Below are 57,671 nucleotides of genomic sequence, written 5' to 3'. Positions count from 1 at the left end.
AGTGATTGGAATGGTTTCCGCCTTGGTGATTCATTTACTTTAACAAATAAAAGTAATGAAACAAAAGTTAGAGTATATAGCACTGAGTATGATATATCTGACGAAAGATCACCTCATACTTATTTAGTAATAATTGATGATGGGAAACCTATTCCGGCTAAAATTTAATAGGACAAAATATTGTCAGTCAGTCTCTTTTTTTTTGAGGCTGATTTTTCTTATTGCAGCATAAATAATTGCCAAAATTAAAAACCTCTCATTAATTTGGTGAGGTTTAATACAAAGAAAAAGACCCGCCCAAATTAATGAGTGAGTCCTAATAATATTATTCCTTTGTAGCAGACACCTGTACGACCGTCTCCAAATCACTATGGATAGACAAGTAAATATTATTTAGGTCCGTAGAGAATGGTGGAATAATCCCCTTTGAATAGTCATCTAAATATCTTTGAGACTCAAAAATAATTTGTTTCTTATTCTTGCTGATAATTTCCTTGATAGTTATGTAATATTCATCATCTTCATAATGAAATTTTTCCAGAAATATTTTCTTTATGGGAAACATCTTAATATAATGTAGTCCATGAACATAGTTACTTTTGGTTGTCTTTCTTGGAGGTAGGGAATAGTAAAGGTTCTTTGGAACATATTTAGGAATATTAGACCTGAAAGGAATAGCGAAATCCTGCTTATGTCCATTGTACTTTAATCGCAATATTATCAAATAAGGTCTTCTGTTATCCTTTTGAAGTATCTCTTTATCAAAGGAACACATACTAAAAAAACTTTTAGATACAGAGCTAAATTTCAAAAAAACTCCCCCAAATAGAAAATTCCCTCTTATTCAGAGGGAATCCCATCATACTAGTGAGTAATATTCTCTGATTTACTTTTCCGTTACTCGCGGGAAAGATCCATACTGGTGAATGATATTATAATTTTAAATCCCGTCATTCTCGGAGATTTGCCATACTTTTAGGTAATATTCTAGCCGTTACCTTCGGAAAGACGGTATTAACCGCAAATGTTTGCGGTTAATACTTCCTTAAGTTCATTATAATTACCAATTTTAATAATGTCAATAAAATAACACTTTATTGACATTATTAATTATCTTCAAGTGACTAGCCGAATTAGTCAGCTAAATTATAAAGAAAGGGTTGCAGTAAATCTAACAACCCTTGGTTATGTATTAACTATTATATCCTAAAGCATCTTCAACAAAATCTACACCATATAACGTCAGCGTCACATATCCCTTTCTATTGTCCTTGTTCTCAAGCTCAATCAAACCACTGGCTTCCAAGTATTGAAGATTAAATAAATCCAAGGCATAGTCTTCATTCTCTAACAACAATGGCTCATACATATTGTTATAATCAATTGCCTCATCATATACTCGCTTTAAAAGTTCAAATCTAGTCTGTTCCATTATGTATCTCCCCTTATTTCTTGATTTCGTATGTAATCTTATGTATATCCAGTGGCAATAATCTTGCCGATATGTAATATCGTTCAGGTCGTCGGTTTAACCTACTACTTATAAATTATGTATTAGTCCACATTCTTCAATAAGAAATAAATTTTACCCTCAGAATAATCACTTACATGCTTATTCGTCTTATTGATAATCTCCACTTCATTAATTACGTTGTCATTTTGTCCATAGTATTTGAAAATAATATCAATGGCTGATTTATGGTAATTCTGCACATCTGCATTCGCTTTATGATCATAAGCTAGGTACAACTTTACTGGTTTAGTGAAGTCAATATTCAACTCTTCCTCGCTTGGCATCAAGAAATATGGAAAATGATCACACCAGTATTTAAATGCTTTCGTCTTTACCCATTTAGTCTTTGTAATAGGCTCATACATGCTATTCTCACTGAATGGATGATATGGAAGGACATGATACTCATCAATACTAGGTGGTCTTAAAACGGTAATCTCATCAAGCAGAGCCTTATGCTCCTTACTCACTCTACGCTTATAAGCTCCATTCTCCCAATTCCTAACTTTATCAATATCCTTAGCAACTTGAACCTTTAACTCTTCAACCTTATGTATAAATGCAACGTCCTTGCCGTATGTATCTTTCTTATCTTCAAGTACACGTTCAATATGTTTAAATGCTTTGATTTTATCTTCAGCAGTATGATTCTTTATGTAATCTTTAATATCACCGTATATATTGAAGATACTGTTCTTACCGTCAATGGTTGCTTCCATTAATTGATTACGTCTTTTTTGTGGGGTTGCAAAACGAACAGCATTGTCAATCTCCTGATCAGTAGCATTTGGATCAATATACACCTTGTTTTTTCTTATTGCAGGCAGCACATCGAATGCTAACCACTTCTGAAAATTAACTGCTATTTCATTGCTCGCTTTCATTCCTAACAAATACACATATTGTTCAGGTATGAAATCATTTTTCCCAACTTCTTGAGAATAACCAAATGACTTTAGATATTCGTTTACTCTTTTCCATCTAATTGTGTCATTGCCACTTTTGGCAACGGTAGTAAAACCTAAATTTCTAGCAATATTCCCAACACTAAACTCAATACCACTAGTGTTCTCTCTGACACTCAAATCAAACAAACCATTACTAAATAACTGTACATTACTCATACTCTTCAATCTCCTTCTATATTATTTGTGGGGAGCTAATCTCACTCACTCCCCTTTATTCATCTCTGTAGAAGGTAATCCGATTGAATCGTAGCTTGCATCATCACAAGCATATATTCAGTTGTACTAGGCTTTACTGTTAGCCTTTAAGCCGATCCACTTAATGTAGAAAGGGTATGATATTAAGTTGTATGAGGATATGTGATTGCTAAGTGTTTTCCATGTAGGAACGACTCAAAATTAATCCTCCAACAACCACAAGAAAGAGAAGAAGGGAGATGAACTCCTCAATCATGTAGCTGTTGCAAAATTAATTTTAGATTGTTGTTGACTTATGCCTATAGTGGGTATAGAATATAATTAGGAATTATAATTTGGAAATTCTTATACGCAAATTTAATAATAAAAAAAGAGAAGACAAGTATTGCACTTGACGATCCATTAACATGTCTATGTCTTCTCCTTTAGTGTGCATTAACTCATATTTTAATAGACTCCAAAAACCCAATAGTATCAAGGGGTTGGGAGTCTATTGTCTTTTCCACTAAAAACTCATGACACCTTTTTACTTTGTCTCTTCTTTCGTGACCTCTCACGCTTAAGAAACTTGTTTCTTTCCTCCTGACAACCCATACACCTCACCTGTCTTTGCCTAGTTTTTTCGATTACGCACTGACAGTCTAGACATTCCACTACTCCTTTAGTATTTCTCTTTAGATTCCAGACGATGACTTTACCGAACATATCCCACAAACTATCCTTATTAGCCTTTTCATTTGAGTATAAGTACTCGACCAATACATCCGTGATAAAGATATCATCATTAATAACCCCCCTGAGTTTCTCTCTAATTTTATTATAAACGTTATATTCAACTTTCCTCATTGTCTTCCCTTGCAATCTTGACTGTTGTTTCATTTCAACAAATTTGCTCTTATTTAACTTTTCGTACATTTCGATGATTTCTTGAGCAATATCGGTAGTGATGTTAACACTTGCATTATTGAGAAGCTTTTTGTGATCATACTGCTCGACTACTTCATCAAAATGAACCCTTCTATTAGGAATGATTTCACCTAATCGATCCACAACCGAGTTACTTACCTCCTCAACTTTAGCTTTGTCCCTATCATCGGCATACCTGAAAAAATGTGGCACTTTTTTATCGGTGTACTTCTTCATTTTCTCATTCACATGGCTAGGACGGTCAGGAAACCAGAGCGATTTAGCAAAATCTATACATGCATTCGACTCATAACAAAGCCATTTTGTGACATTAATAGCTTCTTCATCAATATTGTTACTATTCCAGACTTTTGTGATCAAATTTGCATACTCACCTATATTTTTTTCGTAAGCTTTGATTAGGTTTTCATAAATATTCGGATTTGTAATTTTACCGGGCACAGTCGATGCTAACTCATAATCTAATACTCTGATACCAACCATTGCTTCCTCTGAAACCCTTACGATGGTGGGATCATTACAGATGGTCATTTCATCTCCGTCCACATCAAACATCAATAATTTACTAATTAGCGATTTTGTTGAGGTATGGATACAATTTGTAATAAACCAATCTTTGGTTTCATCATTACATTTATTACTAGCGATAGCGTGCTCCCTGTACAAATGCGGTGACCTTGTTAGATGAAGCTTCTCCTCTCCGTATAAAGCACAGGACACTTCATTTTCAGCTAATAAACCTTGAGGGTCTTCCTTACCGGCAAACAGCCATTCCATAAAAGCGTAGACGTCAGGAGCAATAAATGATCTTCTAGTTCCTGGAATTAAGATTTTTCCACCCTTAGCCCTCTTTACCATTTGTTTCTTTGTCTCCTTTATAACTTGTCGAGAGTGATGATCATTAAGCAAGTTAGGGTAAATTTCCAAGGCTTGCTGAAAGTAATTCTTATGCTGATTTGATTCAGTTACCCCCAGAACCTCAAATATCACGTCTTTATCAGTACCGAGTTTCAAGATGTCATTTTTAGTCTTGCTTGCAAGTGTCTCCAAGTCTTCTTGACTGATATTCGTCAATGTCTGAATCACCTGATATGAAAGGGTCTTATCAGTAAACTCTTCTTCATCAGGCTCATACGCAGCAATGGCCGCCTCACATTTATGTTCATTGAATGCACGTTTATAATCCAACCAGCTATCCTTTTCATTCTCTTCATTCTTGAAGTATGAATGAGCCTTGAACATTGACTTAGTGAAAATAATCTGAATGTCATCCTTTATTACATCCCACTTTTGTCCATATATATCTTTTACAATAGGACTGGCACCATCATACTCTTCAATAAACTTCGTAAACAGAGTAGGAATGAGGAGTCCTTTAAAAAATGGAAGTCGAATCTGCAGAGCTTTATTGCTTACAGTAGGTAACATGATTCCTGCTCCATCTGTATGAGGAATACCTACCCCCTTCCATACATTTGGATTGATGTCATAGTTTTTAGTTATCTCATCAACATACCCCCAAACTTTTGTCTCGAAGTCATCGACAACAATACATTTATCCAAATCAAGATCCCAAGGTATCGAACTACTCATTGTTAGAGCTGTATATGCATTGTACTTATTTGGATTCATACCACCCTTATCATTAATCTTCTTAGGGGTTAATCCAGCGTATAGAGTTGATTCAATATTCTCGTAAACATCCTTTTTGATGAAAACACTTTTCTTGTTTCGAATTCCACCAGCAGATGATGTTAGATATTGATACTCCACTCCGTCTTGATTAACAAATCCATTCTTGACTAAGCTTTCGAAGATATTGTATCTAAAGGCACGAATCATAATGATGTCAGTTGTAGTTTCATTCGGTTCGACTCCAAGTGTACGTGTGAGTGTGGATTTGAATTGAGCAACCTTATTCGAATCTTTAAGATCATCCTGCCTCAATATACGCTTACCTTTATGTTCCGCAGCTAATTTGTCCAGTTCATCCTTTATCTCACTGACTCGTTTATTGACCTTTTGAAACAGACGACTCTTTAGTTTATTGATTTCTTTCTTATTCTCAGGTGAATCCTTCAACATTATAATAAGTTCATCAGATACGTTCTGATCAAATTGTGTTTCCATGAGGAATTTAAGTGGCTTATTAATCTTCAACTTATCCATATCGACAAATGTTATAGAAGCATAATACTTATCAATGTCCTCATCTGATACTTCTTTACTGTCTTCTAGCTTTTTGATTAGTTTTTTATAAGCACTCTTTCCAATTTCCAACTGTTGTTTCTCAGAATATAATTTATGTTCGTCCTCATTAAGAAAACTCTCTGTACTCAGACTATAAATAAAAATTTGTTCACTCATTGTATTTTCGTTCATTCAACAACATCTCCCTATAAATTAAATTTGAACTAACATTATCTAAAAATCGAATCTGATTATGTGATATGTGATTAAAATTTGATGCTGATTATGTATGAAATTTAAAAACTATAGGAATCTGGGGTACATTTAATACAGAGTGCAACAATTGTATGATTAAATGTGAATTTGATTATTATTAATTCCTATATATTAAATTTCTAATATTAATAATTAACTATTTTTCATTAATCCAATCTCTATTATGTATACCCCTAATTCCTATACTTTTTGATTTTAGATAATCAGTAGGGTAATTCTTCAAGTGGAATATCAACATTTGACTCACTTCTTCCCCATACAATTCTTCGCTCATCCTCCTTTTCTTTAAGCTGTTTGAGATACTCATCTTTTGTGATTACCTTTATTTTCTCGTACGGTACAGGCTTATTACTAAATGAGAAATAGTCTCTAGTTTCGTATGTATTTGCTTTTCTATCTTCTTCCTTATATGCCACAGAGAACGCTTCCTGATTATGATAAAAGTTGATCATCTTATAACTCTTCAATAATCCTATGTACTTATTAAGGGTGCTGTCAGGCATTCCTGTTTCAATTGATAAGTTAATGATGGAAACATCGTAACCATTTTCAAATATCTGATTCTGCATCTTCAAGTAGCTCCACAGATAAAATCCTGTACACCCGATCTTCTCATTCCTCATACAGTACAGAAATACTTCAAATGGGATTAGGTGGGTGTTATCAACTTCATAGAACGTCCCTAACATTTCAATATTCCCATCTTCATCAACATTCCTGTCAAATGCTTTAACAGGATACTTCACTTTGTAATTCCTTCCCCTATTCAAAATGTTGTATGTAACGGGATCTTTAAGGTAACCATGCTCATCTTTCTCCTTGAATTCAGAGAAAGTCGTAAAGGATATTTCACCTGGCTCTAAGTCATTGATATACATTTCATAGGTATATCCATTAGAGTAATGATAATCAATGGGGTAATCTCCGGTGGTCTCTAAATATCCAATTTTCTCAAGGACACCATTTTTCTTAATTAGATAGTCCACTTCTTGAGTCTTGGCACCATAACCAAGGATCATTTTCAGATGCTCCTTCTTGATTGTTGTGCTCCCTTTCCCATATTTAGCGTACCTATAAAGCCATGTCACAAGATAAATATAGGTGTAGGCGAATGTAATGTGATTGATACTGACACCGTTACTTTTACCCCTCTTCTTTCTAAGTTGCCCTTTTACATTTATGTATTCAACTTCTTTATTATCGTTTGAGCTTGATCTAGACTCGTTAAGACCTTTGTTTAAGTCCTGAAATATCTCATTAGGCATGAATAAGGTGCTTTCATGTCTTTTCTTATCCTCATCATTAAATTGCAGTAACTCACGTAATTCCTCGTAGTCCACTATGTATAACCTCCGAATATTTTGATTGATTATGTAGTATTCCTATCCATTAATCTTGCTTGTATTTATCCAGTGCTGCTTGTAGATGTCTGTCTATAAAATAAAGCGAATACAGTCGTTTACTCTTTGGTTCCTGAGCAATATGGATAAACTGCACACCCTGAGTTCTTAAAAAATCTGATACTCGCTGACTATAACAATAAAAGAAATTGCTTCTGTCCATTCCTCTACCCTCCTTTCGATTTTCAATTAAAACCTTCGTTTTATCTGAAATGATTATGTGGTGACTCCCTAAAGAGTCACCTGATATGTATTTTATGTATCCACTACTGAGCCATCTCTTCTTTCTCTTTCATTAAACGCTCTATGATATAAACTTGACCCTTAGGTAATACTTTAGTTGTTCGAGTAATTATTTCTTTGTATGCTGTATTAACAACCCTCTGTTCCACTTCAAATAAGTTTCTGTTCATTCCGTATTGAGTTGGCTCTGTTCCGCCTTTTATAATCAGACCCCAATCCCTCAACTTCTTATATAGTTTCTTCTCGCCAATTTTAAAGCCTTCATCGTATGCGACTTTAGCTAATTGTCGAACAAGTATGCTTTGATTAGTTGCCATGCACTTCTCAGCAAATGTAACCATTGGTTTAGTTTCTTCTATGTATTTATTTCGTTCGTTAAGCTGCTTCTGCTGTTCTTCAATATTTGAGAATAAACCTTTTATCATCATCTGGTGATCTTGAGAAAGAGAACCAAAATATGTATTAACCATCATATCTGAGTTGCTAATATATCCACCTGTCTTTCTCAGCGTTTTTATAACTTGCTTGACTTCTTTTTTGAATTTTTTGGCTATTGGTTTACGACTAACCATTAATACCTCATACAATCCATCTTCAGTTAAAAACCACATTTCACGTTGTTGACCTTCTCGGAAGATTGTTCCGATTAACTTTTCATCATTTTCAACATTATTAATCATCTTATTAACAGAGGACATATCATAATCAATCCAAGAAGCCACATCCTTTGCTAAGAAAAGTGGATTTTCAAAATCACCGTAGATATTAAACTCCTTGCCCAAAACTTCCCTACTCTCAACAATTTGCAATTCTTTCATTCATTTTCCTCCCTGATTTGTTTATTAGTTTACTAATTCTTTCAATCTCTTCATCTTGCTTTGACTAAGCTGATATCTACCATTTATGTAGTTGGATATGGTTTGCTTCGAGCAATTTAATCGCTGTGCCAGCCATACTTGCTTAATCCCGTTTTGCTCGATATAGTTTTTTAACTGAATTGGTGACATATAACCACCCCCTTTCGAAAGATTTTCTTGCATTTTTAATAAACCTGTACTAAAATGTAATTAACTTAGAATAATTGTTAGTACATTCTTATACAGAAGTATTAATGAAGTTTAAAAAAATGGCTATAAATAGCCCTATTTCTGTTTGTATAACTATACATATTAGATTATATCAGGCTCACAATTTAGCGTTTGTGTTAATTGGAATTGGGTTCATTTTCCAACTATGCTATATTGTAGCGTTTTATTTGATTTTCGCAAATTAATTTTCAGTTTTTCTTAAATTAATTTATTATATAATCCCTGATCGGTACACAAATGCTTGGCGGCAGTACCCATCAGGGATTATTTTTATTTAGACTAACCCTAAAGCACTAAGTTGCTTTTGTGTTGGATTCCCTTCGATTACTTCTTCTCCATCTGAGTCAGTAGCAACCCACCCATCAGCTTCCAAACCAGCAACTTTGTAAACTGTTACACTACCATCTAAATGGCGAACCACCAATTCAGCTCCAGCGATATCATTTAGATCATTTTCAACGCTAAATTTGATATTAGTCTCATCTGACTGAGCCTCAAGTAATATCTCTGTATTATTATAAAAGTTCTTATTCATTTGACTCTCTCCCTTTTATGTAAGCACGTCCTCTGTGCTTCTTTAATTTACAAGCAATTACAATGGAATACAATGGATAAAACAAAAGTATCTAGTGTAATATTACTCATTCATTACTGGTTAATGTAACTTCGACAAATACCGACTTTTCAAACGTTCCAATTATTTTATTTTGAAAAATTGGATTGCTTTTTTATTCTTATAGGAATATTTTCAAGTTTCACTTAACTTTTATTAAATTTGATTTTTGGTTACTTACTCCCATTAAGCCATCCTAAGAATGAATTTGTTGGGATTTTAATTCTTCTCCCGATTCGGACAACATGAAACTCTCCAGAGTTAGCTAAGTTAAACGCCTGACCTCTTCCAATCCCCAAATATTCTTGGATATCCTTAACATCTAGAATTGGCTTTTCTAGTACTCCCTCGTCACTCATCATATTTTCAACCCCCTTTCTGTAACTTGTTATCCTGATTGTAGCATGTAAATTGTAGTGTGTAAATAGATATTTCGTAAAATTTATAAATTAATTTACACTTTCTATGTAAATTGTGATGTGTTAATATTATCGTATACTACATTATAGGAATTATGGAGGATATTATGAGCGAGAGTAATATAGGAAGAGACGTAAAAGAATTGAGAACTAAAAAAGGGATTGGCTCTAGAGAGTTGTCCAGGTTAATAGGTAAGGCAGAGACGTATATATCACAGCTTGAAAGAGGTCTAATCAAAACTCCTGATTATAATACTGCCTTTGAAATATTTAAGCACTTGGGGCATAGAGAAGATCAAATTGAGGATGTCTTGCTTAATTTCTATTACATCAAATCTCCTTTAAGAGTTGAAGCTGAAGAAGCATGGGAACAACAAGAAATTGAAAATGCACAAGATCCTGTATACCAAAATGCTAAATTGGATAGAGAAATTGAAGCACATGAGCAGCGATTACAACTTGGAGAATATTCAGAGGAAGAAGCTAACCGTTCAATCGATTGGCTACTTGATACAGAGACAGACTTAAATAACAAAGTAAGAGATATTGGTAATGAATTGAATTTCTTTATTGATAAGAAAATGGATGTGTTCGAGGATGTTATCAATAATTTACACACTATCGTCATGTCGATGAGTAAAAATAAAGAGGATTACGAGTTTTTCACTAAATTATTCAAACGTGATCTCTCAAAGTTCACCAACGACAGTAAGAATCAAATTGTTGAAACAATTAAAGAAGAATATAAGAAGTCATTTGAGGCTAATGGTGGATGGGGAAAACCACCTACATTCTAAGGAGGAAGGGAAATGGCAGGGTCAATTCATAAGTATCAAACTGGTAAAGGCGAAACACGCTACATGGTCATGTTGGAAGTGGGTGAAAGTGGCAAAAGAAAACAAAAGAAAAAAATGGGTTTCAAGACTAAAAAGGAAGCAAATGCATTCTTAGTTGAGTCCCAAAGTGCTATTATCAAGGGATCATTCATCGAACCTTCAAAATCATCATATAAAGAGTTCATTGTAGATTGGTTTGAAAATATAAAGAAGAAAAGCATTCCAAGAACTGCTGACACTCATCAAATACTCATTAATAAGTACATTTTAGTACATCTTGAAGACGTAACCCTTTCTAAGCTAAATAGTATGCATATAGAAACCTTCATCAATCGAATGCATGACAAAGGATATTCGCCTGCAACGATTAGGAAAGCATTCAATATAGTTAATAACTCATTGGATTACGCTGTTGATAAAGGGTTGGTTTTGAAGAATGTTGCTAAAAAAGCTACACTCCCAAAAGATGAGAAAAAAGAAATGCACATTTGGAATGAAGACCAGGTACGCACATTCCTAAAGACAATTAAGAATGAAAATTATTTTATGTTATTTTACATGGCTTTGCAGACTGGGATGAGACAAGGAGAATTGCTTGGTTTAAGATGGAAAGATGTGGACTTGGAGAATCATACTCTCTCTGTTAAGCAAGTCTTATCTCACGATGCTAAGAAGTTCTACAATGGTGCAAAAACCAACGCAGGGAATAGAACAATACAATTATCAGAAACAATTGTATCCGAACTAAAAAAGCATAGAGCGAAGACCCTTCAAGAGAAAATGTTATTGGGTAATGATTATGTTGATTATGATTTAGTAATTTGTACTCCATTAGGTACTCAACTAAACCCTCCAAACATCCGTAGGTTGTTCAATAGATTAATTAAAGAAGCAGAAGTACCTAAGATTAGATTCCACGACCTTCGTCATACACACGCCACCCTGCTTCTTTCTAAGGGGGTTAACATCAAAGTAATCTCTGAGCGTCTAGGACATGCTAATATTAAGATTACTTTAGACACTTATTCTCATGTACTACCCACAATGCAGAAAGAAGCAGTAAAAAAATTAGATGAAGTGTTTGGATTATAACTGTTACCTTGTGTAGCAGTTTTTTTTGTTACTTATCGTTACTTTTTTCGAATGTTACCTTTCCGTTACCTTTTTAAGAAAATGAAAAATCATCATAAATGAAACTATAACAAAAAAGTAGGTCAAACCCTTTAATACCAAGGCTTGACCTACTTTCTTTATGTATGACCTGTGAGGGATTCGAACCCACGACCCCTTCCCTGTCAAGGAAGTGCTCTCCCACTGAGCTAACAAGTCGAAATGAAAAGTATATATTAAATTATAGTCATGATGAGAAAAATGTCAATCATTTTTTTGTTCTATACATTTATCTTCTGGGAATTCATGTATAAAAGAACGTTCGTTCGCATATACTGTGAGTACCATTCCAGGAGAGGAGCACACAAATGAATACGGTATTACAGCGATCATTCATGGACCAACGTCCCATTGAAATCATATATATGACTCCTGAGTCCATTTGTACGAAAAGAAAAATCATCGTAAAAAAAGTCGATGGGGATATTATCCTGGCCTATTGCTTATTACGACAAGAGTTCCGCAGATTCAGACTACAAGATATTTTGGCCGCTTATCCCCTTCTCCCTTATAAGAAACGTACCATATCCTAGTTGGAAACTAAAATACGTGAGGCTGACCTAATAATGGGTCAGCCTCACGTATTTGTTTATGCTGTTGCTTTTTTTGGTGTTTTGTCTTCTCTTTTAATGAAGAATTGTAACGAGAGCATGACAGCAAATAATACTAAACCAATAATGTCAGTGCTTCCCTCTGGATAGATCAGCATTAAACCGGCTGCTACACAAAGGAAACGTTCAATCACATACACTCTTCTGTACCAATACCCGATCATCCCTGCCCCTATGGCCATCATTCCTGTGATCGCCGTAAAGACAACCCATAATAATCTCGGGATCGTTGTATCAATCATCAGCAACTCAGGTGACAAGACGAACATATACGGAATAATAAAGGCGGCAATCGCTAATTTAGCAGAATTGACCCCGGTCCGTATCGGCTCTCCTCCTGACACCCCGGCGGCGGCAAATGCTGCAAGAGCCACTGGTGGCGTGATATCTGCAATGATACCAAAGTAAAAGACAAATAAGTGAGCCGCTAACTCAGGTGCACCTAACAGGATGATCGCAGGTGCCGCGATTGTGGACGTGATTACGTAGTTGGCCGTTGTCGGTGATCCCATACCTAATACAATCGATGCAATCATCGTAAATACCAGGGTCAGGATTAATTTACCTTCTGATGAATTTGTTAGATCAGCAGCAAGATCAACTAAACCATTCGCAAGTGTCAGCCCTAATCCCGTTTTCGTCACTACGCCGACAATCATCCCTGCAGCCGCAGTTGCAACAGCTACGGAAAGCGCAGTACGTGCACCGTCTACGAGTGCGTCGACTGCATCTTTAAAGCCAATCCTTGTCTCTTTTCGAATCGCGCTAATGACGATCGTAGCAACAATTGACCAAAGTGCTGCACGCATAACACTCATACCGCTGACTAATAAAATAATGACCGTAAGAATCGGCATTAATAAGTAAATTTTCTTTAAAACTTCTTTACGATTAGGCATTTCTTCGTCTGAAAGACCACGAAGACCGATTCGCTTCGCTTCAAAATGAGTCATAATCCAAATCCCTGTAAAATACAAAAGCGCAGGGATTGTGGCAGCCTTTGCGATATCCCAGTATGAAATTCCACCGATGAATTCAACCATTAAAAATGCTGCAGCTCCCATGATTGGCGGCATTAACTGACCACCCGTTGAAGCTGCTGCCTCTACTCCACCTGCAAACTCTTTACGATAGCCTAGCTTTTTCATCATTGGAATCGTAAAGGAACCAGATGTTACAACGTTCGCAACGGAACTCCCACTGATCGTTCCTTGCAGGGCACTCGAGAAGATTGCAACCTTAGCAGGACCACCAGTGCGTTTACCGGCAATGGCCACAGCTAAATCATTGAAATATTGCCCTACGCCTGTTTTAACGAGGAAGGCCCCGAATAATAAGAATAGGAAGATGAAGGTTGCTGAAACATATAATGGCGTACCAAGAATCCCTTCACTTGTAAAGAACATCGTCTTAACGATATCGTCCCAATCATATCCCCTATGCGCAAGGAATCCAGGCATCAACCTTCCATAATACATATAGAGAATGAAAGTAGAGGCGATAATCGTGATGGGTAAACCGACTGCACGACGGGTTGCCTCCAATACTAAGATCATCGCAGCAAAACCGACATAAAAATCAAGTGATGTCATTATGCCTACTCTGCTGACAATATCATCTTGCATAATCGGCCAGTATGCACCAATTCCTACAGATATGACAGAGAGAACGACGTCATACCACGCCACTTTATCTTTTCGCAGGTTCTTTTTCCTGGCAGGAAAAAGAAGAAAGACAAGTGACAAAGCAAACCCTAAATGAATGGATAATAATAATTGTCTTGGGATAAATTGAAAGATCGATGCGACTAATTGAAATAATGAGAATGCTAAAAGACCATAGAAAATCACCCATTTAAACAGTCCATGGTGCAGCTTTCTCGTTGATGATTCAGGATCATATTTTTCTAATAATTCTTGTTGTTGTTCGGATGTTAATGATTCGAATTCTTTATCTTTTTCCAACAACGGTCACTCCTTTCCACTGATCATATAGTGTTTGTTTCTTCAATTGCATTCTGACGACAGACCCTTTATCGAAATAGTCCGCCAAAGGATAGACTTTCCCATCCAATACTAGGCGATGATTGGCTGCGACTTGTCCAATACGAATATCAATGTACGGAAACACTTTATTCATATTTGAAATTAAGTATTTGCCTTCTTCTGTCCTCTCGAAGGTTTCATTTCCTTCTGCGTTCGCAGGCATACCAATTGCAGTATCCTCATAAAGCAGCTTTGTCTGTTGAATGTGGTTAGTAGATTGGCGATAAAACTCTTCTACTTCTGAGAGATGAATAGAATGAGTGTAACGAACCGAAAATGTATGATCATCAGGAAGTCTGAAAAGGACAGGATCACCTTCAGTACTCCTCGATTCGATTACCAGGTATGTTTGAAAAGGAATAAAGATGATGAATAAAAGAACAAGAATAATGAGAATTGTTCCTATGAATGAAATTTTCTTCATAACAAAGTCCCCACCATTCCATTTATTACTGCTGTACTTAACATTTTTTAGCCTATACCAAAACAAAAGAATAGACCGTTTTACGCGGCCTATCCCTTCGTCCCTCTGCTGGTGTGGATCTATTCCATTGAAACGCCTTTTTCATCAAAGTATTTCTTCGCACCAGGATGTAATTCAATCCCCATACCCTTTAGTCCATCTTCAGCCTTGATTAACTCACCTTTGGCATGAGTGATTGCATCTGTATTTTCAAAAATGGCTTTTGTCACATCATAGATTACATCTTCGGAAATATCAGCATTTGTTACTAACATTGCACGAACCGCAACGGTTGTAACTGCCTCATCGACTTTACTGTACGTCCCTGAAGGAATTTCATCCTCAGAGTAGTATGGATATTTCTCGATCAACTCACTGATTTTACCGGATTCAACCGGTACGATTGTGATATCTTCCGTTGCGGCCAAACCTTCAACCGCTCCTGTTGGAGTACCTGAAGTAATGAACGCCGCATCGATTGTACCATCCTGGATACCAGTAGTTGAATCATCAAATGATAGATTGCGAGCTTCTAAATCTTCTAACGCAATTCCGTGAACCTCAAGGATTTGTTTCGCGTTCAGTAATGTTCCAGAGCCGGCTTCACCGACAGAAACAACTTTACCTTTCAGATCTTCAACGGACTTGATACCTGAATCCTTTGTAGTAACGATTTGAATCGTTTCAGGATATAGAGTGGCAATTCCTCTTGCATTTTCTACTTTATTATCGCTGAACATTTCAGTTCCTTCCGATGCATAAGATGCGATATCGGTTTGTGTAAAAGCGATTTCAGTTTTACTGTCTTTAATGGCAGCCATATTTTCAGCCGATGCCCCTGAAGTAGATGCCGAGGATTTGATTCCTGTTTCATCTTCAATGATCTTAGCGAATGTTCCGCCTAACGGGTAATATGTACCCCCGGTTCCACCTGTAGCAATCCCAATGAAGTCAACCTCTTTGTTATCTTCACCCTCAGATGATCCTCCGCCTGATCCTCCGCCACATGCAGCAAGAATGACAGATAGAACTAGAAGTAGTGCAGTGCTTAGATAAAAACTGCGTTTTTTCATATTCTAATTCCCCCCCTATTAAATTTCTACTTTACCGAAATAATTGTAACACAGCCTGTAACAATCTTGTCAAATCAAATACATAAAATTTTAACAATTTTTATAAAAAACCTATTTTAAATCCATTTCACTCTGACTGAAATCTGTTGTACGGCTTGTTCTTGTAAGGCCAATTATTTTACAAATGTATACATAATGTATAAAGCGGTTACAATTCTCCGGTCAATTTTTTCTCCCCTACGCATGTTTGTCCACAGTAAAAAGACTGAAGAGGAACTATTCCTCTTCAGTCCATCTGTTATATATCAGGCAATGGATCTATCCTATCAATTCCTCATCCTCAAATTTCATCTTATCTTCTTCTGAAATATTTTCTTCACGGTCCCGTAGGCTATGTGCAATTCTCGAAGAAGCATTTGCCGCAATACTTGCCACGATATCATCTAAAAAGGTATGGACACCCTTCCCGTTCTTCGTATCGAGGTCACGGATGATACCAATTTTATTTTTGTCAAGATGGCCAAAAGTGGTAACAGCGATGCTTCCATATCCTAATGCTGCACCTAAAGCAATGGTCTCATCTACTCCAAACAACCCTTCATCTGATTCAACAATTGATTGAAGTGGTTCGGAAAGCATCTTCTCTTCAGCAAGTTGATCCAGTTCTACCCCTACAAGAATCGCATGCTGAATCTCTCTTTTTAACAACACTTTCTTCACACTCTCGATACAATCCTCCATATTTAACACATGATTATATGGATACTGCATTTCATAGACGATTTCAGCGATATCTTCTATTGATACGCCTCTCTCTTTCAGCCTCTGTAATGCAGCTTTCGTTACATCCCTTGAATGTACAGGTTTATTCATTGAGATACCCCTTTCTGGACAGTTCCTAAACTTACATGAATTATACCATTCTTTTGAATTTTCGTATTGCAATCCGCTTTAGGGAATTATCGAGGAGAATATGATACAATCTTTCTGTAAACGTTAACACTGATTATAGGAGGCTATCGTCATGACAACCGCAAGAGGAACTGTAACCGAATTAAACCTCTTTAGTAAAGAACTGAATGAAGAGATTAAGATGCTCGTATACCTGCCAGCTACTTTTTCTCCCCTCTATAAATATTCTCTACTGATCACCCAGGATGGTAAGGACTATTTCCAGCTGGGAAGAATACCACGCCTGGCTGATGAACTTCTCGAAAATAGGGAAATAGAAAACATGATTATCGTGGGAGTCCCATATAAAGATGTTGAGGACCGGAGAAAAAAATACCATCCACATGGTGAAGAAAATGATGCTTACATTCGCTTTTTAGCACATGAATTGGTCCCGTATCTGGACGAGCATTACCCAACTTATCATATGGGAATGGGACGTGCCCTGATTGGTGATTCATTAGGAGCGACAGTCTCATTGATGACTGCATTAAAATACCCAAATACATTTGGCAAAGTTCTCCTGCAGTCACCTTTCGTTAACGAGAAAGTGTTGGAAGCCGCAGAAAACTTCTCACAACCTCCATTGTTAAGCATTTACCATATCATTGGGAAACTGGAAACAGAGGTGAAAACGACGGACGGCAAAGTAAAAGACTTCTTAAAGCCAAACCGTAAGCTTCACGAGACATTCGATCAAAAAGGATTCTCTTCCTTTTACGATGAGTTCGACGGAGATCATACGTGGAAGCATTGGCAACCGGATTTGAGACGTGCTTTGAAGATGATGTTTAACTAAACCCACAACAGGCAAGGGACCACCCTTGCCTCTCATTAAATGAATGCAGGGAGTGGCTGGCATCACTTTGATAAAAGAAGATCCTATCCGTTCGCCCTATATTAAATTTTTGAAAAATTTGCTATACTATACATAATACAAAGATAGTTAAATAGAGGAGGATTGAAGAAAATGAATTATGGTATAGTCATTTTCCCATCGAAAAAACTGCAAGATATCGCAAACTCTTATAGGAAACGTTATGATCCTCATTATGCGTTGGTTCCACCACATTTGACATTAAAGAATGTCTTTAGTGCAGATGATGATCAAATCAAAGATATAGCTAATAAATTAAATGTTATTTCAAAGAAATACGATCCCTTCAATTTAAAAGTGTACAAAGTAAGTTCTTTTCAGCCTGTGAACAATGTAATCTATTTCAAGGTGAACTCCACTCCTGAACTGCAAGGGTTACACGATGACATGCATAGTCAAAACTTCATGGGAGACGAGCCGGAATTCGCTTTCGTTCCTCACATCACTGTCGCCCAAAAGCTTTCGAATGATGAACACTCGGATATTTTCGGATCACTGCGTATGCTTGGAATCAATCATGAAGAAACCATTGACCGATTCCACTTGTTGTATCAATTAGAAAACGGCTCTTGGACAGTTTATGAAACCTTCCGTTTAGGAAAGGAAGAGTAAGAGTTGAAGGTCGAAGTTGCAAAAACAGAAAATCAGATCCAAGAGGTATTCAAAATTAGAAAGACAGTGTTTGTGGAAGAGCAAAAGGTGCCACTTGAAGAAGAGATTGATGAGTTCGAAAACGAGGCCACTCATTTTGTCCTTTATGACCAAACAGTCGCTGTAGGTGCAGGCCGTTTCCGTATTCTTGATGGAATTGGCAAAGTTGAAAGAATATGTGTTTTAGAATCCGTCAGGGGTAAAGGAGCCGGTCGTGAAATCATGCTTGCGATTGAAGAGCATGCGAAGCAACAGCCCTTATCTCAATTAAAATTAAATGCACAGACATATGCAATCCCTTTTTATGAAGGCTTAGGATACAAAGTTACATCTGATGAATTTCTGGACGCAGGAATCCCTCATAAAACAATGAAAAAGGATATTTAAAAGGAACAAGTAATTAAGCAGAACCGCTTAGTTACTTGTTCCTTTTTTTGCTTCAGGCAATTCATATTAAGAAGTATATTACAATATCAACTCGTCGATAATGGGAATGTGTATGGGAAGGGGGATCCTTATGGGAATCACATCGATTGCCATCGAATTAATCGTAGGATATTTTGCCTTATTGATTCTTACGAAAATACTTGGTAAAACTCAAATCACTCAAATATCTGCCTTTGATTTCATTTCAGCGTTAATTCTTGGTGAACTTGTAGGGAACTCCCTGTATGATGATAAGATCACTGTGATCCCGATCCTTGCTGCCATTTTTATCTGGGGGAGTTTGATCTTTTTTACAGAGTATTTCACCCAGAAATCCCGTCGGTTTCGTCATATATTGGAAGGTACACCTGCCTTAATCATTAATAAAGGGAAGATCAACTTCGATGAGCTGAAGAAAAATCACTTAGATCTGAATCAACTGCAGCATCTACTTCGAGCAAAAGATATTTTCTCAGTAAGGGAATGTGAATATGCCCTTTTAGAGTCTGACGGTACGCTGAGTGTGATTAGAAAACCGCTTTATGAAATCGTACAGCGTCAAGACCTTAATATACCGGCAAAAAATGCTTCCCTCCCACTTTCTTTAATTGTGGATGGAGAAATCGTATACGATAATTTAAAGCTGGCCGAACAAAGGGAGGATTGGCTTTTAAGTGAAATAAAAAAACAAGGCTTCCTCTCCTCCAAGGACGTTATGTATGCTGAATGGGAAGAAGGAGAAAGCCTTTTAGTACAAGGTTATTAATGAGGCTTAATGATGAGTTCATTATTTCTAATGGTGAACGATAGGAGTTTCTTTCGTTCTAGACTGGTAAGATAAGCTGTTACCGATGTTCTGAACAAAAGCCATTGCCCCACAGTTGATACAACTATTTTATGTAGATCCAAATACTCTTTCATGAGCTCTTCAAATGAAAAGCCACTTGCTTTTTCATTAACTAGTGTCAGGAGAGCTTTCATTCGTTCCATATGAAGATCAATATTTTCCTGAACTGTTTTAACAAAGTTTTCTTCATAGTGCCCGTGGCCTGGAATCGCTCCTTTGCATGGTATGTGAAGAAGTTTTTCCAATGAATCCAGCGTTTGGTCCGCATCAATAATAAACGGAATTACATGTTTTTCCAATGCATCCCCGCCAAAATAACTGTCCGCTGCATATAAAACATCATCAACAAGCATGCCTACCTGACCATAAGAATGACCCGGTAAGTCAATTACTTCAAATGTAAATGGTCCAATGCTATTTTCACCAATTTTCAACTCATCATCAATGACCACTGATTGTCCTTCAAGAAACTTATTTCTCAAGTCATTTATTGGATTAGCTCCATTGAATAGATAAATCGGTTCAAGGATCGAATTCTCCATAATCGCTTTTTCAAGTTTTGGAGCATACAATGGAGTCCCTTGTCTTTTCTTCAAGTAGTGAGCTCCTCCAAAATGATCGGCGTGGGCATGGGTGATGACACAATAATGTAACGGCAGCCCTTCATTGGATAAGATTTTCATCACTTTCTTCATGGAAGAATCATCCAAACCGCTGTCAATAAGAAGTCCCTTTCCTTCTTTAATGCAGTAGCCGACGGTAACGCTACCTGTAAAAGCATAACAATGCTCGGCAATGTTTTGTAGTTTCAAGTTATTACCTCCAAATATATCCCGGGCCAGATATCATCACTTAATTAAAAAATCCCAAAAGGTTCGCTCCTTTTGGGATTTTTCAAAGTGCCTAAAAAAGTCCCTCAAACTTCTTTATACATATTCGTTAAAGTGCTTTCCTTTTCCTGTTAACTTGGCTAATAAAGTTGTTGGAATGGATGGTTTAGTGAGTGCCTGGTATGAAGTCTTTCGTTGATTTGATTGAAGAACATGATAAGATGATTCTGTTTCTTCATTATGTGCTTGAGTTTTATTTTTCATGGGCTTTACAGGTTGGACGGGGAGAAAGGTAAACGGATGTTTTCCGACTTTTAATTCTCGTTCCTGATACTGTTTATACTGATGGTGAGGAATTGGAGCAATGTATCCCATTTTCATTACCTCCTTGGTATTAGCTACCCATATAGGGTTGAACATTAAACTTTATCTAGGATTTATCGAATACATGGTCTATGCTGAAATATGTATCATGCCGGATGAATTATCTTACTACTCTTACACCCTATTCAAAAAATAAATGGAGAATTAACATAAAATACGTGTTGGCACGCACCTTTATGTCCATTCTCCTTCATTTATTTATAACTTTTATTTCTTCCCCTTGTTTAACATGTTGGAGATGGTTCCAAAGTCTAATTGCTTTCCATCATTTACAATCGACTGTACAATCTTATTTTCCATTTCCTTGTTTACGGGCTTATTGGCAATTTTAGATACGCGTTTAATGACACTTCTAACGGTTGCTTCATCTTTGAAGTTTGCATTTTGTAATGAGTTCGCAAGCTCTAACACTTCGTTCATGTTTACGCCTGTCTTCTTCTCTAAATTCTTAAAAAAGTTATTATTCATTTCCTTCACGCCTCCTTTTAACTATAAGCATCATATGTAAAAAAACCAGGAGCGTGATTATGAATTTCCCAAATAAAACAAAAAGACAAAATCTCTCAAATGAGGATTCTGCCTTTTGTACCCCTTTCTAACAGAAGCTTGCTCCAACGATAATCAAGAGAATGAAAAGCACAACGATCAATACAAATGTTGAGCCATAACCGCCGCCGCCATATCCACAGCCACCGTATCCATATCCATACATATAATTTCACCTCTCTTTTACCTTTAGTCTCTTATAACATATGTATAGAGAGAACAATACGTATGGGCTTTTGGAGAATTTATTGTGTGTTTGTCCAATTGTACAGGTCGAAGGTCAGGTTTCCTTCAGTGTCCAGTTGGGCAAGGAAAATTGATTCAACCTGCAATTGCCTTTTGGCTAGCTCTTTTTGTAACCAGGGCAGGGGAAAACCTACTTCTCGCAGAGCCTCTTCATCTATTTCCCCATCTGAAATGACTGCTTGTGGAGGAGTAGACTTTTGTGAGATATTAAATACATCTTCTCGAACAAGCGGCCTTTTTTCTCTTTTGAGCAAAACACTTAGATCTCCGTTGGTATCCAATGACGCAAACTCCACATCTGCAGCTCTGAAAACGTCTTTCTTTCTCAATTGTTCCAGCAGTTCATCAACGGAATACTGTTCTTTCTTTAAAGCCTTCTCATCAATATTTCCATCCTTTATGAAAACAGCCGGCTTTCCCTCAGCAAATCGTCTAAATCGAACGCTCTTAAGAGAAAGAAATGAGAAAATGAGTGGAAAGGAAAACCATAAAAAGATGCTCATCAGCCCTTCACTTAAAGGAAGGCCAAGATCCATGGAAAGTGTGCCTGCAATGCTCCCAACCGTGATTCCTGTAATGTACTCAAAAAATGACAATTTAGATAACTGTTTCTTCCCAAGTAACTTGGTTATTGCAAATAAGGAAAGTAAGATAAATATACTGCGTAACGCCACCTCTAAGTATTCAGGCATCGTTTTTCACCTCTATCATCCTTTTGGTTTGAAAAGGAGTGCCCCAATGACACCGAATATAATTGCTGACGAAATCCCTGAACTTGTCACTTCAAACATCCCCGTAAGGACTCCCACTATCCCATGCTCCTGTGATTCCTGCATGGCACCATTGACAAGGGCGTTACCAAAACTTGTTATAGGAATGGTCGCTCCTGCACCGGCAAAATCAATGAGCGGCTCGTACAATCCAAATCCTGAAAAAACTGCCCCCGCCACAACCAGTAAACTTAGTGTATGAGCCGGGGTTAATTTAGCAACATCAAACATTAATTGACCAATCACACAAATGATCCCGCCTATGGTAAAAGCCCAAAAAAACATTGCTAACACTTCGTTTCCTCCTTTCTATTACATATATTCGATTGAAACCGCATGTGCAATACAGGGGATCGTTTCCCCTTGTTGAAATGTAAGGGGAGATAACAGCGCACCCGTCGCCACGACTAAGATTCGTTTATATGTTCCTTTTTTCATTTCATTTAGAAGGTGACCGTACAGTACTGTAGCTGAACAACCTGGACCGCTTGCTCCTGATTGAACAGGCTGATTTTCTCCATAAATCAGCAATCCACAATCTTTGAACTGATGATCCGAGAAGTTGCACCCCTTTTCTTTCAGCATTTCAATAGCTGTCTGCCTGCCGATCTTAGCCAGATCACCTGTTATGATCAAATCGTAGTATGAAGGATCTCTCCCCAGATCTTGAAAATGACCTGCAATCGTATCAGCTGCAGCTGGTGCCATGGCTCCTCCCATGTTAAAAGGATCTTTCAATCCCATATCCATCACCTTGCCGATGGTTGCAGAGGTAACTCTCGGTGTAGGGGTTGTAACAGACTTTCCCTCTCCAATTACTGCATAACCTGCACCTGTTACAGTCCACTGAGCTGTTGGAGGCTTTTGACCACCATATTCAGTCGGGTACCGGAATTGTCTCTCAGTTGCGGCATTATGGCTGGATGCCCCTGTCACCACATGTTGAGCTCCATGATAATTGACCAGGAATGCAGATAACGCCAAACCCTCCATCGATGTTGAGCATGCTCCGAATAATCCGAAGTATGGGATTCCATTGGTCCTGGCAGCAAAGCTTGAAGGGGTAATTTGATTAATTAGATCACCCGTTAAGAAAAACTGTACATCGCTTTTTTGAAGAGACTGTTTTTCCAACGCAATCTGAACCGCATCTTCTATGAGAGTCCGATTGGCTTTTTCATATGTGTCCTGTCCCAGCCACAGGTCATCGTAAAACTGATCAAAGTCGGAAGCTAAGTTCCCTTTTTTTTCAAACGGACCGCCAACGACACCGGTAGACAGGATGGCTGGATAAGTAGGAAATACCCATGACCTTGAACCCTTAAGCATTAAATCACCCCCAATTGAATTAAGATTGTCTTGATTAATGCAACGATAAATGCTGAAAACACTCCGAATACAATTACAGAACCTGCCAGCTTGAATATATTACCGCCAACTCCCAAAACATACCCTTCCGTTTTATGCTCAATGGCTGCCGCAATGACGGAGTTACCAAATCCTGTTACTGGGACTGCACTACCTGCTCCTGCAAACTGACCGATATGATCATACACGCCAAACCCCGTCAGAAGCATTGATATAAATACCATAGTGGCAACAGTTGGATTTCCTGCAGTTTGCTCAGTGAAATTAAAGAAATAAATAAATATATACGTAATGCCCTGACCGACTAAGCAGAAGAATCCTCCCACAAAGAAAGCCTTTAGTACATTTTTAAGTAGTGGCCTCTTTGTTTCATATTGTTTCTCCAACTGTTCGTATTTTTTCTGTTCGGGCGTTTTTGGTGATTTCCCCACAAAACATTCCTCCTACGTCTTTTCCTTTTGAAGCTTCACAATATCCTGGAACTTCTTTTCCGCATCTTTTTTTGAAATCGAACCCCTCTTAAGCTTTTCCTTTAAACGGATGGTTTCAAGAAATATCTTGTAATCACTGGACAATATAAAGTCTTCATCCGGATATTTCTCTTCTAAATAATCATCCATCTTTTTTTCGATCTTTTTCATATGGAATCTTTGCAGGTGCTTCACTTTATATACCACGAGCGTTTCTTCTTTTCCTTGAATGACCGCTACGTCATAAAGCTCTTTCATTTTCGATATTTCCCTCTTAATGGCATGTCCATAGCTGTCTGTTTCAGGATTGTCCACTAACTCAATAGGGGGCGGATCCGTTTTCTTCATAAGCGCAATCTTGCTGTCGTTTCCATCTTCCTTATTGGCGCAACCTATTAAGACAAGTAGCGTAAGTGGAACAATGATTCGTTTTTTGTTCATGACATATCCCTCTTTTATTTGTACTCATGTTTTATTTTTTTCTTAAAGTGAGATTTTATGAAAAAAAAAAACTGCCCATTTTTGAGCAGCCTATCTTTTCTTCACTTTTGATCCACAACCGCAGCCTTTTTTCTTAATGGGAGAATTTGTTGGTTTCTTGGTATTTGCAGTAGTAATCTTCATAATGATCGCCCTCCTTTTACCATTGCCCTACGACCATTATATGTGCGATAGTGCAAGCTTGTTTCCACTAATTACCTAATGAGCTACTCTCTTATCCAACTTTGGACAGCTGCCTCTAATATGGAAGCGACTCCAGCAACTGCCAATACTGTAATAATCGGGATGAAAAATTGTGGAAAAAAAATATTTCCTGCATATAGGAATACAGTAACCCAGATACCTGTACACCAATAACATGATAATAACTCCCCTATAAACCCTTTTATTCCACCTTTTTTGGGTAAAAGGAAGATTTCTTCCACCCCATCTTCTGACATTTCAGATACTTCATCAAAATAAGGAGTCCTTAAGAATTCCGTTATTTTATCAAATACGATGAGGTGAGTCAGTCTAAACACAGCAATACCCAATATAATAATGTCAAGTAACTCCATATTCCCACTCCTTATATAAACTATATCCCGCCCAATTTAGTCAAAAGGGGCATTTGTCCGTTACCCAATTTCCTCTTCTACAATATGTTATTAGTGTAGTGAAAATTATTTAAGGAGGAAAATTCTTATGGGTTGCGGTAATTACAGAAAAGATGACATTGCAGGTGCAAGAGACCGCGGTTGTGTATGCCTTGCTGTTCGCGCTATTAAAGATGTTCAAGATGCAGCAGATCAAGACTGTTTTGATTGTAAAAATGATTGTTTTCTTGAACCATTAGGATCTTTGGTAAGTCCAGTTGGAAATGCACCAAATACTCGTGTTTTCAAACTTTATAATAAAAAAGGAGACCTATTCAAGGTTCACCCTAAACATTATTGCTGGAAAACACCTTACTTCCGTGTTAAGAATGTATTTGACGACTGCTGTGCCACACTTCAAGTTTTAAAGAAAGTTCATGTTACAGGTGAAGACGTAGAATCAGAAGACGAATTAATGGGGTTAAATAATAACTTCATTTACGAATTGACTGGAGATTGTATCACAGTTGATCTGGATTGCTTCTGCGCTATCCAATGTATCGATGACGTAAGAGTAGAAGGAGTTTGTGACTAATCAGCACGGGAATAAAAAGCCAGTCGGAAATTCCGGCTGGCTTCTTTTATTTCAATCCAATGATTTTGATCGCCTTTATAGAATTTCTATTTAAAGTAATTTCTTCACCTTGAAACGTTTTTATATCAATGGATGCGCCATCTGCACTGATTAATACACCACGATACACCCCTTCTTCTGTTTGAAACGCACATGGAAATGGGGCTCTCCCCATTATACTTTGCTGCATATATTCAATTTTCCCATTCAGATCCAGGTCTTTAAAAGGAGTAAGTGGTTTAAAGTAACCGTCATGTGAGTGTTCCATGCCTAATTCACCTTGAGTTGGTTCTTCATTATTAGAAGCCTCTTTTATAATGGGCCGAACCTCTTGAGTTTCCCTTTTTACAATCGTATGATACTCAGGCTGCTTTAACCTCCCTAATGGAGCAGCTTCAAACAACTCAGTGCTTTTCCTTTTCATTTCGATTGGCTGGGTGTTTCTTTCTTCTTTTTTTGATTGGACGATGCTTGACGACCCTCTAAAGACTTCCTGCATGCTGCTTTTCACATCATTCAATCTGGGTTGATGTATATATAATAGTGGCTTTTTCTGTCTATTCAATCGTATCCCTCCTTACATTCTACATTTATATGTATGCAGGAACCGCCTATGAGTTTCTTGTTAGCTATGGATAAATGCTATCTCTACATAACAAAAGAACCCCGGCTACAGTAAAATTTCTGCAACCAGGGTTCCGTATGTCTATATTTTAACCTAATACATGATAACCGGAGTCTACATGCAGGTTCTCACCTGTAATCCCTCGTGAATAATCACTAAAAAGGAATACTGCCGTATCACCGACTTCTTCTTGTGTTGTATTGCGGCGGAGCGGAGCACGCTCTTCGATTTCCTTCAGTATGCTGTTGAAGTCACCTACACCTTTAGCAGACAAGGTGCGGATCGGTCCTGCAGAGATCGCGTTCACACGAATGCCGTGCTTTCCAAGATCGCTGGCAAGATATTTCACACTCGCTTCAAGAGATGCTTTTGCTACACCCATTACATTGTAGTTTTGCATCACTCTCTCACCACCAAGGTATGTCATGGAAACGATACTTCCACCTTCAGTCATAAGATCCTTCGCTACTTTAGCAACAGCTGTCAAGGAGTATGAGCTGATATTGTGAGCCAGAAGGAACCCGTCTCTTGTGGTGTTCATGTAATCACCAGCAAGCTCTTCTTTATTGGCAAAAGCGATACAGTGGGCAAGTCCGTGAATCACTCCGACTTCTTCCTTAATCGTTGCAAAGCATTTTTCGATGTCTTCATCACTTGTTACATCACAAGGCAGCACTAATGAATCTTCTCCACCTTCCAAAGTCCCGGCAAGATCTCTAACCCCTTTTTCAAAACGCTCGCCTGCATATGTAAAGATTAAACGTGCACCTGATTGATGTAAGGAACGGGCAATTCCCCACGCTATACTGCGTTTATTCGCAACTCCCATAACGACATATGTTTTACCTTTTAATGAAAGAGTCATTGTAATCCTCCTATTTTATACATGTTATTAGTACCTGATACTAATTCTACAGTAATACACCAGAAAAGAAAAGAAGAATTCCTACAGGATTCGCCTTTTAACTTCTTCGACTTGAACTAAATGCCTTTGTTCATGTTTACCTAGAAGCTCTAACACCTGCCATATGGGCATATCTCCAAATCGATGATGGTTCATGGATCGACTTTTCAAACTTTCTTGCGTGTATAATTCCAGGAAGCGTGTAGTGAATGACCGGGATTCATCTAAGGCCAGCATTAAATCTTCCTTTTTTTGAAACACAGAAGTTGGTTCGATTGGTGCCTTCAATTTCTTAGATGGATCATCGAACACGGATAAATCAACTCTATTTTCACATGTTCCTGTTTGATTCTCCGCTGACTCGATTGCCAATGTTAAAAATCTTTTTTCCGCTCCAGCCAGATGGAGAATAATTTGAGCTATGCTCCATTCCTCTGGCGAAGGCTTTTCATTCAGCTTCTCAATAGGTACATTCATGAAGCTAGCTTTCACCCTAGTTCTGATTTCAATTACTTTTGTTTCCCACATGTTTTTAGCCTCCCAATCATTTATCTCTTTTATTAGTTATTAGAGGTAAGGATGAAAACTCCTTTAATAAAAAAACTTCCCAAGAATGTTTTCTTGGGAAGTTGATTGGTTTATCTTAAACTTAGCAATACTCACAGAATTCAAGCTCGCGTTTTAGTTCATCTACATATTCTTTTGATCCAGTGACGATCAAGCGGTCATTCATGTGGAGTTCTGTATCTCCGTGAGGAACAATGGAATCTTTTCCTCTAAAGATCCGAACAAATATAACATCCCCTGTAAACGGAAATTTCCGAAGGGTCATGCCTTCAAACTGACTGTTCAGCATGCGAATCTCATAAAGCGAGGCCTCTTGATTCGTAAGGATATTCAAGACAGACGGTGATTCAATGAGCGCACGCAGTAAAGCTTTCGTTGACAGGAATACGGAATATACTTCAATGTCCTGTTCTCGCAGTGTCTCATGTAAGTCAGGACTCTCAACCCTTACAATGACACGATTTACGCCATATTCTTTAGCGGTAACGGCAAGAGTTGCGTTGATTTCCTCATCTCCCGTTGAAATCACAATGATATCAGAATCAAAGATATTGTTCTCTTCGAGTGTGTCTAACTCGTAATTATCAATTTCATTGATGGTAAACAAAGAATCAGCAATATTACGATCAGACTTATCTTGTTTTGTATGATACAAGACTGGTTCATAAAGGGATGAATGAAGTTCCCTTGAAACCGGCATCGTAAGTTGATTCGCTCCCAGGAATGTAATCTTGAGCTTTTTCTCCTTTGCGCTTTCCCTTGGGAAGAGCTTTTTGAAGAATATTGGCGTAATGATACACGTGATCACGGCTACTAATATGAGCGTACCACTCATTTGTGCTGTGATGATTTCCATTCTCTCAGCGATTTTAGCAGCTGCAATGACAAGTGATAACGTTGATGTAAGTAAAAATGCTGACGCAATCGTTGTTTTCGTATCATACCAATACTTTAATAAGTAAACCGGGATGATTTTCGAAACTAGGAACGCAAGCAGAAGTAACGGAATCAACAGAAGCATCTTTTTATCACTTAGAAGTGATCCCAGATCCAATTCAACCCCTACCATCACGAAGAAAATCGGGATTAAGAATCCATAACCAAAGGAATCAAGCTTATGAACCATCTCCTGATTTGGTGCTAATAATGAAACCAGTACACCTGCAAGGAATGCACCTAGAATGTTTTCAGCCCCAACGGTTTCAGATACAGCTACAAGAAGAATGATCAATGTAAAGACAGCTCGTGTGCCGATTTGAACGGTACCTGTCGACAAGCTCTTGATGAAGGAATTGTTCTTCAATCTCTTTGCCAGGAAATATAAGAGTACTCCAACACCGAACAGGATGAGGAGAAGCCACATGTTTCCATGACCTTCACCGTATAGTGACACGAATACAGCCAGTAATATCATAGTCACAAGGTCTGCAATAACCGCCACAAGCAGGATGATCTGCCCGATAGCGCTTTTCATGATATGTGCTTCCTTAAGTGTAGGAACCACAACACCAAGTGAAATGGTGGAGATAATAAGGGTCATTAAGAATGCATTATCAATGAGCCCGAATAAGACGAACAGATAAGACAGGCCAAGTGAAACAAAGAATATCCCGATAAATATAATAGTTGCTACCTTCAGACGGTTCGGTTCTTCTTTTCCATTCGGTAACCGTTCTTTTTTCTTCTTTCCTCCTGAAAAAGCAGTGAAATCAATTTCCAGGCCACTTAAGAACATGAGGAAAATAAATCCAAGTGTAGACAGTGTTTCCAACCACATGTCCTGGTGAACGATATTAAATCCGCTCTTACCTATTATTAATCCCATAATGATTTCAGCGATTACTACAGGAATAAAATTCAATTTGAATTTATGCAGCAATATGGGAGTTAAAAAAGCAACAAGAATAACAATAACTAATGATGTAACGGACGCATGCTGTTCCATCATTACCTCCCCCTCTCTCTTCTCTCTATATTAAGTAATTCATAAACAATGTCGCTAAGCCAAAATAAATTAAAATACTGATAATATCATTTATCGTCGTAATAAAAGGACCAGAAGCGACTGCTGGATCTACTTTTAGTTTGTGCATAAGTAACGGTACTAATGTACCAGCGAGCGTTGCAACAAATAATGACACCAACACGGAGATCCCAACGAGAACTCCCAGGAAGAATTCACCTTTCCATACATAGACCACGATGCTGACGACTAACCCGCATGTAGTACCAGTTATAAGTCCGGTTCCCGCTTCACGGATGACAAGGGACATCTTGTTTTCCTTTTCCAGGTCACCTGTTGCAATTCCTCTAACGGCAACAGCAAGGGCCTGAGTTCCGGTATTACCTGCCATTCCGGCGATCAATGGGATAAACACGGCAAGAATCGCAACTTTATCTAACGTGTCTTCAAATCTCCCGATAAGGCTCGCGGTGAACATCCCTAGAAACAGTAATGCAATCAGCCATGGAAGACGCTTCTTCGCTGCATTATATGGACTTCGGTCGATGGAATCCAAATCCGCGATACCAGCTAACTTTGAATAGTCATCAGATGCTTCTTCTTCCATAACGTCCATAATGTCATCCACGGTGATGATCCCCAGTAAGTGATGCTGGAAATCAACAACAGGCAAAGCAAGGAAGTCATAATCTTTCATTTGTCTCGCGACTGCCTCCTGATCTTCGCTGACGCCTACAGACATGACACGATCACTCATGATTTCGCCTATCATCACATCATCATGGCTGATGATGAGATCCCTTAAGGAGATAACCCCTACGAGCTTTTTATCATCATCCACTACATAAATGTAGTAAATCGTTTCAGCATTAGGGGCTTCATTTTTCAATATATACATGGCAGAACGGACGGTCTGATTCTTGGATATGGCGACAAACTCAGTAGTCATGATACTACCGGCTGTATACTCTTCATAATGCAATAATTCTTTTATTTCTTTAGCCGATTCATCATCCATAATCGTCAAATAACTAACTACTTGGTCCTTATCCAGCTCATTTAAGACATCCACCGCGTCATCAGCATACATATTCGATAGCATTTCAGCGGCATAAGTAGGATTCATTTCCGCTAATATACCCTGATAATCCTCTTCATCTATATCCAGACTTTCAAAAAGCTCCGCCATCTCTTCCGGAGACAGATAATGATACAGGCGGCTTCGCAGGGCTTCATCTATTTTCGAAAAAAACTTAGCTTGGTCATAAGAGTGTAAATGGACGAATTCTGAGCGAAATAAATCCAGATCTTCTTCTTGAAGTGCTCTAATGAGAAGTTCTTCATCATACATTTCTTTTTCTTGTTTATCTCTTTCTTTTGATTGATCCTGGGTTATTTCAGACATCATATACACCCTCCTTCTTATCATGAATTGTATATAATCATAATAATACTAGCAAATCTTATGACGAATGTCTCTTATGAATTGATAACCACCTTTAATATGGATTTGGTTATGTACGGAAGGGATATTAAAATATGAATAAACATCCGCTCTATATGAAAGACTGAATCATTAATATGGCATAAAATAACCGAAAAGAAAAGAAAAATGCCACAGGAAAGTAGGGATCCTATGAAAATAGATATAATCGGAGACATTCACGGCTGTTTTAAAGAATTCAAAGAATTAACAATAAAGTTAGGCTACAATTGGACATCCGGTCTCCCCGTTCATCCACATGGAAGGCTGCTCGGCTTTGTAGGGGATTTAACTGACCGTGGCCATCACTCGCTTCAGACCATTTCAACGGTCTTTAATCTGTTTGAAAAGGGATCTCTTTACTATGTCCCCGGAAACCATTGTAATAAACTCTATCGCTACTTCCTGGGGAATAATGTGAAGATCCTGCACGGGCTGGAAACGACAGTAGCGGAACTGAGTGCCCTTCCCCGGAGTGAACGTGACCGATATCGGGATATGTTTCTCTCTTTGTATGAACAGTCCCCTTTGTATCACGTGTTGGATGACGGAAAGCTAATCATTGCCCATGCCGGTATAAAAGAAGAGCTGATCGGAAAGCAGAGTAATCGGGTGAAAACATTCGTTCTCTATGGTGACATCACAGGTGAGAAGAATGAAGATGGAACGCCGGTCAGAAAAGACTGGGCTTCGGATTATAAAGGTGACCCGTGGATCGTATATGGTCACACCCCGGTAAAAGAAGCACGGATCGTTAATAAGACTGCAAATATTGATACAGGAGCTGTGTTTGGCGGGAAGTTGACTGCTTTGAGATACCCTGAGATCGAAGTGGTGAGTGTGGGGTCGAGCATGCCTTTTGTGGAGGAGAAGTTTCGGGAGTTTGATTGAAAAATACTCTTCTTAAACTTCTTTCTCCCACAAAAAAAGAGATTCTTTTCAGTTCAACCGAAAAGAATCTCTTTTTTTATTGTGTTTCAAGTAAAATCCGCATATCTCGAGGCATCTCAGCATCCAAATGCACCCATTCTTTTTTCACAGGATGAAAAAAAGACAGATTCTTGCAGTGCAGTGCCTGCCTTCTAATCAACGCCACACTGCCTCCATACAAATCATCCCCTGCCAGTGGGTGTCCGATAAATGACATGTGAACCCTGATTTGGTGTGTTCTCCCTGTATCCAATCTCAATTCAATATGATCGAAATCCTGGAACCGCTTTATCACTCTATAGTGTGTCAGGGCATACCGGCCATCCTGCCGAACTTCTCTTTCAATGATACTATTCGATTTTCGGCCTATAGGCTCTTCGATCATACCAGCGTCCGAGTCCAGCCGACCTTCTGCAAACGCTTCATACGTTCTCTTAATTCCCCGCGCCTTCTGCTGAAGACTGAATAAATGATGAACGTGGCGGTGTTTTGCTATTAGAATAAGCCCCGATGTATCCTTATCTAATCGAGTAACGATATGAACCGTTGAACAAATACCTACCCTCTCATAATAACCGGCAATGGCATTGGCGAGACTTCCTGTCGGCTCATTCTTAGTCGGAATGGATTTCATACCCGATGGCTTATCCGCTACGAGAACATCCCCATCCTCATATATGATTGACAATGGAATCTCTTCAGCAACTAATGACTCACTCCCTTTTTCTTCAGGGAACTTCATCTCAAGAATATCCCCTTCTATAAGACGATATCGGACATTTTCTTCTTTTCCATTAACGGTTATAGTCCCTCCATCAAACTTCACAGAAGTCAGTGTACGCTTGGAGATCTGCTGATCTATTAAAAACTCTCTCATCAGTTTCCCGTCATAGGAGGAAGGGATAATCCATTTCAATGTAAAGAATTTCATCGTACACTTCCCATCCTTAAGTCATTCATCCGCCACAAAGGAATCATGCACCCTCTTCCAGAAGGGAAATGGACGGAAGCGGGCAAAACGGATTTTCTCATCAGCCACTCGATATTGAATGCTCTTTACATCTTTATGAAGAAGAGAAAGATGGTCGATGGTGACCAGGAAATCAGGTCCATTCACAGGCTTTAGCATACATGTATGATGTGCAGGTAATATCAAAGGTGATCCGATAGTACGAAATACACGATTATTGATGGAAGCCATTTCAGCGAATTGAATAGCTGGAAGAGACGGGTGAATGATTGCCCCGCCAAGTGCTTTATTGTAAGCCGTACTACCTGATGGAGTCGATAAGCAGAGCCCATCTCCTCTAAATCGTTCAAAATGCTGGCCTCTGATTTCCACGTCCATTACCAGGGTTCCTTCAACGCTTTTGACCGTCGATTCATTTAACGCTAAGTAACGGGTTTCTTTCCCCCCATGCTGATAGCGGATGATCGTTTCTAATAATGGGTATTCGATGATTTGATAAGGTGTCTTCGCTATGGCGATCACGAGCTTCTCGATCTCTTCCGGCACCCAATCGGCATAAAAGCCAAGATGTCCTGTATGTACACCTACAAATGCTGTCTTATCTAACCGGGATCTGTAGCGATGAAATGCATAAAGCAGCGTCCCATCTCCTCCAACCGATATGACGATATCCGGTTGATCATCATCATAGGTTAAATTAAAATCTTGGAGATAGGTCCTCATTTTGTGCATTAAAGTATTGGACTTCGAATCACCTTTTGATGTAATCGCGAACTTCATTCGTGTACCCCCTTCAAGTCACTGTTGATTTGGTTTAGAGCTTTTCCCCCGTTGATCCTTTTCCTTTTTGTTTGTAAATATGACTTGGGCTTCCTGAATTTCTTCACGAATCAAACTCATTTCTTCATCCAGTCTGAATGCTGCTTCAGCAGCACTTTGAATGCGAAGACGAACTTGCTCGGGAATCTGTCCACTGTACTTATAATTCAAAGAATGCTCTATCGTAGCCCAAAAATTCATCGAAAGTGTCCGAATTTGGATTTCTACCAGAATGTTTTTTTCTCCGTGAATCGTTTGAACCGGATAGTCAATGACAATATGATAGGAACGGTACCCGCTTTGTTTCTTATGGGTCACGTAATCTCTTTCTTCTATAATAGTAAAGTCATTCCGCCCGCGTAGCTTTTCCACTACCACATGAATATCCTCCACGAATTGACACATCATCCTGAGTCCCGCGATATCTTGCATTTCTGTTTCAATATTAGATAGCTTGATCCCTTTTTGATTTGCTTTATCAAGAATACTCGCGATCGGCTTTACTCTTCCAGTCACAAATTCAATGGGAGAATGTGTGTTATGAAGTTCATATTCTCCCCTCATCCCTTTAAGCTTAATCTTCAATTCGTCAACCGCTTGCTTGTAGGGAGCTAAAAATTGTTCCCAGTGATTCATTCTCCTCACCTCTTTACGTCACGTGACTACTTATCAAGAAATACGCTCTCTACCTTTTTAACCATTTCGTCACCGTAGTTCCCATTTCCTTCTATATTGGTCACAAGATAGTCGAGCTCTTCAGTGAATTGATCCAATTCCAAAGAATAATCATCGCTTATTGCAATGACTGCATTCTTTTCCTGAAGTGCTTTTTTCAATTCATCCCAGATCGACTCTTCAAGGTATAAGTAAACATATTCCTCTTCATTTTCTGCTAAGTATACGAAAGCATAGCGATCGGAGTCCGCAATAATTTGACCAGCTGCCGTTGTCCCTTGCAGGAGATCCGCTTGGTCGGTATGTAAGTATAATGTACCGTTTTCATATGTTGTGTGTTTAAATTGAACTATTTTCCTCATTCTTTTCTTCATCCTTCCATTAAACAATCAGTATCATTTTAACATAAGACAACCATTTCATCTAAACATTGAAGTTCTCTTTTATTAAAGAGATAATATAAGAAGTATGCAAGGAAAGGATGTCTCTCATGGCTCAGGAAATTGAAATAGAATTCAAGAATTTAGTAACACAAGATGAATTTACGCGATTAACTTCACATTTTCATATAAAAGATGAGGATTTCTCATCTCAAGCCAATCACTATTTTGATACGCCGGACTATCAATTAAAAGGTAAACAATCAGCCTTAAGAATCCGAGAGAGGAACGGGACTTATACATTAACCTTAAAAACCCCTTTAGAAGAGGATCTACTAGAAACGAACCAAAGGTTAACAAAGGAAGAGTCTGAATCGCTATTACATCAAGGGGCATTTCCTGAAGGAGAAGTCAAAGATGTTCTGAATTCCCTTCAAACCCCCACTGGGTCCCTTCATTATTTCGGAACGCTGACGACAAGCCGGGCTGAAATCGACTATAAAGACGGGCTCCTGGTCTTCGATAAAAGTTCATATTTACAAAAGGTAGACTATGAGCTGGAATATGAAGTGAAAGAGCGTAAATCAGGTGAAGCAATATTCCTGAACCTACTGGAGGAACTAAACATTCCACTACGGGAAACGGATAATAAAATCAAACGTTTTTACCTGGAAAAATTAAAAAAGAATTGACGATTACCGATATAGTATATGAATAAAGTCTTCCAGAAGAGGAGTTATACTCATGAATGTTCAGCAGTTGAGATCGATGATGGAGTTGCAAGCTCTAAACAGCTTGGGTTCAGTATCTTCTGTTCAGCAAAACACTGGTGTGTCCAGCGATCTATTTCAACAATTATTAAATCAGGCACTTCACACTAACCAGAACCATTTAAATATCAACCAAACATTAGGTGCCGTTAAAGAGGCACTGGAAACCAAAACAGCGTTCTCTGTTTCACCACCTCCTCCTGGACTTTCCGCTTTGAACAAACCGAATCAAAATGCTCCTCAGGAGATTGATGAAATCATCTCCCGCGCGGCCAATCACTATGGTATCCCCATAAAACTGATTCAAGCGGTCATTAATATTGAGTCCAACTTCAACCCTAATGCAGTCAGCCATGCAGGTGCATCCGGGTTAATGCAGCTCATGCCCAGTACTGCAAGGGGGCTTGGCGTAAACAACATCTTTGACCCGGAAGAAAACGTATTCGCCGGTACGAAATACTTAAAGCAAATGCTCGATAAGTACAATGGGGACGTTAAACTGGCTCTGGCAGCCTATAACGCAGGTCCCGGAAATGTTGATAAATACAACGGCATCCCACCGTTTAAAGAAACCACTGCTTATGTAAAAAAAGTGACCGACCACTATTTTGCATGACCCCTCATACAGGCTGACTACAACTTCCTGGTCAGCCTTTTCTTATGTATTTTCCTATTAAAACTTAAGACAAAACTATAGTCTGATAGCACTACCTCCTCTTAAATCCATCTCCACCATCCCCCACAAGTTCCTGAAATCAGGATAGACATCAGAAAAAAGGCTACACTAATTTAGGAATAATGGTTGATGTAAGGCGATTTGTTTGAGATATAAATAAATGCTTGCTAGAATAAACATACAATCTAAGTAAAAAGGAGTCATTCTTATGGTCGAGAAACCACACATGCCTTATAATCTTATCGGCGAAAAGAAACTCTCCATGCTCGTTGAAGCTTTTTATAATAAAGTAGCGAATCATCCCGAGTTAGCACCAATATTTCCTGATGATTTAACCGAGACAGCTCGCAAACAAAAACAATTTCTAACTCAATATTTAGGTGGTCCTGCGCTTTATACAGAGGAGCATGGTCACCCCATGCTGCGCGCAAGGCATCTGCCATTTCCCATTACGGAGGATCGGGCAAAGGCTTGGTTAAGCTGTATGCATGAGGCAATGGATGAAGTCAATCTAGAGGGTCCAGTAAGAGATGACTTTTTTCACAGACTCGTATTAACCGCCCATCATATGGTGAATACAGAAACACCAAAGGGTAATACCATTGACTAGAACAAATAGCTGGCATCACCTTAAAGGGTGTGGAAACGATAAGAAACCTCTGGAAATATATATGTTTGTTGACCCTCTTTGCCCGGAATGCTGGGCGCTTGAACCAATCTTAAAGAAATTGCACATTGAATACGGACAATACTTTCGTATTCGTTATATTTTGAGCGGCCAGCTTGCATCTTTAAACATAGCGACCAAACGTAAGCAGGAAGATTTAGCACAACAATGGGATAAAACAGCCAGCCGTTCGGGAATGTCATGTGACGGAAGCTTATGGATAGATAATCCAATTGATTCACCTTATCTTGCTTCATTCGCCATTAAAGCTGCCGAGCTTCAAGGAAAGCATTCGGGTATCCGTTTTCTAAGATTTTTACAGGAAAGATTATTCTTACAGAAACAGGACATTTCCAATATCGAGGTACTCAAGGAGTGTGCTCAAGCCGCCAAGCTCGATTTGAGTGAATTTATGAACGATATCAATTCATCATCTGCGTCCAAAGCATTTCAGTGTGATGTAAAGATCACATCTGAGATGGAAGTAGAAGAAATTCCTACATTGGTCTTCTTTAATGAAAATATTGAAGATGAAGGCTTAAAGATCACGGGATTGTATTCCTACGAGGTATATGTTCATATTATTGAAGAAATGCTTGGGGAGAAGCCTGAAAAGCAACCATTGCCTCCACTGGAAGTATTCATGAAATATTATCGTGTAGTGGCATCGAAGGAAATAGCCGTTGTCTATGATTTATCCATTGAAGAAGTAGAAAAGCAAATGAAGAAATGGACACTTCAGCAAAAAGTAAAGAGGCTCCCTGCAAAGCACGGAACTTTCTGGAAATATATAAGCGATTAATTATTTCAATATATTAAAATAAGCCTATAAACAAGAAAAACCGATGTTGTTTCCAACATCGGTTTTTCAATACGAACAAAGGGGATGGGAGAAATTTTTCACGGTCAAACAAAGGGGTATATGTTTGCTTGTGATCAACTTCACACTGATAATATATCACGCATCCACTTGTATTGGCAAGTTGTTTGTATGGTATTTCACAATATTGTCAAAAACCATTCATGTTCTCTTCCCCTCCTTCATATAAATGTCTATAAGACAACTTATCACGGGAGGGAAATGATATGGCACTAAAAATAAAATACGGAATCCTCCTGCTGTTAATCCTGATCAGCTTCTTCATAAACATCCTCGGACTCATGCGCCTTGTTCCGATCTATATAACATCCCCGATCCTCTTTCTCTCACTCCTGCTCTTCTTCCAATCCCTTGGAAACCGCAACCGCTTCAAAGGATTCAAATCAATGAAATGAGGGACGGAACTTCTTTGGAAAAACCCCCAAAAAAAATAATCTCCCCTTAGAATATTTTCCTTTCTATGGGGAGATTTTTTTTAAAAACCATTAGGTCCTGATCTCTATTTACTGTAATTTTTCAAGAAGTTCTTCCATTTCATTCAACTTTTCTTCAAAGACTTTGCATGCGTCTTCTACCGGCTTGGAGGTTGTCATATCCACTCCTGCTTTTTTCAGTACTTCGATCGGATAATCAGAGCTGCCCGCTTTCAGGAAATCGATGTAGCGTTCAACTGCCGGCCCTCCTTCTTCAAGGATTTGCTGACTGAGTGCGGTCGCAGCCGAGAAGCCGGTTGCATATTGATAAACATAGTAATTGTAGTAGAAGTGAGGAATTCGAGCCCATTCCAATCCAATCTCTTCATCAATGGAGATGTCTTCTCCGAAATACTTCTTATTCAATTCATAATATTCTTTCGTTAAGAATTCAGAAGTAAGTGCTTCTCCTTCTTGGGCTTTTTTATGAATGAGGTGTTCAAACTCTGCAAACATAGTTTGACGGAAAACGGTTCCTCTGAATCCTTCCAGGTAATGATTTAATAGGTACAGACGTTTTTTCTCGTCATCAATTGTGTTTAATAGATAATCATTCAATAAAGCTTCATTACACGTAGAAGCCACCTCGGCAACAAAGATGGAGTAATGCCCATACGTGTACGGCTGAGCACTGCGCGTATAATAGCTGTGAACACTATGCCCGAACTCATGTGCGAGAGTAAATAGATTATTCACATTATCCTGCCAGTTCATGAGGATATAAGGGTTGGTACCATATGCTCCTGAAGAGTATGCACCACTTCTTTTTCCTTTGTTCTCGACAACATCCACCCAACGGTTATCAAAGCCTTCTTTAAGGACATTGGCATATTCTTCTCCTAAAGGCTTTAAGCCGTCCAGGATCATGTTCTGTGCGTCATCATAGCTGATGTCCATCTTGACTTCCTTCACTAACGGTGTATATAAGTCATACATATGAACTTCATCCAAGCCTAATACTTTCTTACGAAGCTTTACATAGCGCTGCAGCAAATGAAGGTTCTTATTGACAGTATCAACCAGGTTATCATACACCTGTTCAGGAATATTATTATTTGATAATGCCGCATGTCTTGCTGAATCGTAATTTCTAACGTTTGCGACGAAATTATCTTTCTTCACTGCTCCACTTAATGTAGAGGCAAACGTATTTTCGAATTTGTCATATGTTTCATACACTTTTTTAAAAGCTTCTTCCCGCACGCGTCGATCACTGCTCTCCAGGAAACGAATGAAACGGCCATGTGTGATGTCTACCTCTTCCCCGTTTTCATCTTTAATGCTCGGAAACTCCAAATCTGCATTGTTCAGCATACCAAACGTGTTACTCGCCGCACTGAACACTTCGGAAGCTTGAGCAAGTAATGCTTCTTCCTCCGCTGAAAGAACATGTGGACGCTGGAGATTAATTTCTTCTAAAGCATGCTTATATTTCTTCAGCTCTTCTTTTTCGTCAAGAAATCCTTGAAGCTTACTTTCCTCAATCGAAAGCACTTCAGGCACTAAGTAGGCAAATTTACTCCCTAACTGAGTATAAAGACTTTTGGCACGGTCATCTAGTCCTTGATAGTATGAATTGGTTGTGTCCTGGTCATAGCGCATATGAGAATATGTATATACCCTGCCCATACGTTCCATAATTTCATCCTGGAAGGCAAATGCTTTATAAAGCTGTTCTGCACTCTCACCTAAAGTTCCTTTAAACTCGTCAGCTTTGCCTGTTAACTCTTTAATTTCTTTGTATTCTTTTTCCCATGCTTCATCACTTTCAAATATATCTTCTAATCTCCATGTTAGCTTCTCCTCTACCTCTTTCCTGCCAGGCAGACTTTTCGCAGCTGTATCTTTTGACATATTCATCCTCCATTCTGAAATCTACAGAAAATTCCTTATAGTTACATTCTCTCTTATCTAAGATTTTCCTGCAACTAAACAATCTTTATTGGATCTTTTTTAATATATGCTTCCATTTAGGAAAAAACTCATTCTGATGCTGTTCGAAACCTGGAAAGTTGTCTGGACAATTCCACGTCTGTATGAGCTGATAGTGTCCATCCTCCATCCTTCTTACCACCTGCATATCCTCCAAGAGAGCCAAATAACTCTTTACTAAGTCCTTTAGCAGATGATCCCTCGATACAAAAGGAAACGAACGGAATTCTAAATATCCTCTATCCATCCTTCTTTTTATCACCCCAGCTACTTTTTCCTCTGAAATAAATCGATCCTTTTTCATGCAATCCTTCCATAAATAGTATTGCCACTCGATCGCATGATTCTTAAAATGAATCCCATGAGGGAAAACAGGCATTCCAACAAACAAAGGTAAATATAAAAATGTATCCCCATCTCTATACACTTCCCTTAGAAATAAATCGTTTTTCGCTTTATTGTAATGAAGTTTGTTATAGATCCACTTCATTCGGAATTGATTCCAGTTTTTTAATAAATACGGGTGATTCATTGTAGAATGTTGGATGGACAAAGGAAGAGTGAATTGCTCGATAGGGATCCTGACAGGTGCTGCACTAATAAAAGCTGAGACTGAAACAGGTATGAGATGAGTAAATAATGTAAGACTTCTATCTTCAGGAGTAAAATGGAGAAGAAAATGGTGTACATGGGGTGAATATCTGATAAAGGCTTGCTGAAATGACGGTAAATGCAGCAAGCCCTTTTGCTTTACTGTCACCGGTTGGGTAAGTATCCAAAACGGAGTGATGTTTTGACTGTGATATCCTCCAGTTCTAGAAAGAATGTCGGGAATAGGAATGGAAGAACATTGAATCTCAATGGCAATTTTTTCCGATTTTGTTTTTACATAAACATCTGCGATTTGCTGAAGCTCTTTTACAAAATATTCAACCTTTACCTCCGTATAAAGCTCTCTTAATCTTTCATATAGCAGTTGCTTACTAAGCAGATGTCGCGATGACTCATGCTGCTTTCCGATCTCACAATGGAACTGTGAATAATGAGCAAAATGTGGAACGTTTTGGTTTCCGATGCGCAGGTTCAATTCGGATGAACAATGAGGACAGAGAAATATAGGACGCTTACTTCGCAGTTTCTTTAATTCCTCTCTTGTGTAGTGGATAGTAGAAAACACTTTCTCTTGAAATAAAGCTGTTAACATAGAACACCTCCTTCAACAATTATTCGCCAAAAATCGTGAAAATCCTTCAAAAAAAACCTTCAAGCAAAAAATCACTTGAAGGCTTCATCTTATAATAGAGGTGACATTAAGCGTGAAGTGGATTCCAATAACCGGTAGCCAAGATGTCTCTTTTGAAACTCTTCCAGCTGCAGTTCTTCTGCATCCTCTAAATCATGTAAATATTCCTTCACAAGAGAATCGGTACTTTCTGTTTTATATAGAAATGCATTGACTTCAAAATTTAAATGAAAACTTCTCATATCCATATTTGATGTCCCGATTGATGCCATTTCTTCATCAACAATGATGATTTTACTATGCATAAAGCCCTTTTGATATTCAAAGATTCGGGCTCCTGCTTCGAGAAGATCAGGGAAATAAGATCGTGAAGCGTGAAATACAATTCGTTTATCAGGCTTATGGGGAACCAATAGCCTGACATCCACACCACTTAAAGCAGCAATTTTAAGTGCTGAGAAAATATCTTCATCCGGTATGAAATATGGTGATGCTACCCATACGCTTTTTCTTGCAGAAGTGATCATCGAGAAGAAGATATTCTTCAAAACGCTCAACTCATTATCTGGTCCTCCTGCAATCATTTGAACTCCACCATCGTTTGCATTTTCCAATGGATCAGGGCTTAAATACCCTGGAGTCAAGAAATCATCATTCGTCATATAATACCAATCTTGAAGAAAGATGAGCTGCAACGTACGAACCGCTTCCCCTCTTACAAGCAGGTGGGTATCCCTCCAGAAACCAAAATGTGGATTTTTACCCAAGTACTCATCGCCAATATTAAGTCCCCCAACAAATCCAATACTTCCATCAATGACGATAATCTTGCGATGATTTCTGAAGTTAAACTTATTATTGAGAACAGGAATTTTAACGGGACCAAATGGAATCACTTCAATCCCTGCATCTTTTAATTCAGCAATATAATCCTTTGATAATTGCCATGCCCCAACCGCGTCATAAAGGAAGCGAATTTTCACCCCATTATTGGCTCGTTCAATAAGGATATCCTTAATCTGATTTCCAATATCATCATGACGGACAATATAATATTCCATATGAATGTGATGTTTGGCAGTTTTTAACCATCTCAGGATTTCCCCGAATGTCTCGTTACCATTGGTTAAAAGCTTCGTTTCACTGGAAAACGAAATGGCACTGTTTCCTATTCGCTGAGCAAGCTGAAAGTGCTTTTCCTGAAACAACCCAAACATTTCAGCGTTCATTTCCTTAGGGCCAGGCTCAAATTTATTATAAGTTTCCTTGTCCAATATGTACTTCTTCTTATACATTTTCTCTTTCCGGTAATTTCGGCCAAATAATAAATAGAAGATAAAACCAAGGAATGGGAAAGCACCTAAAACAACTAACCATGTTAATGTTTGAGTGGGGTGACGATTCTCAAAGAAGATAAGAAATCCTATCACAATTACAGAGAAAGTAAAAACCAGACTAATATATTTGACCATTCCTGAAAGGTACTGATCAAAATAAAAAATATAACTTAGCACAAGAACAGCAATAAATAAGAGGACTCTCACTGTATTTTTCATACCTCTAACACCTTCCACTGGCTTAATGAGCTAAATAAAAAAATACCGATTTCTAAATGAAACCGGTATGATCCTTAAGAAAAGTGTTCACTTAATGTCCCGAAAACATGTTCATTAATGACTACTTTTCCATACTCTTCTAGGCGATGAACCGTCATTCGTGTCTCATCCGCATATTCAAGTAGTATACTTAACATATTGTCGATATCTTCTTCCGAGAAGTGCTCTTCTGAAAATTTAACGTAAATAAAATATTTATTTTCGAATGCAAGCAGCTTGGTTTCCAAATGATCTAAAGGCATGTCTTTCATCCGATGGGATAAAGAAATCGCATCTTCGAAATCATTGAACTTCAAAGTGAAATCCAGTGCCACTTCTGCTTCTCCATCTTGATCCTGCTTGATTTGGAAATGCTGATCCAGAAGCTCCTCTATCCGTTCATCTACAGGCAGTTCCTTGAGTTTATCCTCTGGAATTGGCAACTCAAATCGCTGACCATCCTTTGAAACCTGAGCTCTTGTAACCAGTACTTCAAGCCCTTTATCTAACGCTTGAACTTGAATCCATAGCGGTCCTTCAATTCCGAAATCTTCTTCTTGATGAACTTCATCCATCATTTCCCAGAAGAGTTCTTCACTTCTTTCACGATTATACCAGATCTCCTCGCGGTCAAAGCCGCGATCCTCTATATCTCCGTAAGATATATAGAACTTGACCGTATTTTCATTAATGCGTTCGATTTCCAATTAACACCTCTCCCTTCTTGCATGATGTTGGTGAAGGGACTACACCCTCTGAGCAATTTTGCTCGATTGCTGGTGAAGATAGAAGATACATTTAGGTTAGTTTGTACCTTGTACTTCTATTTTATGATATAAACACTGAAAATGGAATAAAAATAACACCCATTTTTTTCTTCACAAATCCCACTAATTAACGTGTTTTTGACATTCTAGCGAATATTTGCAGAAAATTCAAGTGTTAATACTTATACTAATATAAAAGGGGTTGACCCGAAAGGATACGCAACGTTCCTTAAAGGGTCAGCCCCTTTTTCCTTATATATTCTCAAACATTGATAATATGATGAGAATGTAAGAATACTTTAGTTTACCATTCTTTGAGCTTCGAGAAGTTGGAACGTACGAACCTTTCTAGGCAGGAATCGTCTGATTTCATCTTCATTGTATCCTACCTGAAGACGTTTCTCATCCAAAATGATTGGACGTCTTAAAAGACCAGGATTTTTCTGAATAAGCTCGAACAGTTCTTGAAGTGGTAAAGTTTCTAAATCTACATTAAGCTTTTGGAATGTCTTAGAACGGGTTGAAATGATTTCATCCGTTCCGTCCTCAGTCATACGCAGGATTTCCTTTATTTCATCAATGCTTAATGGCTCGGAAAATACGTTACGCTCTGTATATGGAATCTCATGCTCTTCTAACCAAGCTTTTGCCTTACGACAAGATGTACAACTAGGTGAAGTGAATAATGTAACCACGAATCATTCACACTCCCTTAAGGAATTTTTTATTATATAGAGTATTTCATTTTAAACATCGGCTGTTAATTAAAATAAGTTTAAATAAGAAATCTCTATTATGTATTATACATGAATTACTGTCCCTTGAACATAGTTTTAACCAATTTGTCAAATTTCCTATACATAGGTTTAACATATGCTATATGATCTCTTTCTACTATGGCTTTACCCGGTTCAAAAAGAGCCTAAACATGATATAGGACATTTTCATTTTTTCATTTAGAAAACCTTATTGCGAATGGACAATAAGGTTCTTTTGATTTAGAGATTTTTCAGAACATCCCCATCTCGGTCTTTGTCTTTCTTCAAGACTTCTTCAACCGGCTGGTAAGACGCACCATAAAACTTTTTATCATTATAAGTGTGGATTAATTCATATGTTTTCTTCATAGAATTGAAGATCAGATCTTCTGATTCGTTATTTGGAGCCCAATAAAGGATTTCCATTTCATTGATTTCGTTTGTTGCAAGGGATCGACGTGCATATCCAATACTGACAGCATGTTCGAATCCTTCACGCTTGTAGAACTTTAAACGCTTTTCAGTGTCAGTATCTTCATAATCAACTGGCTCTACTTCTAAAATAATCGCTTTGTTCTTTTCCTTTAACTTCTCGAGCAGCTTATGACCTAATCCTTGTCCACGAGCATCCTTTGAGACAAAAAGATAATCGATAAAGATGAAATCATCAAGCTCGGCATACATAAGTACGTGGTATTGCCCCTCATCTTTATGGTAGATGTCGCTTCTTTCTTTGAGTAATGACTCAAGGTGTTCTTTTGATTTCATTTCCTCTACCGGGAAATACTTATTTAACTTTTCATACCAATGCATGGATCTACTCCTTTAAAAGAATTTTGGGTGACATTGACTAACGGGATACAATTATGTTTCTCAGAAAAAAAATGTTTATGTTTGATGTTAGTCTCATCCGTGGGATAAAAAATACGGAATCACAGGCTTGAAACACCTATGAAGAGGGTAATGTGGTTGAAAGCGGTTAATCTTACCAATACTTTAATGATAACAATGTTTGAGTATTTTTTCAAATCGAAAAGACCGCCCCTTAAACTTCCCAGGTCGGTCTTCTCGATCAAGGTGTATAATCTACACCTTCTGTATACGTATTACCGGCATCCCATAAAAGGAATTCTTTAATGCCTTGATCATTCAATGCTTTAATCTGTGCTTCAACTTCTGCTTTTCCGTAGGCTTTATAGTTTCCACTTCCTAACCAGGAAGCAGTGAAATCCTGTAGCCATGGTCTTGAAATAGGAGGATTTTCTAATTCTGCTAATTTAGAATTTTCAAGCTTAGCATATTCAGAAACCAATTCATAAGGTTGTAAATCGGGCTTTGCAATTCCAAAGTACGGAGTCCAGTGACTTGGATAAATCATGGATGAAATCACATCGACATTTTCAGATATCTTGGAGAAGTTCTGTCCAATCCCAGGTGCCTCTGGAAGCGTTGCTGTATAACCGAAAATGTCCACAGAAACCTTAACTCCATATGGCTCGAGTTTTTTATGCGCGTACTCTACAAAATCTGTAACGGCATGCACACGTTTCTGTACATTATCTGAGTCTTGATTCGCATATTCGCCACCATTATATTGCAGCTCATCATCACGTTTTTCAAAACCTTCAGGGAAACGGACATAATCAAACTGGATTTCCTGGAATCCCATCTTAGCGGCTTCGATTGCAATTCCCACATTATAATCCCACACTTCTTTCAGGAATGGGTTCACAAAGGATTCACCTCTGCCATTTTTCCATACCTGGCTTCCATCTTTAAAGGAAAGCTCGGGTTTCTCATTCGCTAAAACTGTATCTTTGAATACCACAATTCTTGCGATCGGGTATATCTGTTTTTCTTCAAGTGTCTTTAAAATCGCTTTAGGATCTTTGATATAAGGCTGACCTACTTTAGCGTATGGAGAAGATTCATCGGGTTCGTATGTAACATATCCGTGATCATCTTTAATATCAATAACCATTGCATTTAGATCCGTATCATCCATTAGTTTCGTTAAGCTGTCAAATCTCGCTCCACCAGCAGAGTGACCTGTAACATAAACCCCTCTAACCGCATCAGGATATTCAAATTCAAAGCCCGAATCAAATGCAAATCTTGGGGCGGGACTTGCTATTTCTTTCTTACTTAAAGAAAGACTTCTCTTCTCATGGGCAGCCGTCCCTTCTCCTTCAGCACTCGCTGTTTGGAACGGCAATACGCACATTGTGACTAAACATAAGGATGTCGCTACCTTACTCCATTTCAAAATAAACCTCTCCTCTATTAAATAAGCTATCTAGTAAAATATGTAACACCTTATACTATTCTAACAAGGAAATAACTTGAAAGAAAAGGGGTATTACTCCTAATCTGTCGAAATTTCCAAGGAAATTAAATATCTTCATTATATAGTATGATTTTCATGTTAAAAAAGAATAAAATAAGCTATTATGAAAACCCTTCATTAAAAAAAGCTCCCCTCATAAAAGGGAGCTTTTGTAAAATGTTTAGCTTTTGTACTGAGCTTTATACTGCGCAAACTCTTTCTCCGAGCAATATACGAAATGGCCAGGCGCCACTTCACGCATTTCAAGATTATCATCCTCTGTATAATTGTGAACAGAAGGATTATATTCTTTTCTTCTGCGTGTGCGCTCATACTCTGGATCCGGTAACGGAATCGCTGATAAAAGAGATTGCGTATAAGGATGTAGCGGGTTCTTGTAAAGGGCATCACTCGGTGCCAACTCGACTAACTTACCAAAATACATAACCCCGATGCGATCACTGATATATTTTACCATGGAAAGATCATGGGCGATAAATAAGTACGTTAGTCCTTTCTCTTTCTGAAGCTCTTGCATAAGATTAACTACCTGTGCCTGAATCGAAACGTCAAGAGCCGAAATTGGCTCATCGGCAATGATGAAGTCCGGGTCTACTGCCAAGGCACGGGCAATCCCGATACGCTGTCTTTGACCACCAGAGAATTCATGCGGATAACGGCCGGCATGCTCTTTATTCAAACCAACTGTTTCAAGCAGGTCATGAACCCTCTTTATGCGTTCTTCTTTGGAAGAAGCCAGTCCATGAATGTCAATACCTTCAGCAATGATATCCGCAACCTTCATACGAGGGTTCAAACTTGCGTATGGATCCTGGAAGATCATTTGCATCTTACGGTTGAACTTCTTTAATTGTGAACGCGATTTTTTACCATGAACGTCCTCACCATTAAAGAGAACCTGACCGTCTGTAGCATCATACAAACGAATGATCGTTCGACCAGTCGTTGATTTACCGCAGCCAGATTCCCCTACCAGGCCAAGGGTTTCCCCTTTATAAATATCAAAGCTGATATCATCGACAGCTTTAACCATATTCGGTTTCCCCGGGTTAAAGTACTGTTTTAAATTTTTGATTTCCAATAATTTTTCTGCCATTATGAACGAACCCCCTCAACAAGTACCGGCTCTTTATAATTAGAAGGCATTTGTCTATGTCTTAATTTCACGATTTCAGGTGGCTCAACTTTTGGAGCACTCGGGTGCAATAACCAGGACTTCACATAATGAGTATCTGAAACCTGATAATATGGCGGCTCTTGTTCAAAATCCACTTTCAAAGCATATTCACTGCGAAGAGCGAATGCATCCCCTTTAGGTGGATTTAATAAATCCGGTGGAGTCCCAGGTATGGCAACCAGCTCCTGCTCACCTTCTGTTTCTGTTGTCGGCATTGAGCCGATCAATCCCCAAGTATATGGGTGGCGTGGATCGTAGAAGATTTCATCCACTGTACCTGTCTCAACAATTTGTCCACCATACATAACAGCTACACGATCAGCTACGTTCGCAACAACTCCAAGATCGTGGGTGATGAAAATGATGGAAGTTTCTATCTTTGTTTGTAAATCTTTCATCAATTCAAGGATCTGAGCCTGGATGGTAACATCCAATGCCGTCGTCGGCTCATCGGCAATCAGAATCTTCGGATTACAAGCAAGAGCGATTGCGATGACCACACGTTGACGCTGACCACCCGAGAATTGATGAGGATATTGTTTAAAGCGAGTTTCCGGACTAGGCAGACCAACAAGTTTAAGTAACTCGATGGCACGTTTTTTCGCATCATTTTTACTCATATTCTGGTGCTTCACCAGAGGTTCCATGATCTGTTTACCAATTGTCATTGTAGGGTTCAAGGACGTCATCGGATCTTGGAAAATCATAGAGATATCTTTCCCACGGATTTTCTGCATATCCTTTTCCGGTAATTTTGCTAAGTCTTTCCCCTCAAATAACATTTCTCCACCCTTAATGAAGCCTGGAGGATTTGGGATCAATCTCATGATCGCCTTAGTAGTTACTGATTTACCGGAACCAGATTCACCTACAATAGCTAGTGTTTCACCTTTATCTAAATGGAAATCTACACCTCGGACAGCCTGAACTTCTCCTCCATGCGTATTGAAGGAGACGTGTAGATCTTTCACTTCTAAAATTTTTGACATATTCATAATCTCCCTTCCATTACTTACGCATTTTCGGATCTAGTGCATCACGCAGACCATCGGCCATTAAGTTGAAGCTTAAGATGACTAATGAGATGACAGCTGATGGTACCAGCATCATATGAGGAAATGACTGGATTGATTTATACCCATCATTAACCAATGATCCCAGTGATGCTCTTGGAGGAGCAATCCCCAATCCGATAAAGCTTAAGAATGCTTCTGTGTAAATCGCAGCAGGTACTGTGAACATAGTTGTAATGATAACAGGTCCCATTACGTTTGGAAGTAGGTGTTTAAAGATCAAACGGTTGCTGGTAGCCCCAAGTGTTCGTGAAGCAAGTACAAATTCCTGATTTTTCAACTGTAACACTTGTCCACGAACGATACGTGCCATACCAGTCCAACCGGTTATTACCATAGCCATGGTTATCGAGAATATCCCAGGTTCGAATATCAAGATAAAGAGAATAACAACTATTAAGTTTGGAATTCCAACAAGAATTTCAATAATACGCTGCATGACATCGTCCACTTTTCCACCGTAATAAGCAGAAATTCCACCATATGAAATTCCAATGATAAAATCGATGATCGCTGCAAGTATACCAATATAAAGTGAAATACGGGTTCCGTTCCATGTACGGGTCCATAGGTCACGTCCTAAGTCATCTGTACCAAACCAATAGTTTTCTTTAATTTGTCTTGCTTCATAAACATCAAAACCATCTGCATCTTTTCCGTCAAAAGGGAGCCAACTAATTCCTGAAAGCGCTTCAATTTTTGGTGGCAGCTTTGCATGCCTGATATTTTGATCGCTAAATTTATACTCGTTCATCATTGGACCAAAAGCGGCAAAGAAGAAAATGATTGCCGTGATAATAATTCCAGCAATCGCTCCTTTATTCTTACGTAAACGAATCCATGAGTCCTGCCAGAAATTTAAGCTCGGTCGCGAAATTTTCTCTGACTCGTCTTCCCTAGCCTTTTGGGGTTGGAAGAGGTCTGGACTAAGTTGATCTAGTTTCTTTTTGTTTGCTTCCATTATTTCTTCCCTCCAGCTAAGCGAATACGCGGATCAATGATTCCGTAAAGAATATCTACCAAAAAGATAACTCCAATGAATAAAGCGCTGAAGAAGAGGGTAATACCCATAATAACAGTGTAATCATTTGTATTAATCGATAGTACGAATTGCTCCCCTAAACCAGGAACAGCAAATATACGTTCAACTACAAGAGATCCTGTCATTACCCCAACTGTCATTGGACCTAAAATCGTTACAATAGGAATTAAAGCATTTCTAACAGCATGCTTTACAACTGTTGCAGTTTTAGAAATCCCCTTTGCTTTTGCTAGTAAAATATAATCGGAGTTTAATATTTCCAGCATTTCTGTACGCATGAAACGTGCGATGGTTGCTACTACGAATACGGTCAGCGCTAAAGTTGGAAGAATCGTGTGTTTGTATTCTCCCCATAATGCTACCGGCAGCCATTCAAGTTTAACCCCAACATAATACTGCAGAAGTCCTGCGAATACGAAGGAAGGAATTGATATACCCAGGACAGCAAGGAACGTTGAACCATAATCGACCCAGGTGTTATGTTTGATTGCTGCAACAATACCAATAAGTAGCCCTAAGAATGTACCTAATACCATAGCTTGGAATCCAAGAAGTGCGGAAGGACCAATACGATCTCCAACAATTTGAGTAACAGGACGATTATCGTATTGGAAGGACAACCCCAAATCCCCTTTCGCTAACCCAACCATATAATTCACATATTGTTCAGGTAGCGGGTCATTTAGACCGTATTTATCCATTATGATTTGTTGTTGTTCCGGAGTCAGCCTTTCTGCGTTTTGTAGTGGAGATCCAGGTAGGAGCTTCATCAGAAAGAAAGTGGCGGTTGCAATGATAAGCAAAGTGATGATCATATAGACGATACGTTGAATTGTATATCTGACCATTCTTTAGCCCCCCTTTTTTATCTTTTTTTTCTACATTTTAATTATATCGATTCTCGACAAATATTCAATATATTTTTACTTTTTTGATAATTTTCGACATTCACTGGAAAAGGAGAGCGTATGCTTACGCATACACTCTCCTCTGAAGGTTTGTTAATTGAGCTAACGATTACTCAATGTAAGCCCATTTGTATGATGCATCAGCACCAAATGAGTGACGTAACAGACCTTTAACATATGGACGCTCTAGGAAAGCAGTTCCACGTTGGTACATTGGGCTGATCGCTTGATCTTCGAAAAGAATCTTTTCTGCGTCAACCATTGCTTGCCAGCGAGCTTCCGGATCATCAAGAAGTTCACCTTTAGCTTGTTCGATTAACTTGTCATACTCTGGGTTAGAGTAAGCCATTTGGTTATGTGCACCATCAGTAACGAACATGTCAACAAATGTCATCGGATCTGGATAGTCAGGACCCCATCCGGCGAATGAAACATCATAATCACCTTTAGATTCTAACTCAAGCTTTTGCTTGAATGGTTGTGCTTTGATTGAAACAGTTAATCCTTCTAAGTTTTGCTCTAATTGTTCTTTTAAGAATTCACCGATTTTCTTAGAGCTGTCAGAGTCATAGTTTAGTAGTTCTAATTCAATAGAATCTTTCCCTAACTCTTCTTTCGCTTTAGCCCAATACTCTGCAGCTTTATCAGTATCGTAACCACCGAAATCACCTACAGCTTCACGATACTCAGCGTCGTCTGGACCAGAAACGAAATCTTTTGGTACTAAGAAGTACGCAGGAATTGAACCATTGTTTAGAAGAACGTCAACCATACCTTGCTTGTCATAAGCTGCATCAAATGCTTTACGAGCATTTACATTAGCCATGATTTCATTCTTTTGGTTTAAACGAAGGAAGAATACCGCAGTATCAGCCTTTGTTTTGAAGTTTTCATCTGATTTGTATTTATCTACGAATTCAGCTGAAAGACCAGCTACATCCGCTTTGTTTGTTTCATAAAGGTTTACACCAGTAGCAGTATCTTTAACGATATTGAAGTTAACTTCTTTTAACTTAACAGTTTCTGCATCCCAGTAACCGTCGTTCTTAGTTAACTTGAAGCTTTGCTCATGCTTCCACTCAGAAAGTGTGAATGGACCATTGTAAACTGCAGTGTCAGCTTCAAGACCGAATTTATCGCCTTGTTCTTCAACAAACTTTTGGTTTTGAGGATAGAAAGTTGCGAAAGAAAGTAAAGCTTTGAAGTAAGGTACAGCTGTTTCAAGCTGAACTTCTAATGTTTTTTCATCAACCGCTTTAACACCTAATTCTTCAACTGGAACTTCACCAGCATTTACTTTTGCAGCGTTTTTGATATCGTACATGATGTACGCATACTCAGCACCAGTATCAGGGTTTAAAGCTTTTTGCCAACCGTAAACGAAGTCGTTCGCAGTAACTGCATCTCCGTTTGACCATTTAGCATCACGGATTTTGAACGTGTATGTTTTACCATCTTCACTGATTTGTGGTTCTTCAGCAGCCATACCAAGTACAGCCTCATCATTTTCACCTAAACGGTAAAGACCTTCAAATACGTTGTTCATGACTTTGAACGATACAGCGTCAGTTGCTAGAGTAGAGTCCATTGATGGGATCTCAGAACTCTCAAGTAAGTTAAGTACCTGTTCTTTCTTCTCAGAAGACTCGCCGCCTTCGCCAGATGCTCCTTCGTTGCCCTCAGTTTTCTTGTCGCCGCCACAAGCAGCTAAGAAAGTACTTAGAGCAAGAAGAAGAACTAGCAAGAATGAAAACTTTTTCTTCATCTTGAAATTGACCTCCTCGTAAATCTCATATTTATTTATCTTCTAATTTTCAGAAGATTTGTTACTTATTATACATGATAGAGAAATTATTGCAATATGAATTTAACAGTTTTTTTGCTAAATTATCAGATTAGTAGGTATATTGATGCCGAAACGTTGGTATAAAAGGGTTTTAGTTGAACGTTTTAGAGAGTTCATCCCATTACAATTGTTACAAATGTAAATTTCCCAGCACGTATCTTATTATGTTTTTTGGGCCTATTCCTAAAATTACGACCTGATTTTCTATTATAAATATAAATATTCAGGACTAAATATAAAAAATAGAATACATACTTTATTCTAGTGATATTTTTATGATTTCACCTAAGCTTCAACTATGTACGCCATATACGGATTTATATTCTCCCTCCTCATACAATGCAAGATGGCTTGAATATATATGAATGATTGAATTCTCCTAAGTGCTTCATGTATACTTTTGATAAAAACATTTTAAGGAGAACTATGAAACGATTAAATTTTTTCTACTTACTTACCCTGCTGTTTTTCATCATTGCCATCGTCACTGCTATTTTTCAGGAAAAAAGCCTGTTTCTCTCTATTATAGATAGCTTGTTTATTATCGGAATAACGTATGTTGCCGCGGGTTCCCTCCTTTATATATTTCAAAAAGGATTTTTCAATGGCATCGTTTATGCCCTTAAGAGATTCCGAAACAGCACGAAACAAGGAAAGTATATTTCCCAGTTTGACGATCTGGACGAGACTAAGGAAGCCCATGAAGAATACGGAGTCAAGCGATCTTTTTCCATTACAAGGTCAGTACTGATAGTCGGCTCCATCACCCTGCTTCTTTCTATCGCCTTGTCCTATCTGCTGTACACTTGAATTACCCTTTGATTTTTCATATAATAAAAATATATAAATGAAAGTAATAAGCGTAGATGAAGAGTAGTACTTTTCAATATGATTTATAGAGAGCTTGTGGATGGTGAAAACAAGTAATCATTGGAAAGGGAATGGACTTCTGAGCTTTATTTGTGAAATGGAGTAGCATATAACGGATTTACCTCACGTTAAAGGGGTTCCATGCTCGTCATGGACTAAGCTGACTCATCTGAGTACTTAGGGTGGCACCGCGGAAATCATCCCATTCGTCCCTATCTTCAATAGGACGGGTGGGTTTTTATTTTGTGTAAAACAGGAGGAAATAAAGATGAAAACAATATTTAGCGGCATACAACCGAGCGGTACGATTACGCTTGGGAATTTCATCGGGGCCATGAAGCAATTCACTGAGCTTCAGGAAGAATACAATTGTTATTTCTGTGTAGTGGATCAACATGCAATCACGGTAGCACAGGATAAAATGGAGCTTCGTAAAAACATCCGAAGCCTTGCTGCACTCTACATTGCGTGCGGTATCGACCCTGAGAAATCAACACTATTCATTCAATCAGAGGTCCCTGCTCATGCACAGGCAGGATGGATCCTGCAATGTGTGACGTATATTGGTGAACTCGAAAGAATGACGCAATTCAAGGATAAATCACATGGGAAAGAAGCCGTTTCTGCAGGTTTGTTAACTTACCCACCATTAATGGCAGCCGATATTCTTCTATACGGAACAGATTTAGTTCCTGTGGGAGAAGATCAGAAACAACATTTGGAATTAACGAGAAATCTTGCAGAGCGCTTTAATAATAAGTACAACAGCATCTTTACAGTTCCTGATGTCAGGATTCCTAAAGTAGGCGCCCGCGTCATGTCCCTTCAGGATCCATTGAAGAAAATGAGTAAGTCCGACCTTAACCAGAAATCATTTATTACACTCCTCGACGATCCGAAACAGATTGAAAAGAAAATAAAAAGTGCTGTGACGGATTCAGAAGGAGTCGTTAAATACGATAAAGAAAACAAACCAGGAGTATCAAATCTCCTTTCCATCTATTCCATTCTTGAAGGCACTTCAATAGAAGGACTTGAACAAAAGTATGAAGGTAAGGGCTATGGAGACTTTAAAGGTGACTTAGCTCAAGTGGTCGTCAATGCCATTAAGCCCGTGCAGGACCGCTACTATGAATTGATTGATTCTGAAGAGCTGGATGATATCCTCGATCGCGGGGCAGAAAAAGCTAATTTCACAGCAAACAAAATGCTGAAGAAGATGGAAAAGGCCATGGGACTCGGGCGTAAAGAGAGAAAGAGAAAATAGCATTGTTGCTCAGAGCTTGCATATGAAGCTCTGGGCTTTTTTATTGTGACCGATCATCATCGCCTCCCCCCTCAAACCCTAAACAAAAACCCCAAGTCCATCACAGACTAGAGGTTTTCATCCACCTATCAATTTACCTTAGGACGATTCTCCACTTCCCACAGTTTTTCGAAGAAGGGTTGTCCCTTGATTAAATTTTCACAGAGGGTCAGGTGCTTGTCCGACCAGCCAAACTGCGTTTCTTCGTATAACATTTGCCAAATTTCTTCAAAGTCCAATTCCTGGATGGTCCGGTATCGCTGTGGAGCCCATTCGGTGTACCAGTAGCGGATTTCGGCCGTATTGTTCGAGCTGTGAAGCTGATCAAGCGCCATAAATAATAATTGCTTCAACTGTCTTTCTTTTCTCGTCAGTCCACTCATCATATATGGACTTGGTGAGAGAATGTGATAGGAATCCTCTCTTTTAGCCTCAGGCTGAATGGCATATTGCATCGTTTCATGACTTTCCACCATTTCATAGACGAGCTGTTCCTGTCTTGGGATCAGCCTGCTTTTTCTGATTGGAACGGTATACCCAATCGTATCCACTGCGAGTATTCCTGTCCCGTCTGTGACAATGAAGCAATAATCCAGCTGAATTCGTTCATGGTTTTTTCGTAAGTAAGCTTTTTGATAGACATTATTAAGCAGTTGTTGAGGTAACTCTGATAAATCATTCTCGATGTAATGAAATAGAACAGTGTCCACTTTAATGAGAGGAACTTGATCCAATAACTCAATAACGTCCTCTTTTCTCCATTCGTGAAAATGACAGACATTGTAGCCATTTTCTTCGCCTTCGAACCAATTTACCCATACATCATGAAGATATAACATGATTGACCCCTCGCTTTGCTACAATCTTATTTGTCAATCAGTATAGGCAAATCGGTGTAAATTTATTCCTATTCAACAAGGGTTTTATAGATAGTGATTATTTTTCCTTCGGGGGATATAGATCGAGAGCGTGATGATGAGAATCCCTAAGAGAAATAAATAGCATTCGACTCGGGTGGATACGAAAAGAATATAGTCTGAAAAAGTCATTCCGGTGGTGAGAAGGTTTAAATAAATTATTAAACTCACTCCTCCTGAAACAGCCAGTCCAAACCCGATAAACAATACAAACATTCGAAACACCATACCTTCCGCCTCTATCCTCGCATTTAGAGATTTAGCTCGTCCATTCTTACTATAGTTTATGAGGGTAAATGGAAGATATGACGAAATTAGGCTCCTATTTTCATCACCTGCCTAGTATTCATAAAAATACCTGACAGATTTGATCCCCCATTCTCCTATGGTAAGAAGGTTGATGATGCTTTTCCTATTAGGGCTATGGTAGATGTAATATTCTTCTTCAAATAATTTTCTACCAGATAATAACCAGCAGCATAACCCAGCATGTTAGGATACGATTTCTTCCCAAGAAGTAAGTGATCGTGAAGGGGACTGCTTCTTGTTACATCCAAATTAGGCTGAATCCATTTATCGTAATAACGTGACATTTCTTTTTCTTCATATGCCTTTGTCCAGGAAGCTGAGTATTTTTCTCCACAGTACTCTTTAACGGCATGTTCTGCCAGTCCTTCAAAAATGATTGAATCCAATAAGGTATATTGTGTGTCTTTTTTGTTTAGTAATTTCATTCTGACACAGTGATGGTATTCATGAACAAAGAGAGCTTCGTACTCTTTCATATCTTCATGTTCTGTTATAAAAAAGAAAATCTCGTCTTTAAAGCATACACCTGACTTTTTCATTGACGATTGGAACATACCTCTCTTTTCCTGCACGGGAAATAAGTAAATAGGTACATTGGGACCATTCCATTTTCTTTTATACTTTTTTTCATAAAGGGCAAACCGTTCCCAAATGTTATGTTCTTTCATCTTTTCGTAAATGTCTTCGGCATGC

Annotated in this window: 64 protein-coding genes, 1 tRNA gene and 1 other annotated feature (2 of these 66 only partly in view); of the genes, 17 read left to right on the top strand and 48 right to left on the bottom strand. The window is 38.5% G+C overall.

The features are described 5' to 3' along the window. On the top strand, window positions 1-168 hold the 3' portion of the coding sequence (locus F0342_RS06875; protein ID WP_149155241.1) for a hypothetical protein. It extends 114 nt beyond the left edge of the window; only the last 168 of its 282 coding nucleotides appear in the window; the start codon falls outside the window, past its left edge; the stop codon is at window positions 166-168. Window positions 169-1,192: 1,024 nt separating this feature from the next. On the opposite strand, the gene F0342_RS06870 is transcribed toward F0342_RS06875, so the two are convergent. From F0342_RS06870 to F0342_RS06835, 9 genes are all read right to left on the bottom strand, one after another. Next, window positions 1,193-1,432, bottom strand: coding sequence for a hypothetical protein (locus tag F0342_RS06870; RefSeq protein WP_149155240.1), 240 nt, complete (start codon window positions 1,430-1,432; stop codon window positions 1,193-1,195). A 122-nt stretch (window positions 1,433-1,554) separates the two neighbouring features. Then, window positions 1,555-2,637, bottom strand: a complete 1,083-nt coding sequence (locus tag F0342_RS06865; RefSeq protein WP_149155239.1) for a BRO-N domain-containing protein — start codon at window positions 2,635-2,637, stop codon at window positions 1,555-1,557. Between the two features lie 552 nt (window positions 2,638-3,189). Then, complete coding sequence (locus tag F0342_RS25325; protein ID WP_262481659.1) at window positions 3,190-5,985, bottom strand: hypothetical protein; 2,796 nt, start codon at window positions 5,983-5,985, stop codon at window positions 3,190-3,192. Between the two features lie 287 nt (window positions 5,986-6,272). Then, the gene (locus tag F0342_RS06855) at window positions 6,273-7,409 is read right to left on the bottom strand and encodes a hypothetical protein (RefSeq protein ID WP_149155238.1); all 1,137 of its coding nucleotides are present in this window, start codon (window positions 7,407-7,409) and stop codon (window positions 6,273-6,275) included. Window positions 7,410-7,458: 49 nt separating this feature from the next. Next, entirely contained in the window at window positions 7,459-7,632 is a 174-nt protein-coding gene (locus F0342_RS24730; RefSeq protein WP_188048438.1) for a hypothetical protein, read from the bottom strand. Window positions 7,633-7,735: 103 nt separating this feature from the next. Continuing rightward, window positions 7,736-8,530 carry a phage antirepressor gene (locus F0342_RS06850; RefSeq protein ID WP_149155237.1) on the bottom strand — a complete coding sequence of 265 codons (795 nt, stop codon included), beginning with the start codon at window positions 8,528-8,530 and terminating at the stop codon, window positions 7,736-7,738. A gap of 24 nt (window positions 8,531-8,554) precedes the next feature. Next, entirely contained in the window at window positions 8,555-8,719 is a 165-nt protein-coding gene (locus tag F0342_RS06845; protein WP_188048437.1) for a helix-turn-helix domain-containing protein, read from the bottom strand. A 355-nt stretch (window positions 8,720-9,074) separates the two neighbouring features. Then, window positions 9,075-9,335, bottom strand: a complete 261-nt coding sequence (locus tag F0342_RS06840; protein ID WP_149155235.1) for a hypothetical protein — start codon at window positions 9,333-9,335, stop codon at window positions 9,075-9,077. A 251-nt stretch (window positions 9,336-9,586) separates the two neighbouring features. Next, on the bottom strand, window positions 9,587-9,775 hold the full coding sequence (locus F0342_RS06835; protein ID WP_395940664.1) for a helix-turn-helix domain-containing protein: 189 nt from the start codon (window positions 9,773-9,775) through the stop codon (window positions 9,587-9,589). A 164-nt stretch (window positions 9,776-9,939) separates the two neighbouring features. Here F0342_RS06835 and F0342_RS06830 point away from each other — a divergent pair, with 164 nt between their 5' ends. Together F0342_RS06830 and F0342_RS06825 are read left to right on the top strand one after the other, a co-directional pair. After that, a complete protein-coding gene (locus F0342_RS06830) occupies window positions 9,940-10,629 on the top strand; it encodes a helix-turn-helix domain-containing protein (protein ID WP_188048436.1) in 690 nt (229 codons plus the stop codon). A 12-nt stretch (window positions 10,630-10,641) separates the two neighbouring features. After that, window positions 10,642-11,760: a tyrosine-type recombinase/integrase gene (locus tag F0342_RS06825; protein WP_149155233.1), complete on the top strand. Its 1,119-nt coding sequence runs from the start codon at window positions 10,642-10,644 to the stop codon at window positions 11,758-11,760. Between the two features lie 165 nt (window positions 11,761-11,925). Here F0342_RS06825 and F0342_RS06820 read toward each other — a convergent pair. Then, window positions 11,926-11,997, bottom strand: a tRNA-Val gene (locus tag F0342_RS06820). A 149-nt stretch (window positions 11,998-12,146) separates the two neighbouring features. Here F0342_RS06820 and F0342_RS06815 point away from each other — a divergent pair. Next, window positions 12,147-12,371 carry a WYL domain-containing protein gene (locus F0342_RS06815; protein WP_149155232.1) on the top strand — a complete coding sequence of 75 codons (225 nt, stop codon included), beginning with the start codon at window positions 12,147-12,149 and terminating at the stop codon, window positions 12,369-12,371. Window positions 12,372-12,427: 56 nt separating this feature from the next. Here the strand turns inward: F0342_RS06815 and F0342_RS06810 are convergent, their stop codons facing one another. The 4 genes from F0342_RS06810 to F0342_RS06795 form a co-directional block, all read right to left on the bottom strand. Next, window positions 12,428-14,413 (bottom strand): TRAP transporter permease, encoded by a 1,986-nt coding sequence (locus F0342_RS06810; RefSeq protein ID WP_149155231.1) that lies wholly within the window; start codon window positions 14,411-14,413, stop codon window positions 12,428-12,430. Continuing rightward, window positions 14,400-14,918 (bottom strand): DUF1850 domain-containing protein, encoded by a 519-nt coding sequence (locus F0342_RS06805; RefSeq protein ID WP_149155230.1) that lies wholly within the window; start codon window positions 14,916-14,918, stop codon window positions 14,400-14,402. The genes F0342_RS06810 and F0342_RS06805 overlap by 14 nt, the downstream gene beginning before the upstream one ends. Window positions 14,919-15,037: 119 nt before the next feature. Next, window positions 15,038-16,030: a TAXI family TRAP transporter solute-binding subunit gene (locus tag F0342_RS06800; protein WP_149155229.1), complete on the bottom strand. Its 993-nt coding sequence runs from the start codon at window positions 16,028-16,030 to the stop codon at window positions 15,038-15,040. 318 nt (window positions 16,031-16,348) lie between these two features. After that, window positions 16,349-16,903 carry a phosphatidylglycerophosphatase A family protein gene (locus F0342_RS06795; RefSeq protein ID WP_149155228.1) on the bottom strand — a complete coding sequence of 185 codons (555 nt, stop codon included), beginning with the start codon at window positions 16,901-16,903 and terminating at the stop codon, window positions 16,349-16,351. Between the two features lie 151 nt (window positions 16,904-17,054). Here F0342_RS06795 and F0342_RS06790 point away from each other — a divergent pair, with 151 nt between their 5' ends. The 4 genes from F0342_RS06790 (at window position 17,055) to F0342_RS06775 (ending at window position 19,701) form a co-directional block, all read left to right on the top strand. Further along, window positions 17,055-17,780, top strand: a complete 726-nt coding sequence (locus tag F0342_RS06790) for an alpha/beta hydrolase (protein WP_149155227.1) — start codon at window positions 17,055-17,057, stop codon at window positions 17,778-17,780. 171 nt (window positions 17,781-17,951) lie between these two features. Continuing rightward, on the top strand, window positions 17,952-18,470 hold the full coding sequence (locus F0342_RS06785) for a YjcG family protein (protein ID WP_149155226.1): 519 nt from the start codon (window positions 17,952-17,954) through the stop codon (window positions 18,468-18,470). Between the two features lie 3 nt (window positions 18,471-18,473). Beyond that, window positions 18,474-18,896, top strand: coding sequence for a GNAT family N-acetyltransferase (locus F0342_RS06780; protein ID WP_149155225.1), 423 nt, complete (start codon window positions 18,474-18,476; stop codon window positions 18,894-18,896). A gap of 130 nt (window positions 18,897-19,026) precedes the next feature. After that, complete coding sequence (locus tag F0342_RS06775) at window positions 19,027-19,701, top strand: DUF421 domain-containing protein (RefSeq protein WP_149155224.1); 675 nt, start codon at window positions 19,027-19,029, stop codon at window positions 19,699-19,701. Here F0342_RS06775 and F0342_RS06770 read toward each other — a convergent pair. The 10 genes from F0342_RS06770 to F0342_RS06725 form a co-directional block, all read right to left on the bottom strand. Beyond that, window positions 19,698-20,594, bottom strand: a complete 897-nt coding sequence (locus F0342_RS06770; RefSeq protein WP_149155223.1) for an MBL fold metallo-hydrolase — start codon at window positions 20,592-20,594, stop codon at window positions 19,698-19,700. The two genes, F0342_RS06775 and F0342_RS06770, sit on opposite strands and share 4 nt — an antisense overlap. A 114-nt stretch (window positions 20,595-20,708) precedes the next feature. Next, window positions 20,709-20,987: a hypothetical protein gene (locus F0342_RS06765; protein ID WP_149155222.1), complete on the bottom strand. Its 279-nt coding sequence runs from the start codon at window positions 20,985-20,987 to the stop codon at window positions 20,709-20,711. A gap of 216 nt (window positions 20,988-21,203) precedes the next feature. Then, a complete protein-coding gene (gene spoVIF / locus F0342_RS06760; RefSeq protein WP_113970022.1) occupies window positions 21,204-21,464 on the bottom strand; it encodes a sporulation-specific transcription regulator SpoVIF in 261 nt (86 codons plus the stop codon). 127 nt (window positions 21,465-21,591) lie between these two features. Beyond that, window positions 21,592-21,708 (bottom strand): YjcZ family sporulation protein, encoded by a 117-nt coding sequence (locus tag F0342_RS06755; protein WP_082051146.1) that lies wholly within the window; start codon window positions 21,706-21,708, stop codon window positions 21,592-21,594. 79 nt (window positions 21,709-21,787) lie between these two features. After that, the gene (locus F0342_RS06750; protein WP_149155221.1) at window positions 21,788-22,480 is read right to left on the bottom strand and encodes a DUF421 domain-containing protein; all 693 of its coding nucleotides are present in this window, start codon (window positions 22,478-22,480) and stop codon (window positions 21,788-21,790) included. Between the two features lie 15 nt (window positions 22,481-22,495). Continuing rightward, a complete protein-coding gene (spoVAE, locus tag F0342_RS06745; protein WP_149155220.1) occupies window positions 22,496-22,852 on the bottom strand; it encodes a stage V sporulation protein AE in 357 nt (118 codons plus the stop codon). An 18-nt stretch (window positions 22,853-22,870) separates the two neighbouring features. Continuing rightward, window positions 22,871-23,887 carry a stage V sporulation protein AD gene (spoVAD, locus tag F0342_RS06740; protein WP_149155219.1) on the bottom strand — a complete coding sequence of 339 codons (1,017 nt, stop codon included), beginning with the start codon at window positions 23,885-23,887 and terminating at the stop codon, window positions 22,871-22,873. Next, window positions 23,887-24,357 (bottom strand): stage V sporulation protein AC, encoded by a 471-nt coding sequence (gene spoVAC / locus F0342_RS06735; RefSeq protein WP_149155218.1) that lies wholly within the window; start codon window positions 24,355-24,357, stop codon window positions 23,887-23,889. Before spoVAC ends, spoVAD begins: the two co-directional genes overlap by 1 nt. A gap of 12 nt (window positions 24,358-24,369) precedes the next feature. Then, on the bottom strand, window positions 24,370-24,837 hold the full coding sequence (locus tag F0342_RS06730; protein ID WP_149155217.1) for a sporulation protein: 468 nt from the start codon (window positions 24,835-24,837) through the stop codon (window positions 24,370-24,372). A 266-nt stretch (window positions 24,838-25,103) separates the two neighbouring features. Continuing rightward, window positions 25,104-25,454, bottom strand: coding sequence for a DUF1360 domain-containing protein (locus tag F0342_RS06725; protein ID WP_149155216.1), 351 nt, complete (start codon window positions 25,452-25,454; stop codon window positions 25,104-25,106). A gap of 127 nt (window positions 25,455-25,581) precedes the next feature. Here F0342_RS06725 and F0342_RS06720 point away from each other — a divergent pair, with 127 nt between their 5' ends. After that, the gene (locus tag F0342_RS06720; protein ID WP_148968484.1) at window positions 25,582-26,067 is read left to right on the top strand and encodes a CotY/CotZ family spore coat protein; all 486 of its coding nucleotides are present in this window, start codon (window positions 25,582-25,584) and stop codon (window positions 26,065-26,067) included. 46 nt (window positions 26,068-26,113) lie between these two features. Here F0342_RS06720 and F0342_RS06715 read toward each other — a convergent pair whose 3' ends face one another. From F0342_RS06715 to mgtE, 5 genes are all read right to left on the bottom strand, one after another. Next, window positions 26,114-26,671 (bottom strand): CotO family spore coat protein, encoded by a 558-nt coding sequence (locus tag F0342_RS06715; protein WP_188048435.1) that lies wholly within the window; start codon window positions 26,669-26,671, stop codon window positions 26,114-26,116. A gap of 148 nt (window positions 26,672-26,819) precedes the next feature. Next, window positions 26,820-27,596 (bottom strand): enoyl-ACP reductase FabI, encoded by a 777-nt coding sequence (gene fabI / locus F0342_RS06710; RefSeq protein ID WP_113969974.1) that lies wholly within the window; start codon window positions 27,594-27,596, stop codon window positions 26,820-26,822. A gap of 81 nt (window positions 27,597-27,677) precedes the next feature. Next, window positions 27,678-28,163, bottom strand: a complete 486-nt coding sequence (locus F0342_RS06705; protein ID WP_149155214.1) for a DinB family protein — start codon at window positions 28,161-28,163, stop codon at window positions 27,678-27,680. Between the two features lie 121 nt (window positions 28,164-28,284). Then, entirely contained in the window at window positions 28,285-30,147 is a 1,863-nt protein-coding gene (locus F0342_RS06700) for a monovalent cation:proton antiporter family protein (protein ID WP_149155213.1), read from the bottom strand. A 25-nt stretch (window positions 30,148-30,172) separates the two neighbouring features. After that, complete coding sequence (gene mgtE, locus F0342_RS06695) at window positions 30,173-31,516, bottom strand: magnesium transporter (protein ID WP_149155390.1); 1,344 nt, start codon at window positions 31,514-31,516, stop codon at window positions 30,173-30,175. Window positions 31,517-31,801: 285 nt separating this feature from the next. Between mgtE and prpE the strand changes: the two genes are divergently transcribed. Next, the gene (gene prpE / locus F0342_RS06690; protein WP_149155212.1) at window positions 31,802-32,539 is read left to right on the top strand and encodes a bis(5'-nucleosyl)-tetraphosphatase PrpE; all 738 of its coding nucleotides are present in this window, start codon (window positions 31,802-31,804) and stop codon (window positions 32,537-32,539) included. 76 nt (window positions 32,540-32,615) lie between these two features. Here prpE and F0342_RS06685 read toward each other — a convergent pair whose 3' ends face one another. The 4 genes from F0342_RS06685 to F0342_RS06670 are packed head-to-tail and all read right to left on the bottom strand — an operon-like array spanning window position 32,616 to window position 35,404. After that, entirely contained in the window at window positions 32,616-33,494 is an 879-nt protein-coding gene (locus tag F0342_RS06685) for an RluA family pseudouridine synthase (RefSeq protein WP_316252589.1), read from the bottom strand. A gap of 36 nt (window positions 33,495-33,530) precedes the next feature. After that, window positions 33,531-34,328: an NAD kinase gene (locus tag F0342_RS06680; RefSeq protein ID WP_034763479.1), complete on the bottom strand. Its 798-nt coding sequence runs from the start codon at window positions 34,326-34,328 to the stop codon at window positions 33,531-33,533. 18 nt (window positions 34,329-34,346) lie between these two features. After that, window positions 34,347-35,003, bottom strand: coding sequence for a GTP diphosphokinase (gene yjbM, locus F0342_RS06675; protein ID WP_149155210.1), 657 nt, complete (start codon window positions 35,001-35,003; stop codon window positions 34,347-34,349). A gap of 26 nt (window positions 35,004-35,029) precedes the next feature. Continuing rightward, window positions 35,030-35,404 carry a UPF0738 family protein gene (locus tag F0342_RS06670; RefSeq protein ID WP_149155209.1) on the bottom strand — a complete coding sequence of 125 codons (375 nt, stop codon included), beginning with the start codon at window positions 35,402-35,404 and terminating at the stop codon, window positions 35,030-35,032. A gap of 128 nt (window positions 35,405-35,532) precedes the next feature. On the opposite strand from F0342_RS06670, the gene F0342_RS06665 reads away from it, so the two are divergent. From F0342_RS06665 to F0342_RS06645, 5 genes are all read left to right on the top strand, one after another. Then, window positions 35,533-36,114 carry a CYTH domain-containing protein gene (locus F0342_RS06665; RefSeq protein ID WP_149155208.1) on the top strand — a complete coding sequence of 194 codons (582 nt, stop codon included), beginning with the start codon at window positions 35,533-35,535 and terminating at the stop codon, window positions 36,112-36,114. Between the two features lie 52 nt (window positions 36,115-36,166). Next, window positions 36,167-36,808 carry a lytic transglycosylase domain-containing protein gene (locus F0342_RS06660; protein WP_149155207.1) on the top strand — a complete coding sequence of 214 codons (642 nt, stop codon included), beginning with the start codon at window positions 36,167-36,169 and terminating at the stop codon, window positions 36,806-36,808. A 268-nt stretch (window positions 36,809-37,076) separates the two neighbouring features. Beyond that, window positions 37,077-37,478, top strand: a complete 402-nt coding sequence (locus F0342_RS06655) for a globin domain-containing protein (RefSeq protein WP_149155206.1) — start codon at window positions 37,077-37,079, stop codon at window positions 37,476-37,478. Next, window positions 37,471-38,337 carry a ClpXP adapter SpxH family protein gene (locus tag F0342_RS06650; protein WP_262481658.1) on the top strand — a complete coding sequence of 289 codons (867 nt, stop codon included), beginning with the start codon at window positions 37,471-37,473 and terminating at the stop codon, window positions 38,335-38,337. The genes F0342_RS06655 and F0342_RS06650 overlap by 8 nt, the downstream gene beginning before the upstream one ends. 284 nt (window positions 38,338-38,621) lie before the next feature. Continuing rightward, on the top strand, window positions 38,622-38,810 hold the full coding sequence (locus F0342_RS06645) for a hypothetical protein (protein ID WP_149155205.1): 189 nt from the start codon (window positions 38,622-38,624) through the stop codon (window positions 38,808-38,810). A 108-nt stretch (window positions 38,811-38,918) separates the two neighbouring features. Here the strand turns inward: F0342_RS06645 and pepF are convergent, their stop codons facing one another. The 12 genes from pepF to F0342_RS06585 form a co-directional block, all read right to left on the bottom strand. After that, window positions 38,919-40,742, bottom strand: coding sequence for an oligoendopeptidase F (pepF, locus tag F0342_RS06640; RefSeq protein ID WP_149155204.1), 1,824 nt, complete (start codon window positions 40,740-40,742; stop codon window positions 38,919-38,921). A gap of 85 nt (window positions 40,743-40,827) precedes the next feature. After that, window positions 40,828-42,024, bottom strand: a complete 1,197-nt coding sequence (locus F0342_RS06635) for a competence protein CoiA (RefSeq protein WP_149155203.1) — start codon at window positions 42,022-42,024, stop codon at window positions 40,828-40,830. An 89-nt stretch (window positions 42,025-42,113) separates the two neighbouring features. Further along, on the bottom strand, window positions 42,114-43,619 hold the full coding sequence (gene cls, locus F0342_RS06630) for a cardiolipin synthase (protein WP_149155202.1): 1,506 nt from the start codon (window positions 43,617-43,619) through the stop codon (window positions 42,114-42,116). Between the two features lie 74 nt (window positions 43,620-43,693). Beyond that, window positions 43,694-44,365, bottom strand: coding sequence for an adaptor protein MecA (gene mecA, locus F0342_RS06625; protein ID WP_149155201.1), 672 nt, complete (start codon window positions 44,363-44,365; stop codon window positions 43,694-43,696). 359 nt (window positions 44,366-44,724) lie between these two features. After that, on the bottom strand, window positions 44,725-45,120 hold the full coding sequence (gene spxA, locus F0342_RS06620; protein ID WP_032089161.1) for a transcriptional regulator SpxA: 396 nt from the start codon (window positions 45,118-45,120) through the stop codon (window positions 44,725-44,727). Between the two features lie 303 nt (window positions 45,121-45,423). Further along, window positions 45,424-45,996 (bottom strand): GNAT family N-acetyltransferase, encoded by a 573-nt coding sequence (locus F0342_RS06615; RefSeq protein ID WP_149155200.1) that lies wholly within the window; start codon window positions 45,994-45,996, stop codon window positions 45,424-45,426. Window positions 45,997-46,255: 259 nt separating this feature from the next. Further along, the gene (locus tag F0342_RS06610) at window positions 46,256-47,449 is read right to left on the bottom strand and encodes a putative glycoside hydrolase (RefSeq protein ID WP_395940663.1); all 1,194 of its coding nucleotides are present in this window, start codon (window positions 47,447-47,449) and stop codon (window positions 46,256-46,258) included. A 241-nt stretch (window positions 47,450-47,690) separates the two neighbouring features. Next, on the bottom strand, window positions 47,691-48,626 hold the full coding sequence (locus F0342_RS06605; RefSeq protein ID WP_149155199.1) for an ABC transporter ATP-binding protein: 936 nt from the start codon (window positions 48,624-48,626) through the stop codon (window positions 47,691-47,693). Then, the gene (locus F0342_RS06600) at window positions 48,626-49,696 is read right to left on the bottom strand and encodes an ABC transporter ATP-binding protein (RefSeq protein ID WP_113969955.1); all 1,071 of its coding nucleotides are present in this window, start codon (window positions 49,694-49,696) and stop codon (window positions 48,626-48,628) included. Before F0342_RS06600 ends, F0342_RS06605 begins: the two co-directional genes overlap by 1 nt. 19 nt (window positions 49,697-49,715) lie before the next feature. Next, window positions 49,716-50,741 carry an oligopeptide ABC transporter permease gene (gene opp3C, locus F0342_RS06595; RefSeq protein WP_149155197.1) on the bottom strand — a complete coding sequence of 342 codons (1,026 nt, stop codon included), beginning with the start codon at window positions 50,739-50,741 and terminating at the stop codon, window positions 49,716-49,718. Next, window positions 50,741-51,670 carry an oligopeptide ABC transporter permease gene (opp3b, locus tag F0342_RS06590; protein ID WP_149155196.1) on the bottom strand — a complete coding sequence of 310 codons (930 nt, stop codon included), beginning with the start codon at window positions 51,668-51,670 and terminating at the stop codon, window positions 50,741-50,743. Before opp3b ends, opp3C begins: the two co-directional genes overlap by 1 nt. Before the next feature lie 169 nt (window positions 51,671-51,839). Next, window positions 51,840-53,495, bottom strand: a complete 1,656-nt coding sequence (locus tag F0342_RS06585; RefSeq protein ID WP_149155195.1) for a peptide ABC transporter substrate-binding protein — start codon at window positions 53,493-53,495, stop codon at window positions 51,840-51,842. 507 nt (window positions 53,496-54,002) lie between these two features. Between F0342_RS06585 and F0342_RS06580 the strand changes: the two genes are divergently transcribed. Together F0342_RS06580 and trpS are read left to right on the top strand one after the other, a co-directional pair. Then, window positions 54,003-54,386, top strand: a complete 384-nt coding sequence (locus F0342_RS06580) for a DUF3899 domain-containing protein (protein ID WP_188048433.1) — start codon at window positions 54,003-54,005, stop codon at window positions 54,384-54,386. Between the two features lie 44 nt (window positions 54,387-54,430). Then, window positions 54,431-54,663: a binding site (T-box leader), on the top strand. 51 nt (window positions 54,664-54,714) lie between these two features. Further along, window positions 54,715-55,713: a tryptophan--tRNA ligase gene (gene trpS, locus F0342_RS06575; RefSeq protein WP_149155193.1), complete on the top strand. Its 999-nt coding sequence runs from the start codon at window positions 54,715-54,717 to the stop codon at window positions 55,711-55,713. Window positions 55,714-55,841: 128 nt separating this feature from the next. Here the strand turns inward: trpS and F0342_RS06570 are convergent, their stop codons facing one another. The 3 genes from F0342_RS06570 to F0342_RS06560 form a co-directional block, all read right to left on the bottom strand. Then, window positions 55,842-56,591, bottom strand: a complete 750-nt coding sequence (locus F0342_RS06570) for a YjbA family protein (protein WP_149155192.1) — start codon at window positions 56,589-56,591, stop codon at window positions 55,842-55,844. Between the two features lie 84 nt (window positions 56,592-56,675). Then, window positions 56,676-56,885 carry a YuzI family membrane protein gene (locus F0342_RS25810; RefSeq protein WP_430313385.1) on the bottom strand — a complete coding sequence of 70 codons (210 nt, stop codon included), beginning with the start codon at window positions 56,883-56,885 and terminating at the stop codon, window positions 56,676-56,678. Between the two features lie 167 nt (window positions 56,886-57,052). Continuing rightward, window positions 57,053-57,671, bottom strand: partial view of a DUF2268 domain-containing putative Zn-dependent protease gene (locus F0342_RS06560; protein ID WP_188048432.1) — the 3' portion only. The gene runs 173 nt beyond the window's last position; 619 of the gene's 792 nt are visible here — the last part of the coding sequence; the start codon falls outside the window, past its right edge; its stop codon occupies window positions 57,053-57,055.

It is taken from the genome of Bacillus sp. CH30_1T (assembly GCF_008364765.1).
In the GTDB taxonomy this organism is placed as follows: Bacteria; Bacillota; Bacilli; order Bacillales; family Bacillaceae_B; genus Rossellomorea.
This window is presented reverse-complemented; position numbering and strand designations above follow the sequence as displayed.

What these genes read in the sequence shown, in the direction of transcription:
- mgtE (WP_149155390.1), bottom strand. Translation starts at nt 31,516, where the DNA reads ATGTATGATGAAGAACTTCTCATTAGAGCACTTCAAGAAGAAGATCTG.
- spoVIF (WP_113970022.1), bottom strand. Translation starts at nt 21,464, where the DNA reads ATGAATAATAACTTTTTTAAGAATTTAGAGAAGAAGACAGGCGTAAAC.
- spoVAD (WP_149155219.1), bottom strand. Translation starts at nt 23,887, where the DNA reads ATGCTTAAGGGTTCAAGGTCATGGGTATTTCCTACTTATCCAGCCATC.
- F0342_RS06655 (WP_149155206.1), top strand. Translation starts at nt 37,077, where the DNA reads ATGGTCGAGAAACCACACATGCCTTATAATCTTATCGGCGAAAAGAAA.
- F0342_RS06870 (WP_149155240.1), bottom strand. Translation starts at nt 1,432, where the DNA reads ATGGAACAGACTAGATTTGAACTTTTAAAGCGAGTATATGATGAGGCA.
- opp3C (WP_149155197.1), bottom strand. Translation starts at nt 50,741, where the DNA reads ATGGAAGCAAACAAAAAGAAACTAGATCAACTTAGTCCAGACCTCTTC.
- F0342_RS06570 (WP_149155192.1), bottom strand. Translation starts at nt 56,591, where the DNA reads ATGTTATATCTTCATGATGTATGGGTAAATTGGTTCGAAGGCGAAGAA.
- F0342_RS06790 (WP_149155227.1), top strand. Translation starts at nt 17,055, where the DNA reads ATGACAACCGCAAGAGGAACTGTAACCGAATTAAACCTCTTTAGTAAA.
- F0342_RS06850 (WP_149155237.1), bottom strand. Translation starts at nt 8,530, where the DNA reads ATGAAAGAATTGCAAATTGTTGAGAGTAGGGAAGTTTTGGGCAAGGAG.
- F0342_RS06580 (WP_188048433.1), top strand. Translation starts at nt 54,003, where the DNA reads ATGAAACGATTAAATTTTTTCTACTTACTTACCCTGCTGTTTTTCATC.
- F0342_RS06680 (WP_034763479.1), bottom strand. Translation starts at nt 34,328, where the DNA reads ATGAAGTTCGCGATTACATCAAAAGGTGATTCGAAGTCCAATACTTTA.
- prpE (WP_149155212.1), top strand. Translation starts at nt 31,802, where the DNA reads ATGAAAATAGATATAATCGGAGACATTCACGGCTGTTTTAAAGAATTC.
- F0342_RS24730 (WP_188048438.1), bottom strand. Translation starts at nt 7,632, where the DNA reads ATGGACAGAAGCAATTTCTTTTATTGTTATAGTCAGCGAGTATCAGAT.
- F0342_RS06730 (WP_149155217.1), bottom strand. Translation starts at nt 24,837, where the DNA reads ATGAACAAAAAACGAATCATTGTTCCACTTACGCTACTTGTCTTAATA.
- trpS (WP_149155193.1), top strand. Translation starts at nt 54,715, where the DNA reads ATGAAAACAATATTTAGCGGCATACAACCGAGCGGTACGATTACGCTT.
- F0342_RS06825 (WP_149155233.1), top strand. Translation starts at nt 10,642, where the DNA reads ATGGCAGGGTCAATTCATAAGTATCAAACTGGTAAAGGCGAAACACGC.
- F0342_RS06700 (WP_149155213.1), bottom strand. Translation starts at nt 30,147, where the DNA reads ATGGAACAGCATGCGTCCGTTACATCATTAGTTATTGTTATTCTTGTT.
- F0342_RS06660 (WP_149155207.1), top strand. Translation starts at nt 36,167, where the DNA reads ATGAATGTTCAGCAGTTGAGATCGATGATGGAGTTGCAAGCTCTAAAC.
- F0342_RS06605 (WP_149155199.1), bottom strand. Translation starts at nt 48,626, where the DNA reads ATGGCAGAAAAATTATTGGAAATCAAAAATTTAAAACAGTACTTTAAC.
- F0342_RS06775 (WP_149155224.1), top strand. Translation starts at nt 19,027, where the DNA reads ATGGGAATCACATCGATTGCCATCGAATTAATCGTAGGATATTTTGCC.
- F0342_RS06795 (WP_149155228.1), bottom strand. Translation starts at nt 16,903, where the DNA reads ATGAATAAACCTGTACATTCAAGGGATGTAACGAAAGCTGCATTACAG.
- F0342_RS06665 (WP_149155208.1), top strand. Translation starts at nt 35,533, where the DNA reads ATGGCTCAGGAAATTGAAATAGAATTCAAGAATTTAGTAACACAAGAT.
- F0342_RS06755 (WP_082051146.1), bottom strand. Translation starts at nt 21,708, where the DNA reads ATGTATGGATATGGATACGGTGGCTGTGGATATGGCGGCGGCGGTTAT.
- F0342_RS06670 (WP_149155209.1), bottom strand. Translation starts at nt 35,404, where the DNA reads ATGAGGAAAATAGTTCAATTTAAACACACAACATATGAAAACGGTACA.
- pepF (WP_149155204.1), bottom strand. Translation starts at nt 40,742, where the DNA reads ATGTCAAAAGATACAGCTGCGAAAAGTCTGCCTGGCAGGAAAGAGGTA.
- F0342_RS06750 (WP_149155221.1), bottom strand. Translation starts at nt 22,480, where the DNA reads ATGCCTGAATACTTAGAGGTGGCGTTACGCAGTATATTTATCTTACTT.
- F0342_RS06705 (WP_149155214.1), bottom strand. Translation starts at nt 28,163, where the DNA reads ATGTGGGAAACAAAAGTAATTGAAATCAGAACTAGGGTGAAAGCTAGC.
- F0342_RS25810 (WP_430313385.1), bottom strand. Translation starts at nt 56,885, where the DNA reads ATGTTTGTATTGTTTATCGGGTTTGGACTGGCTGTTTCAGGAGGAGTG.
- F0342_RS06765 (WP_149155222.1), bottom strand. Translation starts at nt 20,987, where the DNA reads ATGGGATACATTGCTCCAATTCCTCACCATCAGTATAAACAGTATCAG.
- yjbM (WP_149155210.1), bottom strand. Translation starts at nt 35,003, where the DNA reads ATGAATCACTGGGAACAATTTTTAGCTCCCTACAAGCAAGCGGTTGAC.
- F0342_RS06635 (WP_149155203.1), bottom strand. Translation starts at nt 42,024, where the DNA reads ATGTTAACAGCTTTATTTCAAGAGAAAGTGTTTTCTACTATCCACTAC.
- F0342_RS06585 (WP_149155195.1), bottom strand. Translation starts at nt 53,495, where the DNA reads ATGAAGAAAAAGTTTTCATTCTTGCTAGTTCTTCTTCTTGCTCTAAGT.
- F0342_RS25325 (WP_262481659.1), bottom strand. Translation starts at nt 5,985, where the DNA reads ATGAACGAAAATACAATGAGTGAACAAATTTTTATTTATAGTCTGAGT.
- F0342_RS06845 (WP_188048437.1), bottom strand. Translation starts at nt 8,719, where the DNA reads ATGTCACCAATTCAGTTAAAAAACTATATCGAGCAAAACGGGATTAAG.
- F0342_RS06615 (WP_149155200.1), bottom strand. Translation starts at nt 45,996, where the DNA reads ATGCATTGGTATGAAAAGTTAAATAAGTATTTCCCGGTAGAGGAAATG.
- cls (WP_149155202.1), bottom strand. Translation starts at nt 43,619, where the DNA reads ATGAAAAATACAGTGAGAGTCCTCTTATTTATTGCTGTTCTTGTGCTA.
- F0342_RS06600 (WP_113969955.1), bottom strand. Translation starts at nt 49,696, where the DNA reads ATGTCAAAAATTTTAGAAGTGAAAGATCTACACGTCTCCTTCAATACG.
- F0342_RS06840 (WP_149155235.1), bottom strand. Translation starts at nt 9,335, where the DNA reads ATGAATAAGAACTTTTATAATAATACAGAGATATTACTTGAGGCTCAG.
- F0342_RS06835 (WP_395940664.1), bottom strand. Translation starts at nt 9,775, where the DNA reads ATGATGAGTGACGAGGGAGTACTAGAAAAGCCAATTCTAGATGTTAAG.
- F0342_RS06645 (WP_149155205.1), top strand. Translation starts at nt 38,622, where the DNA reads ATGGCACTAAAAATAAAATACGGAATCCTCCTGCTGTTAATCCTGATC.
- F0342_RS06720 (WP_148968484.1), top strand. Translation starts at nt 25,582, where the DNA reads ATGGGTTGCGGTAATTACAGAAAAGATGACATTGCAGGTGCAAGAGAC.
- F0342_RS06785 (WP_149155226.1), top strand. Translation starts at nt 17,952, where the DNA reads ATGAATTATGGTATAGTCATTTTCCCATCGAAAAAACTGCAAGATATC.
- F0342_RS06830 (WP_188048436.1), top strand. Translation starts at nt 9,940, where the DNA reads ATGAGCGAGAGTAATATAGGAAGAGACGTAAAAGAATTGAGAACTAAA.
- F0342_RS06815 (WP_149155232.1), top strand. Translation starts at nt 12,147, where the DNA reads ATGAATACGGTATTACAGCGATCATTCATGGACCAACGTCCCATTGAA.
- F0342_RS06865 (WP_149155239.1), bottom strand. Translation starts at nt 2,637, where the DNA reads ATGAGTAATGTACAGTTATTTAGTAATGGTTTGTTTGATTTGAGTGTC.
- opp3b (WP_149155196.1), bottom strand. Translation starts at nt 51,670, where the DNA reads ATGGTCAGATATACAATTCAACGTATCGTCTATATGATCATCACTTTG.
- F0342_RS06725 (WP_149155216.1), bottom strand. Translation starts at nt 25,454, where the DNA reads ATGGAGTTACTTGACATTATTATATTGGGTATTGCTGTGTTTAGACTG.
- F0342_RS06800 (WP_149155229.1), bottom strand. Translation starts at nt 16,030, where the DNA reads ATGAAAAAACGCAGTTTTTATCTAAGCACTGCACTACTTCTAGTTCTA.
- fabI (WP_113969974.1), bottom strand. Translation starts at nt 27,596, where the DNA reads ATGACTCTTTCATTAAAAGGTAAAACATATGTCGTTATGGGAGTTGCG.
- F0342_RS06805 (WP_149155230.1), bottom strand. Translation starts at nt 14,918, where the DNA reads ATGAAGAAAATTTCATTCATAGGAACAATTCTCATTATTCTTGTTCTT.